The organism is Mesorhizobium sp. P2_D5, assembly GCF_056404355.1.
This window is the reverse complement of record NZ_JBFUEE010000001.1, coordinates 167,334-222,760: the sequence shown is the minus strand read 5'-3', so window position 1 is coordinate 222,760 and position 55,427 is coordinate 167,334. Positions and strand designations below refer to the sequence as shown.

At 63.9% G+C, this 55,427-nt stretch carries 56 protein-coding genes (1 of these 56 only partly in view); 26 read left to right on the top strand and 30 right to left on the bottom strand.

The window, feature by feature from the left end:
* The 6 genes from AC1DYW_RS01055 to AC1DYW_RS01030 all read right to left on the bottom strand — a co-directional run.
* Positions 1–253: the beginning of an alpha/beta hydrolase gene (locus AC1DYW_RS01055; RefSeq protein WP_477224812.1), read on the bottom strand. 707 nt of this gene lie to the left of the window's left edge; only the first 253 of its 960 coding nucleotides appear in the window; the start codon lies at positions 251–253; its stop codon lies off the left edge, out of view.
* Entirely contained in the window at positions 250–930 is a 681-nt protein-coding gene (locus AC1DYW_RS01050; RefSeq protein WP_477224811.1) for an isochorismatase family protein, read from the bottom strand. The genes AC1DYW_RS01055 and AC1DYW_RS01050 overlap by 4 nt, the downstream gene beginning before the upstream one ends.
* 252 nt (positions 931–1,182) lie before the next feature.
* Entirely contained in the window at positions 1,183–2,487 is a 1,305-nt protein-coding gene (locus AC1DYW_RS01045; protein ID WP_477224810.1) for a M24 family metallopeptidase, read from the bottom strand.
* Positions 2,488–2,808: 321 nt separating this feature from the next.
* Positions 2,809–3,780 (bottom strand): GlxA family transcriptional regulator, encoded by a 972-nt coding sequence (locus tag AC1DYW_RS01040; protein ID WP_457151059.1) that lies wholly within the window; start codon positions 3,778–3,780, stop codon positions 2,809–2,811.
* Between the two features lie 292 nt (positions 3,781–4,072).
* Positions 4,073–5,257, bottom strand: coding sequence for a trans-sulfuration enzyme family protein (locus AC1DYW_RS01035; protein WP_457151060.1), 1,185 nt, complete (start codon positions 5,255–5,257; stop codon positions 4,073–4,075).
* Complete coding sequence (locus AC1DYW_RS01030; RefSeq protein ID WP_457151061.1) at positions 5,254–6,693, bottom strand: pyridoxal-phosphate dependent enzyme; 1,440 nt, start codon at positions 6,691–6,693, stop codon at positions 5,254–5,256. The genes AC1DYW_RS01035 and AC1DYW_RS01030 overlap by 4 nt, the downstream gene beginning before the upstream one ends.
* Before the next feature lie 298 nt (positions 6,694–6,991).
* Between AC1DYW_RS01030 and AC1DYW_RS01025 the strand changes: the two genes are divergently transcribed.
* Both AC1DYW_RS01025 and AC1DYW_RS01020 read left to right on the top strand, forming a co-directional pair.
* Positions 6,992–7,324 (top strand): hypothetical protein, encoded by a 333-nt coding sequence (locus AC1DYW_RS01025; RefSeq protein WP_457151062.1) that lies wholly within the window; start codon positions 6,992–6,994, stop codon positions 7,322–7,324.
* Positions 7,321–7,968, top strand: coding sequence for a cysteine hydrolase family protein (locus AC1DYW_RS01020; protein WP_457151063.1), 648 nt, complete (start codon positions 7,321–7,323; stop codon positions 7,966–7,968). The genes AC1DYW_RS01025 and AC1DYW_RS01020 overlap by 4 nt, the downstream gene beginning before the upstream one ends.
* Before the next feature lie 8 nt (positions 7,969–7,976).
* Here AC1DYW_RS01020 and AC1DYW_RS01015 read toward each other — a convergent pair whose 3' ends face one another.
* Positions 7,977–8,324: a winged helix-turn-helix transcriptional regulator gene (locus AC1DYW_RS01015; protein ID WP_457151064.1), complete on the bottom strand. Its 348-nt coding sequence runs from the start codon at positions 8,322–8,324 to the stop codon at positions 7,977–7,979.
* Between the two features lie 123 nt (positions 8,325–8,447).
* Between AC1DYW_RS01015 and AC1DYW_RS01010 the strand changes: the two genes are divergently transcribed.
* On the top strand, positions 8,448–9,218 hold the full coding sequence (locus AC1DYW_RS01010; protein WP_477224809.1) for a type 1 glutamine amidotransferase domain-containing protein: 771 nt from the start codon (positions 8,448–8,450) through the stop codon (positions 9,216–9,218).
* A 4-nt stretch (positions 9,219–9,222) separates the two neighbouring features.
* On the opposite strand, the gene AC1DYW_RS01005 is transcribed toward AC1DYW_RS01010, so the two are convergent.
* The gene (locus AC1DYW_RS01005; RefSeq protein WP_477224808.1) at positions 9,223–10,557 is read right to left on the bottom strand and encodes an FAD/NAD(P)-binding protein; all 1,335 of its coding nucleotides are present in this window, start codon (positions 10,555–10,557) and stop codon (positions 9,223–9,225) included.
* A 28-nt stretch (positions 10,558–10,585) separates the two neighbouring features.
* On the bottom strand, positions 10,586–11,035 hold the full coding sequence (locus AC1DYW_RS01000) for an RrF2 family transcriptional regulator (protein WP_477224807.1): 450 nt from the start codon (positions 11,033–11,035) through the stop codon (positions 10,586–10,588).
* A 943-nt stretch (positions 11,036–11,978) separates the two neighbouring features.
* Here AC1DYW_RS01000 and AC1DYW_RS00995 point away from each other — a divergent pair.
* Positions 11,979–12,167, top strand: a complete 189-nt coding sequence (locus tag AC1DYW_RS00995) for a hypothetical protein (protein ID WP_184872758.1) — start codon at positions 11,979–11,981, stop codon at positions 12,165–12,167.
* 8 nt (positions 12,168–12,175) lie between these two features.
* Here AC1DYW_RS00995 and AC1DYW_RS00990 read toward each other — a convergent pair whose 3' ends face one another.
* Complete coding sequence (locus AC1DYW_RS00990) at positions 12,176–12,361, bottom strand: hypothetical protein (RefSeq protein ID WP_477224806.1); 186 nt, start codon at positions 12,359–12,361, stop codon at positions 12,176–12,178.
* Between the two features lie 309 nt (positions 12,362–12,670).
* Between AC1DYW_RS00990 and AC1DYW_RS00985 the strand changes: the two genes are divergently transcribed.
* From AC1DYW_RS00985 to AC1DYW_RS00970, 4 genes are all read left to right on the top strand, one after another.
* Positions 12,671–13,030 carry a septal ring lytic transglycosylase RlpA family protein gene (locus AC1DYW_RS00985; protein ID WP_457151069.1) on the top strand — a complete coding sequence of 120 codons (360 nt, stop codon included), beginning with the start codon at positions 12,671–12,673 and terminating at the stop codon, positions 13,028–13,030.
* Positions 13,031–13,344: 314 nt separating this feature from the next.
* A complete protein-coding gene (locus tag AC1DYW_RS00980; RefSeq protein ID WP_095083871.1) occupies positions 13,345–14,622 on the top strand; it encodes a polyhydroxyalkanoate depolymerase in 1,278 nt (425 codons plus the stop codon).
* Positions 14,623–14,819: 197 nt separating this feature from the next.
* Entirely contained in the window at positions 14,820–15,437 is a 618-nt protein-coding gene (locus AC1DYW_RS00975) for a transglutaminase-like cysteine peptidase (RefSeq protein ID WP_477224805.1), read from the top strand.
* A 334-nt stretch (positions 15,438–15,771) separates the two neighbouring features.
* Complete coding sequence (locus AC1DYW_RS00970; protein WP_184872749.1) at positions 15,772–16,008, top strand: hypothetical protein; 237 nt, start codon at positions 15,772–15,774, stop codon at positions 16,006–16,008.
* A gap of 79 nt (positions 16,009–16,087) precedes the next feature.
* Here AC1DYW_RS00970 and AC1DYW_RS00965 read toward each other — a convergent pair whose 3' ends face one another.
* Genes AC1DYW_RS00965 through AC1DYW_RS00950 form a run of 4 tightly spaced genes read right to left on the bottom strand, consistent with a single transcriptional unit; the run spans position 16,088 to position 18,848 of the window.
* Positions 16,088–16,456, bottom strand: a complete 369-nt coding sequence (locus tag AC1DYW_RS00965; RefSeq protein ID WP_457152990.1) for a helix-turn-helix domain-containing protein — start codon at positions 16,454–16,456, stop codon at positions 16,088–16,090.
* Positions 16,457–16,466: 10 nt separating this feature from the next.
* Positions 16,467–17,012 (bottom strand): Smr/MutS family protein, encoded by a 546-nt coding sequence (locus tag AC1DYW_RS00960; RefSeq protein WP_477224804.1) that lies wholly within the window; start codon positions 17,010–17,012, stop codon positions 16,467–16,469.
* The gene (mltA, locus tag AC1DYW_RS00955; RefSeq protein WP_477224803.1) at positions 17,009–18,115 is read right to left on the bottom strand and encodes a murein transglycosylase A; all 1,107 of its coding nucleotides are present in this window, start codon (positions 18,113–18,115) and stop codon (positions 17,009–17,011) included. Before mltA ends, AC1DYW_RS00960 begins: the two co-directional genes overlap by 4 nt.
* Positions 18,116–18,140: 25 nt before the next feature.
* Positions 18,141–18,848: a Tim44/TimA family putative adaptor protein gene (locus AC1DYW_RS00950; protein WP_184872745.1), complete on the bottom strand. Its 708-nt coding sequence runs from the start codon at positions 18,846–18,848 to the stop codon at positions 18,141–18,143.
* Positions 18,849–19,047: 199 nt separating this feature from the next.
* Between AC1DYW_RS00950 and AC1DYW_RS00945 the strand changes: the two genes are divergently transcribed.
* Both AC1DYW_RS00945 and secB read left to right on the top strand, forming a co-directional pair.
* On the top strand, positions 19,048–19,548 hold the full coding sequence (locus AC1DYW_RS00945) for an FxsA family protein (RefSeq protein WP_477224802.1): 501 nt from the start codon (positions 19,048–19,050) through the stop codon (positions 19,546–19,548).
* A gap of 194 nt (positions 19,549–19,742) precedes the next feature.
* Positions 19,743–20,243 (top strand): protein-export chaperone SecB, encoded by a 501-nt coding sequence (secB, locus tag AC1DYW_RS00940; protein ID WP_095083878.1) that lies wholly within the window; start codon positions 19,743–19,745, stop codon positions 20,241–20,243.
* An 87-nt stretch (positions 20,244–20,330) separates the two neighbouring features.
* Here secB and dnaQ read toward each other — a convergent pair whose 3' ends face one another.
* The 5 genes from dnaQ to AC1DYW_RS00915 all read right to left on the bottom strand — a co-directional run bounded on the left by dnaQ (position 20,331) and on the right by AC1DYW_RS00915 (position 24,268).
* On the bottom strand, positions 20,331–21,035 hold the full coding sequence (gene dnaQ, locus AC1DYW_RS00935) for a DNA polymerase III subunit epsilon (RefSeq protein ID WP_457152995.1): 705 nt from the start codon (positions 21,033–21,035) through the stop codon (positions 20,331–20,333).
* A 75-nt stretch (positions 21,036–21,110) separates the two neighbouring features.
* Positions 21,111–21,716 carry a dephospho-CoA kinase gene (gene coaE / locus AC1DYW_RS00930; protein WP_457152996.1) on the bottom strand — a complete coding sequence of 202 codons (606 nt, stop codon included), beginning with the start codon at positions 21,714–21,716 and terminating at the stop codon, positions 21,111–21,113.
* On the bottom strand, positions 21,713–22,555 hold the full coding sequence (locus tag AC1DYW_RS00925) for a shikimate dehydrogenase (protein ID WP_457152997.1): 843 nt from the start codon (positions 22,553–22,555) through the stop codon (positions 21,713–21,715). Before AC1DYW_RS00925 ends, coaE begins: the two co-directional genes overlap by 4 nt.
* The gene (locus tag AC1DYW_RS00920; RefSeq protein ID WP_457152998.1) at positions 22,548–23,147 is read right to left on the bottom strand and encodes a Maf-like protein; all 600 of its coding nucleotides are present in this window, start codon (positions 23,145–23,147) and stop codon (positions 22,548–22,550) included. The genes AC1DYW_RS00925 and AC1DYW_RS00920 overlap by 8 nt, the downstream gene beginning before the upstream one ends.
* Before the next feature lie 299 nt (positions 23,148–23,446).
* A complete protein-coding gene (locus AC1DYW_RS00915; protein ID WP_095083883.1) occupies positions 23,447–24,268 on the bottom strand; it encodes a pyruvate, water dikinase regulatory protein in 822 nt (273 codons plus the stop codon).
* 404 nt (positions 24,269–24,672) lie between these two features.
* Between AC1DYW_RS00915 and hemE the strand changes: the two genes are divergently transcribed.
* The 3 genes from hemE to rho all read left to right on the top strand — a co-directional run bounded on the left by hemE (position 24,673) and on the right by rho (position 27,679).
* The gene (gene hemE / locus AC1DYW_RS00910; protein WP_477224801.1) at positions 24,673–25,704 is read left to right on the top strand and encodes a uroporphyrinogen decarboxylase; all 1,032 of its coding nucleotides are present in this window, start codon (positions 24,673–24,675) and stop codon (positions 25,702–25,704) included.
* Positions 25,704–26,249 carry a protoporphyrinogen oxidase HemJ gene (gene hemJ / locus AC1DYW_RS00905; protein WP_477224800.1) on the top strand — a complete coding sequence of 182 codons (546 nt, stop codon included), beginning with the start codon at positions 25,704–25,706 and terminating at the stop codon, positions 26,247–26,249. Before hemE ends, hemJ begins: the two co-directional genes overlap by 1 nt.
* Before the next feature lie 164 nt (positions 26,250–26,413).
* A complete protein-coding gene (gene rho, locus AC1DYW_RS00900) occupies positions 26,414–27,679 on the top strand; it encodes a transcription termination factor Rho (protein WP_095083886.1) in 1,266 nt (421 codons plus the stop codon).
* Positions 27,680–27,836: 157 nt separating this feature from the next.
* Here rho and AC1DYW_RS00895 read toward each other — a convergent pair whose 3' ends face one another.
* Complete coding sequence (locus tag AC1DYW_RS00895; RefSeq protein WP_477224799.1) at positions 27,837–29,855, bottom strand: thioredoxin domain-containing protein; 2,019 nt, start codon at positions 29,853–29,855, stop codon at positions 27,837–27,839.
* Between the two features lie 62 nt (positions 29,856–29,917).
* Between AC1DYW_RS00895 and mnmE the strand changes: the two genes are divergently transcribed.
* The 5 genes from mnmE (at position 29,918) to AC1DYW_RS00870 (ending at position 35,985) form a co-directional block, all read left to right on the top strand.
* On the top strand, positions 29,918–31,249 hold the full coding sequence (mnmE, locus tag AC1DYW_RS00890) for a tRNA uridine-5-carboxymethylaminomethyl(34) synthesis GTPase MnmE (RefSeq protein WP_477224798.1): 1,332 nt from the start codon (positions 29,918–29,920) through the stop codon (positions 31,247–31,249).
* A gap of 429 nt (positions 31,250–31,678) precedes the next feature.
* On the top strand, positions 31,679–33,559 hold the full coding sequence (gene mnmG / locus AC1DYW_RS00885) for a tRNA uridine-5-carboxymethylaminomethyl(34) synthesis enzyme MnmG (RefSeq protein ID WP_477224797.1): 1,881 nt from the start codon (positions 31,679–31,681) through the stop codon (positions 33,557–33,559).
* Positions 33,556–34,188, top strand: coding sequence for a 16S rRNA (guanine(527)-N(7))-methyltransferase RsmG (gene rsmG, locus AC1DYW_RS00880; protein ID WP_457152310.1), 633 nt, complete (start codon positions 33,556–33,558; stop codon positions 34,186–34,188). Before mnmG ends, rsmG begins: the two co-directional genes overlap by 4 nt.
* Before the next feature lie 42 nt (positions 34,189–34,230).
* Positions 34,231–35,031, top strand: a complete 801-nt coding sequence (locus AC1DYW_RS00875) for a ParA family protein (protein ID WP_095084379.1) — start codon at positions 34,231–34,233, stop codon at positions 35,029–35,031.
* A gap of 66 nt (positions 35,032–35,097) precedes the next feature.
* Positions 35,098–35,985: a ParB/RepB/Spo0J family partition protein gene (locus tag AC1DYW_RS00870; protein ID WP_477224796.1), complete on the top strand. Its 888-nt coding sequence runs from the start codon at positions 35,098–35,100 to the stop codon at positions 35,983–35,985.
* Positions 35,986–36,277: 292 nt separating this feature from the next.
* Here the strand turns inward: AC1DYW_RS00870 and holA are convergent, their stop codons facing one another.
* Positions 36,278–37,321 (bottom strand): DNA polymerase III subunit delta, encoded by a 1,044-nt coding sequence (gene holA, locus AC1DYW_RS00865; RefSeq protein WP_095083892.1) that lies wholly within the window; start codon positions 37,319–37,321, stop codon positions 36,278–36,280.
* A gap of 346 nt (positions 37,322–37,667) precedes the next feature.
* On the opposite strand from holA, the gene AC1DYW_RS00860 reads away from it, so the two are divergent.
* The 4 genes from AC1DYW_RS00860 to lpdA all read left to right on the top strand — a co-directional run bounded on the left by AC1DYW_RS00860 (position 37,668) and on the right by lpdA (position 42,916).
* Positions 37,668–38,900, top strand: a complete 1,233-nt coding sequence (locus AC1DYW_RS00860; protein ID WP_477224795.1) for a thiamine pyrophosphate-dependent enzyme — start codon at positions 37,668–37,670, stop codon at positions 38,898–38,900.
* A gap of 2 nt (positions 38,901–38,902) precedes the next feature.
* The gene (locus tag AC1DYW_RS00855) at positions 38,903–39,916 is read left to right on the top strand and encodes an alpha-ketoacid dehydrogenase subunit beta (protein WP_095083894.1); all 1,014 of its coding nucleotides are present in this window, start codon (positions 38,903–38,905) and stop codon (positions 39,914–39,916) included.
* Position 39,917: 1 nt separating this feature from the next.
* A complete protein-coding gene (locus tag AC1DYW_RS00850) occupies positions 39,918–41,237 on the top strand; it encodes a dihydrolipoamide acetyltransferase family protein (protein ID WP_477224794.1) in 1,320 nt (439 codons plus the stop codon).
* Between the two features lie 287 nt (positions 41,238–41,524).
* Complete coding sequence (lpdA, locus tag AC1DYW_RS00845; RefSeq protein ID WP_477224793.1) at positions 41,525–42,916, top strand: dihydrolipoyl dehydrogenase; 1,392 nt, start codon at positions 41,525–41,527, stop codon at positions 42,914–42,916.
* Between the two features lie 172 nt (positions 42,917–43,088).
* Here lpdA and AC1DYW_RS00840 read toward each other — a convergent pair whose 3' ends face one another.
* On the bottom strand, positions 43,089–44,192 hold the full coding sequence (locus AC1DYW_RS00840) for a saccharopine dehydrogenase family protein (RefSeq protein ID WP_477224792.1): 1,104 nt from the start codon (positions 44,190–44,192) through the stop codon (positions 43,089–43,091).
* 181 nt (positions 44,193–44,373) lie between these two features.
* Here AC1DYW_RS00840 and AC1DYW_RS00835 point away from each other — a divergent pair, with 181 nt between their 5' ends.
* Positions 44,374–44,802 carry an Lrp/AsnC family transcriptional regulator gene (locus tag AC1DYW_RS00835; protein ID WP_477224791.1) on the top strand — a complete coding sequence of 143 codons (429 nt, stop codon included), beginning with the start codon at positions 44,374–44,376 and terminating at the stop codon, positions 44,800–44,802.
* A gap of 22 nt (positions 44,803–44,824) precedes the next feature.
* Here AC1DYW_RS00835 and AC1DYW_RS00830 read toward each other — a convergent pair whose 3' ends face one another.
* The 4 genes from AC1DYW_RS00830 to AC1DYW_RS00815 all read right to left on the bottom strand — a co-directional run bounded on the left by AC1DYW_RS00830 (position 44,825) and on the right by AC1DYW_RS00815 (position 48,238).
* A complete protein-coding gene (locus tag AC1DYW_RS00830; RefSeq protein ID WP_477224790.1) occupies positions 44,825–46,195 on the bottom strand; it encodes a sensor histidine kinase in 1,371 nt (456 codons plus the stop codon).
* On the bottom strand, positions 46,192–46,869 hold the full coding sequence (locus tag AC1DYW_RS00825; protein WP_477224789.1) for a winged helix-turn-helix domain-containing protein: 678 nt from the start codon (positions 46,867–46,869) through the stop codon (positions 46,192–46,194). Before AC1DYW_RS00825 ends, AC1DYW_RS00830 begins: the two co-directional genes overlap by 4 nt.
* Before the next feature lie 281 nt (positions 46,870–47,150).
* A complete protein-coding gene (locus AC1DYW_RS00820; RefSeq protein WP_477224788.1) occupies positions 47,151–47,948 on the bottom strand; it encodes a COG4705 family protein in 798 nt (265 codons plus the stop codon).
* Positions 47,949–47,980: 32 nt separating this feature from the next.
* A complete protein-coding gene (locus AC1DYW_RS00815) occupies positions 47,981–48,238 on the bottom strand; it encodes a hypothetical protein (RefSeq protein ID WP_477224787.1) in 258 nt (85 codons plus the stop codon).
* Between the two features lie 270 nt (positions 48,239–48,508).
* Here AC1DYW_RS00815 and AC1DYW_RS00810 point away from each other — a divergent pair, with 270 nt between their 5' ends.
* Positions 48,509–49,144: a methyltransferase family protein gene (locus AC1DYW_RS00810; RefSeq protein ID WP_477224786.1), complete on the top strand. Its 636-nt coding sequence runs from the start codon at positions 48,509–48,511 to the stop codon at positions 49,142–49,144.
* A 36-nt stretch (positions 49,145–49,180) separates the two neighbouring features.
* Here AC1DYW_RS00810 and AC1DYW_RS00805 read toward each other — a convergent pair whose 3' ends face one another.
* Positions 49,181–49,669 (bottom strand): hypothetical protein, encoded by a 489-nt coding sequence (locus AC1DYW_RS00805; RefSeq protein ID WP_477224785.1) that lies wholly within the window; start codon positions 49,667–49,669, stop codon positions 49,181–49,183.
* Positions 49,670–49,889: 220 nt separating this feature from the next.
* On the opposite strand from AC1DYW_RS00805, the gene AC1DYW_RS00800 reads away from it, so the two are divergent.
* Entirely contained in the window at positions 49,890–50,255 is a 366-nt protein-coding gene (locus AC1DYW_RS00800; RefSeq protein WP_027047560.1) for a RidA family protein, read from the top strand.
* A gap of 38 nt (positions 50,256–50,293) precedes the next feature.
* A complete protein-coding gene (locus AC1DYW_RS00795) occupies positions 50,294–51,529 on the top strand; it encodes an amidohydrolase/deacetylase family metallohydrolase (RefSeq protein ID WP_477224784.1) in 1,236 nt (411 codons plus the stop codon).
* A gap of 39 nt (positions 51,530–51,568) precedes the next feature.
* On the opposite strand, the gene AC1DYW_RS00790 is transcribed toward AC1DYW_RS00795, so the two are convergent.
* The 3 genes from AC1DYW_RS00790 to AC1DYW_RS00780 form a co-directional block, all read right to left on the bottom strand.
* Complete coding sequence (locus AC1DYW_RS00790; protein ID WP_477224783.1) at positions 51,569–53,359, bottom strand: NAD(P)-binding domain-containing protein; 1,791 nt, start codon at positions 53,357–53,359, stop codon at positions 51,569–51,571.
* Between the two features lie 122 nt (positions 53,360–53,481).
* Positions 53,482–54,726: a M24 family metallopeptidase gene (locus AC1DYW_RS00785; protein WP_477224782.1), complete on the bottom strand. Its 1,245-nt coding sequence runs from the start codon at positions 54,724–54,726 to the stop codon at positions 53,482–53,484.
* 116 nt (positions 54,727–54,842) lie between these two features.
* On the bottom strand, positions 54,843–55,373 hold the full coding sequence (locus AC1DYW_RS00780) for an invasion associated locus B family protein (protein ID WP_477224781.1): 531 nt from the start codon (positions 55,371–55,373) through the stop codon (positions 54,843–54,845).
* Positions 55,374–55,427 lie beyond the last annotated feature (54 nt).

Here is a 55,427-nt window from a genome sequence, read left to right as displayed (position 1 = left end):
CGGCAAGCTGGTAGCGGCGGACCGGGATGTCGCGGCCGGCGGCGGCAATCAGGCCGTCGCTGGCCCTGACTCCCGGCGGGCGGCCCTGATGGAAGGCCCGGCACATCCTGTCGTAGACGGCGCGCTGCTTATCGATCGGCAGGCCGATGATCTCGGGCGGATACCAGGCGTTGACCGCGTCGATATAGGCCCACAAAACCGGGTCGAGCCGCGTTTCGTATTTGCCGCGGCTAGTGCTTGGTCCGGCCGTCATAGCTCGGCGTAGAGCTCCGCCGCATTTTCAAAGGTGAAGCGCAGCGGCACCGAGCCTTCGACCTGCCAGGCGGTGACGCTTTCCCCCGCCAGCAGGCGGCAGGCGCCTTCGGTGTCGGTGACGGCGCCGCCATAGAGCCGGTTGGCGAGGTTGAGGATGCCGGTCTGGTGCATGGCGGCACTGCCGCTGCCGCAGGCATCCTTGACCAGCAGCACGCGAAACCCCTTGGCGACGGCATCCTTCACCGTGGCGTCGATGCAGGCCTCTGTCCACACACCGGCAACGACCAGCCATTCCATGCCGACCGACTTGAGCTTGCGGGCCGCCGGGCCGGTGCGGAAGGCGCTGGCCTCGGCCTTGATCAGCAGGGCCTCGTCCTTGGCGGGCGCGACTTCACGGCAGATTTCGGTCAGCGGGTCGCTCTTGTCGGAAAAGGCCGACTTGCCGTCGGCACCGAGCGGATGGAAGGGGCGATCCTGCTTGTCGAGGTCGACGATGTAGGCCCAGTGGTAAAGCGGCACATGGTTTTGCCGCGCCGCCGCCTGCAGGCGCTGGACGTTGGCGAGGATGCCAGCGAAACCCTCGACCAGATAGCGGGGGTCCTGCCGGTGCTCTTCCTGCAGATCGATGAACACCGCGGCCACCGTGCCGCGCTTGAGGGCGATGGGGGTTTTCATGCGGATGTGCCTGGGTTCCTGGTCATCGCCGTTCTGTTGCAAGCCGTGGGGAAGCCTCCCCGACTTCGTCATCCACGGGCGAAGCGGGAGCGAAGCGGACGCGCAGACCCGAGGATCCATGCCGTGTCGTTGATCGACGGGTGCAGCGGAGCAGATTCCGCACCGTAGCAGCGCGCTTAGGTCGCGGCATGGATCCTAGGGTCTGCGCCGCGTCGCTATGCTCCTTGCTCCGCCCTAGGATGACGAGGGATGTCAAACCTGCTTCTCCAAAAACTCGTCCTCATACGGAAAACGCGACAGGAGTTCGGTGCCAGTGTCGGTGATCAGGATTTCGTCCTCCAGCTTGACGCCCTCGCGGCCGCCCTTCTCGCCGATATAACTTTCCACGCTGACCACCATGCCTGGCACGATATGGCCGTCGCGGCCATAGGTCTCGTAATCCATGGCGTGGGCGATGAACGGCGTTTCGCCATGCATGCCGACGCCGTGCATGACCGAGGTGTAGCGCTGGTCGACGAAGCGGTCGGGGATCTTCCAGGCCTTTTCGGCGATCTCGCGGAAGGCCATGCCGGGCTTGACGATTCCGATGTTGTGCTGAACCTGGTCATGCGCCATGCGGTAGAGCGATTTCTGGTAGGACGTCGGCTTGCCCGGCCCGCAGCGGAAGGTGCGGGAGAAATCCGAATAATAGCCGTAGCAGCCGATGGTGTCGGTATCGAGCGCCAGCAATTCGCCGGGCCGGACCTTGCGGCCGCTGGCCTCGTTGAACCACGGGTTGGTGCGCTGGCCGGAGGTCAACAGCCGGGTCTCGATGAACTCACCGCCCTGGCGGATGACCTCGCCATACATGATGGCGAACAGGTCGTTCTCCGATACGCCGGGCTTGATCGCCTCGCGCACGGCATAGACGGCAGCCTCGGCGCCGGCCATCGACACTTGCAGGCATTTGACTTCCTCGGGCGTCTTCACCGCGCGCACGGCGAGGATCTCACCCTGGCAATCCCGGACCTCGCAGCCGCGCTTCTCCAGCGCCAGGGCCTGCAGATGGCTGCAGCGGTCGAGGCCGAGCTTCATCGAGCCGCCGCCATGCTGCTTCAAAAGCTCGGCGATCTCGTCGGCGAACGGGCCTGATGTCTCGTCGTCGCGGCCTGACACCGACGACCAGACCAGCTTGGAAGGACGCGCCTCGTCGATCGTGTCGAGCACCATCGAGACGTGGTAGCTCTGCGGGTATTCGAACAGCACGATCGGCCCGACGGTGGGGATGAAGAAATAGCGGGTCGAGTTGCGCAGGAAATAGCCGAACATGTTGCGCGAGCCGGTGGCATAGCGCTGGTTATACGGATCGAAAAGCACGACGCCGCCATAGCCGGCCTCGCGCATCCAGCCGCGCAGCTTTGCCAGCCGGCCTTTTCGCAAAGCATCCGCATCGATGAAGGACGGCTCGGTGTCGGACAGCCACATGCCGCCGGCCGGATCGGCCGCCGCCGGGTGGCGCATGCGATCCTTGAAGTCGACGTCCTGCGTGCTGTCGGGGTCGAAAACGACGATGCTCATGGGGTAAGGCCTTGGCTGGGTTGCGAGGGTTGAGCATGGCGCACGAGAGGCGGAACGATTGTGCGGAAAACCGCAGGGGTTATGCGGGATGCCGCTGGCAGTTAGTGCGGGGCGCTGGAGGGACAGTACCCCCCTCTGTCCTGCCGGACATCTCCCCCGCAAAGGGGGAGATCGGCAGTTTCGATGCCACCGCCCTTCTTGCAGCATCTGAGATTGATGAAAGCGGAGGTGCAGTCAATCTCCCCCCTTGCGGGGGAGATGTCCGGCAGGACAGAGGGGGGTGGGACGGAACTCGACCCCGCGCCTAGTACGTCCGCCACCCTAATGCCGCCGCGCCAGTTTCGGCGGATGCCCATGCTCCTCCCGAAAGGCCCGGGCAAAGCTCGACATCGAGGCAAAGCCGCAGGCCAGCGCCACGTCGCGCACGGCAAGGGTGGAATGCGCCAGCAGGTCGGCGGCGCGCTTCAGTCGCAGCCGCCGGTAGTAGCCATTGGGCGAGATGGCGAGTTCGGAGCGGAAGGAGCGTTCGAGCTTGTCGGACGACACGCCAAGCCTGGCGGTGAGCTCGGCCATGCCGAGCCGCTCCTCAACCGCGTCCTCCATGATGGCGATAGCCGACAGCACCAGCTCGTTCTGGACGCCGGTGCGCAGGCGCAGCGGCATCATCTTGCGGTCGATGCTGGAGCGCAGCTGGCTGTGCACGAACCATTCGGCGACGCCGGCGGCAAGCTCGGCGCCATAGTCGCGGGTGATGATCTCGAGCATCATGTCGAGGCTGCCGACGCCGCCGGCCGAGGTGAAGCGCTTGCGGTCGATGACATAGAGGTCGCGCCTGAGCTCGATGTTGGGGAACGCCTCCGTGAAGGCGGCCTGGCTGGTCCAGTGCAAGGTGCAGGCATGGCCGTCGAGCAGGCCTGCGCGCGCCAGGAAGAACGCGGCATCCGCCACCGCGCCGATATGGGCGCCGTTGCGCAGGCTTTTGCGGATCCAGCTGGCGGCGTCCTCGGCGACGAGGTGGTCGGCATCGCCGCCCGAGCAGACGACGATCCGGTCGACCTTCGGCGCATCCCTGGCATAAAAGCCCGGCTGGATGACGACGCCGTTCGAGGCCTCGACCGGCCCAGGGGTCGCCCCGACGATGATCCAGCGATAGCACTGCCGCTTGGCCAGCACATTGGCAGCGCGCAGTGGCTCGATGACCGAGCTGAACGCCATCATCGGAAAGCCGGGAAACACCAGCACGGCGAAGGTGAGGGGCGTTTCGGCGGGTTTTTGAGGGGCGTGCGCTGCCATGGGGCGCTACAATTCGGGCAGATGGGGTTCGGGGTCAACGGGGGTGGTGAACCCATATTGCGAGAGGTTGGCGCTGCCCCTCACCTGCCTGCCGGCATCCTCTCCCCGTATAGTGACGGGAGAGGGACGCTGTCATCATGGTTTCGCCAATCCATCAGCATTGCAAGGATGGCGACGGCGTTGCGGCCAGCTTCTTTCTCCCCGTCACCATACGGGGAGAAATGCCCGGCAGGGCAATGAGGGGCGGCGCCGACATTGGCGAATATTCACGCGTGCGAGCTGCGGCGTGCGCTCACGCCCCCAGCGCCTGGTCGAGATCCGCAATCAGATCATCGCCGTCCTCGATGCCCGCCGACAGCCGCACCAGCGAATCCGATATGCCGATCTCCATCCGCTTCTCCGCCGGGATCGAGCCATGCGTCATCAGCGCGGGGTGCTCGATCAAGCTCTCCACCCCGCCGAGGCTTTCGGCTAGCGTGAACAGTTGCGTGCGCTCGAGGAAGCGCTTCGTGCCGGCGAGGTCGCGGTCGAGCACGGCCGTGATCATGCCGCCGAAGGCATGCATCTGCTGGACGGCGATGGCGTGCTGCGGATGGCTGGCGAGGCCGGGATAGATGACCCGGCGCACGTCCTTGCGGGCCTCCAGCCACTGCGCGATCTTGAGGCCGTTGGCGGAATGGCGCTCCATCCTGAGCGCCAGCGTTTTCAGGCCGCGCAGCGCCAGAAAGCTGTCGAAGGGACCCGAGATGGCGCCGATGGCGTTCTGCAGGAATTTCAGCTGGGCCGCGAGGTCCTTGTTGTCGCCGACCACGGCGACGCCGCCGACCATGTCGGAATGACCGTTGAGATATTTTGTCGTCGAGTGGACGACGATGTCGATGCCGAGCTCCAGCGGCCGCTGAATGTAGGGGCTGCAGAACGTGTTGTCGGCGACGGTGAGAACCCCCTTGCGTTTGGCAAGGGCGGCGACGCCTTCGAGGTCGACGATGCGCAGCAGCGGGTTGGTCGGCGTCTCGACCCAGAGCAGTTTCGTTTCGGGGCGGATCGCCGCTTCGACGGCGGCGAGGTCGGTGAAGTCGACGAAGCTTACCTTGAGATCGGCCGAGCGCTTGCGTACCCGTTCCATCAGCCGGAAGGAGCCGCCATAGATGTCGTCGGTGGCAACGATATGGGCGCCGCTGTCGAGCAGCTCGAGCACGGTGGCGATCGACGCCAGGCCCGAGGCGAAGGCAAAAGCTGCCGACCCGCTTTCGAGGTCGGCCACGGCACGTTCGAAGGCGAAGCGCGTCGGGTTCTGGCTGCGGGCATATTCGAAACCCTTGTGCACGCCGGGCGACTGCTGGCCATAGGTCGAGGTGGCGTAGATCGGCACCATCACCGCGCCGGTCAGCGGGTCGTGGCTCTGGCCGCCATGGATGGTGCGCGTCGAGAAGGCCAGGCGATTTTTGCCCGATGGTGGTGGTGTGTGGCTGGTCATCGTGCGCGCCTCAAATGGTTGATCAGGTCGATGCGGGTAATCAGGCCGACGAACTCGTCGCCGTCGAAGATGATGGCGACCTCGTTGCGGTCAAACACCGGCAGCAACGCGTCGAGCGTCTGGCTGGCCTGCAGCGTGTGCAGGCTGGAGGTCATCGCCGTGCGCACCGGGCCGTTGAAGCGCTCCCAGCGGCCGTCATAGGGGCCGTCGACATGGGCGAGGATGTCGCTCTCGTCGACGATGCCGATGAGCTTGCCATCGTCTAGCACCGGCAGCTGCGAGACATCCGAGCGGCGCATGCGGCCATAGGCGTTGAGCAGGCTTTCGTCCGGGCCGACATAGACGGTGTCGCCGGTACGGTGCGTGCGCATGACCAGGTCGCGCAGATCGCCATGCTGCTCGTGCTCGGCCAGGCCCTGTTCGGCCAGCCAGAAATCGTCGAAGACCTTCGACAGATATTTGTTGCCGCTGTCGCAGACGAAGGTGACGACGCGCTTGGCGACCGTCTGCTCGCGGCAATAGCGCAGGGCGGCTGACAACAGCGTGCCCGACGACGAGCCGGCGAGAATGCCTTCCTTCGACAAGAGGTCGCGGACGGCCAGCATGCTCTGCTTGTCAGGGATGGCGTAAGCCTTTTTCACCAGCGACAGGTCGGCATTGGGCGGCACGAAATCCTCGCCGATGCCTTCCACCGTCCAGCTGCCGGCCTCTTCCATCTTGCCGGTCTTGATCAGCGGCGCCAGCACCGAGCCGACCGGATCGGCGAGCACCATTTCGGTCTTCGGCGACACTTTGGCGAAGTAGCGGCCAAGCCCGGTCAGCGTGCCGCCGGAGCCGACGCCGACGACCACCGCATCGACATCGCCGCCGAGCTGCGAGAAGATTTCCGGACCGGTGGTCGTTTCATGCGCCAGCGGGTTGGCCGGGTTGGCGAACTGGTTGGCATAGAAGGCGCCAGGCACTTCGGCGGCGATCTTCTCCGCCATGTCCTGGTAGTATTCGGGGTGACCCTTGCCGACATCGGAGCGGGTCATGCGCACTTCGGCGCCGAGCGCGCGCAGGTGCTGGATCTTTTCGCGCGACATCTTGTCGGGCACGACCAGCACGATGCGGTAACCCTTTGGGATGCCGACCTGGGCGAGACCGAGGCCGGTATTGCCGGCGGTTGCCTCAACGATGGTGCCGCCTGGCCTGAGCTTGCCCTGCCTTTCGGCGGCGGCGATCATCGACAGTGCGATGCGGTCCTTGATAGAGCCGCCGGGGTTCTGGCTTTCAAGCTTGATGAACAGGCGGCACTTGCCGGTGTCGAACTTGGTCAGCTCGACCACCGGCGTCTGGCCGATCAGGTCGAGAACCGACGCATAGGGCGGACGCAGGCGGGATGTTGCGCTTTCCGGGGACGCACTGCCCGCCGCGGCGATCTTCTGCTCGCTCATATCGATGCTCCATGATCAAGCGACCGCCTCGGGGCAGAGCGGCAGCGTATCCTCTTTTCCAGCCCTTTGCAGTCGGAAAGAAGATAGATCGTGCCAATCAACCGGCCAGATGGAGAATGTCATTCCACAATCTGGCGGCGCCGCCCTGACAGACTGATGTCCTCGGCACGGCCACCGATCGTTTCGACGCACCAACTCGTTCGTTGCGAGCCGCAATTTCCGCATGCTAGCCGGGAGGCATGAGGCGCCCTGATGCGGTCGCGGATGGCGTCGGGGGCCAAACGCAGGGAAACCTTCGATGAAGATCATTGCCTATGACAATTTCAAACCCGGCGTCACCATCGACGATCTGAAACCCTATCTGCGCGACGAGGTCTCGAACGTCTGGCGTCTTTGGAAGGCGGGGATCGTGCGCGAGAACTACGCACGAGCCGATGTCGGCGGTGTGATCATCGTCTTCGAGCTCGACAGCGTCGAGGCGGCCAGGCGCTACACCGACGATTTTCCGCTGTCGAGGGCCGGGCTGTTGGAATGGCATTTTCTCGCCTTCGATCCCGCACCCTTGCCGCTCGAATATCTGTTCGACCCCAGCGTCGACATCGCCCAACCCTGGGACCGGACGGCCGCATGATCCGGTCGAGCGAAGGGATCGAGATGCCAAACAGCCTGGCGGATTGGTGCGATCCGCGCCGCATGGCGCTGGTGATCTACGACATGCAGGTCGGCATCTGTCGCCAGATCACTGGGGCGGCAGCGATCGCCGAACGCACCGGCATGGCGCTCGAAGCGGCGCGCTCGGCGGGCATGCGGGTGGCGTTCACGCGCCATCTGTCCCTGCCGCGCAAATGGATGGGCGCAACCCAGCTGCGCACCGCCATGGCCTGGCAGCGGCGCGACAGTCCCGACACGGTCGAGCCGTGGTTCCCGCGCGATGCCGAGGCCACGGAAATCATCCCCGAACTGGCGCCACGCGCCGACGAGGCCGTGTTCGACAAGCTGACCATGTCGGCCTTCGATTCCACCGCGCTCAGCTTCGCCTTGCACGATTGCGGGGTGGGTGCCGTCGCGCTCGCCGGGGTGGCGATGGAAATCGGCATCGAGCCGACGGTTCGGCAGGCGACCGACAATGGTTTCGTGGCGGTGGTGATCGAGGACGCCTGCGGCTTCGGCAACCGGGAAGCGCGCGACCGCTCGATGGCGACGCTGGGCTTTCTTGGCGAAGCCATCATTACCGATGTCGCGGGTTTTTGCGGCGCGCTCGCCGCTGGGAGATAGGCGCCTTGTTAGGCCTCGATCTCGGTGCGGAAGCGCACGCCGACAGCGCGTCCGTGCACGTCTCCCCAGTCATAGAGCGCCTGCAAGGTGGCTGCCAGATCGCGGCCGCGGTCGGTCAAGGTGTAGCGCCCCTTGCCATCGGGCGACGCCTCCAGCACGACAAAGCCGATGTCGACGAGATCGGCCAGCCGCTGCGTCAACATCTTGTCGGACAGCGACGGGATCGTACGCCACAGTTCGGAATAGCGCAGCGGCTGTTGCTTGATCCGCGCCAGGATCACCGTCTTCCATTTGCCGCCGAGCGCATCGAGCGCGAACTCGACCGGGCAGCCGTAAAGTCTACCGCGTTGGGTCATGCACGTATGGTAGGCAGGGCCCGGCAGCGACGGAAGCAGAATTTGCCAGGCCATCTGGCCAGCTAGGCAGCGCAGGGCCGCGTCCGTATCAGTCGGCAGCAGGCCTTCAAAGGGAGAGCGGCGATGAGCGTGCGGGACGCCAATCCGGTCGATGCGAAGAACCCGAAGCGCGTGGCGATCGTCATCGCCAACCCGGCACTCTCGACCACGACCGGGTGGCCGGTCGGCTTCTGGTGGAGCGAGCTTACCCACCCGTGGTTCGCTTTCACCGAACGCGGTTATGCGGTGGAGATCTTTTCGCCCAATGGCGGCAAATGCGAGGCCGATGCGCTGAGCGACCCGCGCGATCCATCGGGCTATTCGCAGACCGACCTCATCTCGCTCGGCTTCATATCGAGCCCGAAACTCAGCGCCCTGGTCGACAACACATGGCCTGTGGCGGAGATCGAGGTCGAAAGCTTCGACGCGATTGTCGTCGCCGGCGGCCAGGCGCCGATGTTCACCTATGAGCACGCGACAGGCCTGCAACGGACGTTCGTCGCCTTCCATGAAGCCGGCAAGGTTGCCGCCGCTTTGTGCCACGGGACCGCGCTGCTGCGCTATGCCCGGCGCGCGGACGGATCGTTGCTCGTGGCCGGCAAGACGGTGACGGGCTTCGCCAATGCCGAGGAGGATTTTGCCGACAAGGCAACCTGGGAGATGGGCGCGCTCGAGCGCGGAAAACATCTGATGCCGTGGCGCATCGAGGATGAGCTGAAGGCAATCGGCGCCAACTATATCCAGGCCGGACTGTGGCGGCCTTTTGCCGTGCGAGACGGCAATCTGATCACCGGCCAGCAGAATTTTTCAGGCGCCGAGACCGCACGCGCCGTGTGCGAGGCGCTAGGCGGCTAGGCTCCTAGCCCAGCAATCGCTTGCTCAGCCTGGCGCACTGAACGCGGATGTCGGGAATGGCGTCGATCTCGAAGAAGGTGCCGCGCGTCAGTGGGCCGACGGCCAGAATCTTGGCTGAAACTGTGCCGTCGCCAGCGATGATCTCGCAATTGGCGGACACGTCGAGGCCGATACGCAGCGGGTCCGGCCGCGCCAGGCCGCGGTCGACCAGCGAGCGCACGACGCTGTTCGATGAGGTCGAGATGTCCCTGACGATGCCCGAGCAATCGTAGATGCGGGCGACCTCGAAGGTTTCGAGGACCTGCGTGTGGCGCGACTGGACCTGGACCGTGAAGTCGCCGTTCCGGGCGATGTCGACGACGCGCCCGGCGACCAGGCGGATGCGGCCGGATTGCACGGCGTCGGTGACGCGGGCATAGACTTCGGGCGCCATGCGATGGCGGTGGATGTCCCACCAGGCCTTGGTGTGTTCGACGAAGCGGCGCTTGGCGGATGCGGGCCAGTTCTGCCAGATCTTCTGGTTGAACGGCCGCAAGCCGTCGACGACGTCGCGCCAGTCAATGCCGGCCTTCTGGTTTTGCTTGATCAGGTCGCGGAACCAGCCGACGAAATAGGACAGCTGGGTGCCGAGCGGGATGTCGGCGACGTCGAGCTTGATCGGATTGCCCTTGCGATGCGGCGATGGCAGCAGGCCGCGCCGCGACACCGCGACGATGTCGCCGCGATGGCCGCGCTGCTCCAGTGACAGGAAGGCATCGACCATGCTGAGACCGGTGCCGAGCACCATGACGCGGCTGTCGGGGGCAAATGCCGTGTCGGCTTCGGAGCCCATCCTGATCGCATGCCCCTGCGCCGGCTCCTCGTCATGGCCGGTCGCCAGCACGGCGAGATGGGCGACGACGCTGGTGCCGTTGGCGAGCGCGACCTCGACGCCGGACGTGGTCGGCGTGATCGAGAGGCTCTCCTCACGGATCAGGCGCAACCGGCCGGTTTCGCGTTCGCGCGTTTCCAGCTCGTCGAGCAGTTCCTTGAGGTAACGGGCATAGAGGCTGCGCGGCGCGTAGACCGGCGCCTGGTCCGATGTCGCCAGGCCGCGCTCCAACAGCCAGCGCCAGAAATTGCCGGGATCGTCGGCATAGGCGCTCATGCCGGCGGCACTGATATTCAGCACATGCGCTGACAGCAGCGTGGAATAGGCGATGCCCTGGCCGAAATGCGGGCGCTTTTCGATCAGCGTAACGCGCAGATCGGGATTGGGCGATTTCAAGAGATGCGCGGCCATCACGACGCCGCTGGCGCCGCCACCGACAATGATGATCGAGTTGGCGCGCCCGGTCATGCGCCCGGCCTCGTGCGAAGTGCGCGCGTCAGGCCTGGACCTTCACCACCACCGGCACGTCGTCGACAGCCATGTCGCGCATCTCGGCGAGGCTGCGCTGATCGAGCACCTCGGCGATCGCCTGCCGGACCTCGAGCATCAGATGTCGGACTTGGCATGTCGCCTCGTTGCAATCTTCACAGCGCTGGTACTGGGTGCGGCTGGCGCAAGGAATCGGCGCCAGCGGGCCGTCGAGCACGCGCACGACGTGGCCGACCTTGATCTCGTCGGCAGGCCGCGCCAGGCGATAGCCGCCCTCCTTGCCCTTGCGGCTCTGGACGAAACCGGCATTGCGCAGCTCGCCGAGGATGGCGTCGAGAAATTTCTTCGGGATGTTGTTGCCGGTGGCGATGTCGTTGACGAAAGCGAGCTGTCCGACCGGCAGTCGCGAGAGGTGTACGAGCGCCTTGAGGCCGTACTTGCCCTTTTTCGTGAGCATGGAATCAAAATTTCTCTGTCATGCGACGGCGCGAAACCATCGGTGGCCAAACGCCCGACCTGCGACCCCGCCGCGTCCAAGCTGCCATGACACATAAATTCTAGTGACATGATGTACAAGCCAACAGCTGTTGATTTTGCTTCGTTTTCAGGCGCGATGGCCATTTTGGCAGGCTTTTGTGCCCGCAGGGACACAGCCGCACGGCTTTGACAGCCCATGTGCGCTGTCAACGATCATCGCGATACGGCGGCCGCTCATCGTCGCCTCCAGTTCCCAATGTCGATAAGATTACTATACTTACCCCCGAACACGCGGAACCGGTTTCTAAATCCATGGCTGTTTGAGGTATGAATTTGCCTGGAGATGATCGTGGCGGGAATTCTCATTCGTTCCCAGCGTCCAAGCTGTTGAGGCGGCCCCCGACTTCGTCATCCACGGGCGGAGCAGGAGCGAAGCTCCGTCGCGCAGACCCGAGGATCCATGCCGTGACATCCGTCGAAGAATGCAACGGAGGAGAATCAACGTCCGTTCTGTCGCCATCCCCTTCTTCTCTTCTGCATCGTAGCGGCGCTCTGGCATCACGGCATGGATACCAGGGTCTGCGCTCCGCTTCGCGTCGCTCCGCCCAGGGATGACGAAGCTGGTGGGCTTCACCCAATCTCGAAAGACAGCCCGCTTGTCCGCTGCGGCACCGCACCACCAATGCATTTATTCTAACAAGCCCGTCCTGGCTGGAAGGATTTAACTCTACAAGAGCGATAGAATTAGATGACTATCGTCGGGCATTCCGGCTTTCTCTTTTTCAGGAGCCCTTCATGTCCACCATATCGCGACGCATCATCCTGCTTTCGTCGGCAACACTTGCCGGTGCCGCCTTCCTCGGTCCTGCCATGGCCGACGACCTCAAGGCGGGAAAGGCATGATCGGAAAAGGGGGAATGACGATGACCCATTCCACCGCCGTGCTGTTCAGCCATTTCGGCGCCTGGCTGCTGGGCCTGGCGTCCAATGACAAACGGACAAAAGAGGATGGCCCGCGATCGCCGGCGCCGGTGCGCTGGGACGCCGCGCGCGACCGCCTGCCGCCGCGTGACGAGAGTTTTTACTGGGCCTGGCAATATTGGTCGCAGTGAAGGGCAACTCACCCCGTAGAACGGTTTGCCCACACCAGTCCGACCAAGCCGACCAGCATGGTGACGATGCCGGCATAGAGCCATTGCGACTGGCCGGTCATGAAGCTGCCGCCGACCACGCCCATGCCCTGCAGCGACCACAGCGCTCCGATGGCAAGCACGATCAACGCCAGCAGATTTTTGGTCAGTCTCATTGACGGATCTCCCTTTCGAAGTCGATCGGTTGCGGCGTGGTGGGCGCGATGAAAGAGCCAAAGGAAATGGCCCGAACGCTTCGGCCTCTACTTGGATATTGTCGGTCGATCTTGTCAAACAAGTCGCTGTAGTCGGCACGAAGATCATCGCCAATTGATCATTTGCCTATCGAAAATCCCTAACAGACTGTTACCCGGCGACTCCAAACGTGTGCCACTGCCATGGAACCGCCAGATGATTGCCGCATTTCACGCCTTATTCGACACCTAACGGCTGGGGACTGTCAAAAACGGAGCCATCCCCCAAATATGAATACGACAAAACAGACCGCGCTTGTCGCGGTAACGCTGGTTGCTGGCCTGATGGCCGGCGCATCTTCGGCAGCCGCCGCCGGCCAGTGCGGCCGTGCCTCCTGGTACGCCCTGCACTCCAAAACCGCATCGGGCGAGCGCATGAACCCGTCGGCGATGACCGCAGCCCACCGTACCTTGCCTTTCGGCACCAAGGTCCGGGTGACCAACCAGAACAACGGCCGCAGCGTCATCGTGCGCATCAACGATCGCGGCCCGTTCATCAGGGGTCGCGTGCTCGACCTGTCGAAGGGTGCCGCCGGCCAGCTCGGCTTCATCGGTTCCGGCCATACCGCCGTCTGCATGGCGCGCGTCTGATATTGCCATTGCCCGGACCATGATCTCTGGACAAAACGGTTTTCCGTTTGTCCGAGAAAACCGCAATCCACTTTTCCGGAATCATGGGTCGGGTGTCCGGCGCAGGGCCAGACACATTTCTTACACACATCGCGCCGCACAGTGAGCCGGCTGCGCCGTTCAGGCCGGATTTTCAAGGCTTTGGACGAAAGAAGCGTTAGTCACGCCACATGACGTATTGCATCGCAGCAATTAGTTGTTAACTTCCCCGCGAGACATTCAAGGCATGACGCTGCTCGTCGTCCCTTCAGTCGCAGGCAGCAGCGGGGTTCTCGATGTTCTACCAGCTCTATGAAATGAACCACGCCGCCATGCAGCCCGCGCGTCTCTATGCCGACGCGGTGCGCATGTTCTACACCAATCCGCTCAATCCGTTTTCGCACACATCATGGGGCCGCTCGGTCGCCGCGACCGCCGAACTGTTCGAGCGCACCACGCGCCGCTACGGCAAGCCGACATTCGGCCTCGACAAGACGGTGGTCGACTGGAAGAGCGTCGAGGTCACCGAGAAGACCGTGTGGTCAAGGCCGTTCTGCAATCTCCTCCGCTTCGAACGCGCCGTTCCCGCCGGGCGCCGGGCGGATCCGAAGCTGTTGATCGTGGCGCCGATGTCCGGCCACTACGCGACGCTGCTGCGTGGCACGGTCGAAGCGATGCTGCCCTATGCCGACGTGCACATCACCGACTGGGTCGACGCCCGTATGGTGCCGCTCGCCGACGGCAGTTTCGATCTCGACGACTACATCGACTACATCATCGACATGCTGCACGCGCTCGGCCCCGACACCCATGTGATGGCGGTGTGCCAGCCTTCCGTGCCGGTGCTTGCGGCCGTGGCGCTGATGGAGACGCGCGGCGACCCTTTCGTGCCCTCGACCATGACCTTGATGGGCGGGCCGATCGACACCCGTTGCAACCCGACCGCGGTCAATCTCCTGGCCGAGGAAAAGGGCATCGACTGGTTCCGCGAGAATGTCGTGATGCGGGCGCCGTGGCCGGTGCCGGGCTTCGGCCGCGAGGTCTATCCGGGCTTCCTGCAGCTGTCCGGCTTCATGAGCATGAATCTCGACCGCCACATCATCGCCCACAAGGACTTCTTCATGCACCTGGTCAAGCATGACGGCGACAACGCCGAGAAGCACCGCGATTTCTACGACGAATATCTGGCTGTGATGGACCTGACGGCGGAGTTCTACCTGCAGACCGTCGACACCGTCTTCGTGCGCCACGCCTTGCCCAAGGGCGAGATGACGCATCGCGGCACCCGGATCGATCCGTCCGATATCCGCAATGTCGCGCTGTTCACGGTCGAAGGCGAGAACGACGACATTTCCGGCCTGGGCCAGACCAAGGCGGCGCACGATCTGTGCCCCAACATCCCTGCCGACAAGAAGGCGCACTACATGCAGCCGGCGGTCGGCCATTACGGCGTGTTCAACGGCTCGCGCTTCCGCTCCGAGATCGTGCCGCGCATCGTCGACTTCATCACCAGCTATGGTCGCCAGAACCGCGTTGCGGTGAAGCCGAAGCTGGTCCGCGTCGCCAAAAGATAGGTTCCCGCAGCGAAAATTCGGGCCAATTCGCCGGCAGAGTTGGCCAGACGGCCAGTGCTGTGCAGCCGATTCTGTTGCACAAGTGCCGCTGTCCTGCCCCTCGGGTAACCATGCTATCAATCCGACCGTCGTCGTAATTGACACGGACTGTAAATCCCCTTTAACCTTTCGTTAATAACTAAGGGTGGACGGGGACAATGATATCCTCATCGATGGCGCGAAGGCTGCGCGTGTACGTAGCGGCCGGGCTGGCAGCAACGGGAGGCTGGGTGGCACCGGCTTGGGCGGCTGGAGCAATGGCGACCGGGGGCCTCACCTCGCAGCCGATCGGCCACTATGATTTCTGCAAGCTCCATCCGGGCGAATGCTCGATCCGCCCCAGCAATCTGGCGCCAGCCGCGATGACCGACAGTCTTATGCGCAAGCTGACCAACGTCACCGCCAGGGTCAATACCGCCGTCAAGCCGATGAGCGACATGGAAATCTACGGCAAGGACGAGGTCTGGGCCTATCCCGACAAGGGCGTCGGCGATTGCGAGGACTATGTGCTGGAGAAGCGGCGCCAGCTTTCGCGCATGGGCATCTCGCTTGCCGACCTTCTGATCACCGTCGTGCGCAAGCCCGACGGCGAGGGCCATGCGGTGCTGACGGTGCGCACCGACAAGGGCGACTATGTGCTCGACAATCTGAACGACAAGGTCAAGTCGTGGGACCTGACCGGCTACCGCTTCCTCAAGCGGCAGGCGATCGACAACACCGGCCGCTGGGTCTCGATCCGCGGCGGCCAGCAGGTGTTGGTCGGCTCGGTTCAGTAGAACACGCGTCTTCAGCTCCCTTCGGCAGATACCGGAACTCGGCGCCGCCCCTCATGTCCTGCCGGACATTTCTCCCCGTGTAGTGACGGGGAGAAAGGCCATGTAATCAATATTTTCGCCAATTGTCGTCGTCGCGAGACGGGCGCCAACGTCGCAGCGATCACCCTTCTCCCCGTCGCTATACGGCGAGAAGGTGCCGGCAGGCGGATGAGGGGCAGCGCGGCGTTGCAGGCCCTGCACTTCACGCTTCCAACAATTCCGCATTCTCCATGAACCATTCCCTCCCGGCCGACGACACATGGCCGTGGATAGAAACCAACCATGGAGACCTCCGATGACTGCACTTTTGCGAAATACCCTTCTCGCCGCCGTCGCGGTATCGGCGCTGGCCGGATCCGCTTTGGCCGATCAGACCATCCCAGGCTGCGCCAAGACATCGACCAACGACCTGTGGGGCGGGCGCTGTTGCAGCAATGGCGACTCGAACTGTCTGGGCGGCGGAAACGGTGGTCGAGGCCACAATGACAATGGCGGCCGGGGAGATAAGGGCGGCGCGGCCGGCAAGAAATGATCTCGACGCAGCGGACCGCCAGCGGGCAGCTCTTCAGGCAGAAGCGGACGCGCGTGTAAAACTCGCGCCTCCGGCCTCGCTACGGTTGCCGGCCCAGAGCCGCGCGGATCGAGGCGGTAATGCGGCGCAGTTCCGCCTCGTCGAGTTTCTCGATGTTCTCGGCCAAGAGATTGGCAAGCTCGGTGGCGGCGGGACTAAGGCCCGACGTGTCGAGCTTCACGCGCGGATGCGAGGCTTCGGCCAGCCGCGCCAGCTCCTCGGCATCGTCCCAGATGACGTTGAAATAGCCGATGATCTTCTGGATCAGCGTCCAGGTCGGCGCACCGCGCCTGCCATGCTCCAGCGCCGACAGATAGGCGGCGCTGACGCCGATCGCCGCCGCCATGTCCTTCTGGCTGACACCGCGCTCGCTTCGGAGCGCCCTCAGCTTCTCGCCGAACGGCGTCATGCCCGCGTCTTCATGCGCGCTGCCGCCGCAGCCGGATATAAAGCGCGCCAGAGCCGCCATGATTGCGGGCGGCATGGTCGTGGCTGGAGACCAGCGGCCGGAAGGCGGGTGTCGACAGCCAGGCGGGCACGGCGCGCCGCAGCACCCCGTCGCCGCCGGAGGACGAACCCTTGCCTGTGATGACCAGCACGTAGCGAATGCCGCCGGCATGCGCCCGGTGCAGGAACGAGAACAGCAGCGAATAGGCCTCGTCCTGGGTCAGGCCGTGCAGATCGACCCGGCCTTCGATCGGCAGCCGCCCCTTCGACAGCTTGTCCAGCGTCGGTTCGTCGAGTGCGTGCGCGACATGCTGGGTCTTCGGCTTTGCCGCGCCTGCCTGGTTGGCAACAGGCTGGGCCGGCTGCGTCTGCATCGGCTTGGCCTCGGCAGGGATATCGGGGATGTCGACGGCCATCTTGCCCTTGAGCGGTTTGGCCGTGCGCGCCACCAGGTTCCACAGCACCCGGTCGTCCTCGCTGAGCTTGGCTTCGCTCGGTCTGGCTGGCCGCCGGGTCATCGATTCGCACCCGGAACAAGCGCACGCGGGATCAGCGCATGAAAATCGGCCGCGTTGCGCACCACGCCAGCGATCTCGCCTGCCGCATCGCCCGAGCCGGCGAACAGGTCGCCGCGCGCCGGCCCGGTGATGGCGGATCCGGTGTCCTGCGCGATCATCAGGCGCCGGAACGGTTTTGCGTCGAAAGCGGTCAGCGACGGCGCATCGATGTGGAACGGCGTGCCGAATGTGTGCAGCAGGCGGTCGACGGCGATGGAGCGGCCCGGCGTCAGCGGCACCTTGGCGGCGGCGATAGGGCCAAGGGCGGCGTCCTCGACATCGGCCTCGCGAAAGAAGATGTAGGAGCGGTTTTGCCAAAGGATCTCGTCGACGCGGTCCGGATGCGCCTTGAACCAGGCGCGGATCGACTGCATCGTCACCCTTTCCAGCGGCATCTCGCCGATTTCGATGAGGATCTTGCCAGGCCCGGTAAAGCGTTGGCCGGATTTGGCGGCGTAGGTGACGCGGCGGAGCCTGCCGTTGGTCATGTTCAGTCTGGCCGCGCCCTGCACATGGATGAAGAAGGCATCGACCTTATCGGCCAGCCAGGCGATTTCCAGCCTCTTGCCGTCAAGCGCGCCGCGCTCGATGGCGCCGCGGTCGGGATATTCGACCGGTCCATGCGGCGTGTGGCGGGCAAAGGCGAGGTAGGGGTCCATGCCGGGCGGCCGATTGGCCTCGTCGATATCGACGAGATCGGCCGGGCGCGACAGCAGCGGCACGCAAAACCGCTCCGTCCGCACCGGCGATGCCTCGACTTCGGGCTCGTAGAAGCCGGTGACGAGGCCGGCGGCGCCGTTCTCGGCGTGGATATTCATCGGGATAAAATGACGTTCGAAAAAGGCCCGGGCCTGCGACCGATTCGCCGGCGAAACAATGCGGGCCTCGGCGTAGGCCTCGGCAAAGGCGTTGAAGTCGACACCAAGCGAACCGCTGCGATAGGGCTTGGTCAGGACGTGGAAGGCGGAACGGCGAAAGGCCGCGAAGGCAGAGAGATGGTCGTCCTCATCCCAGCCGGGCAAGGCGCCGAAGGATTTCCCGACAAAAAGAGGCGATAGCGACACCGGAGCCTCGCCACTTCTACCGGATTCAGTCTTCTTCCTCGGTGGCGACGAGCTTCCAGTTCGGATCGCGCGAGCGCGTGTCGCGGGCAAACGTCCAGACGTCCTTGACCTCGGCGACGGTTTCGGGGTCGCCATCGATGACAGCGCCAGCCTTGTCGCGGGTCGCCGAAATCAGCTCGCTTATGATGCGCAGCGTGACATGCGCCTCGCCACCCTTCATCTCGGCCGAGACGATGTCGGCCTTGTCGATGCCGACGAAGGAGGACTGGATCTTTTCCGATTTGGCCTCGCGCTCGCCGATGGCGGCGACAAAGCCATCATAGACTTCGCGCGACAACAGGTTCTTCAGCGTTTTGCGGTCGCCGTCGGCATAGGCCATGACGATCATCTCGTAAGCCATCTTGGCGCCGTCGACGAAGCTCTTCGGCTCGAAGGACGGATCGTTGTCCTTGATCGTGCGCAATCCCTTGTTGAGGTCGGTGTCGGGCTTGGCGAAGGCGTCGATCGCCGCATAAGTCTCGGCCGCAGGCTCGCCCGGCAAGCGCTTGCGCGGCAACGAGACGACGTTTTCAGGTTTCTGCGCGGCATCCTTGTCGCCGCTGCGGGCGGCCGTGTAGGGGTCGAACGGCGGCCGTTCGCTGCCGGTGCGTCGGCCCAGCACATTGCGCAGCTGGAAAAAGATGACCACTGCCGCAATCAGGAAGAAAATCGTGCCGAAGTCGAAGAATCCCATATCTTCCGCCAATCAATCCCTGCCTTGTAGCCGGACCGCCGGCCCCGAGGGGTACGGTCTCATAGCGTTCAACATTCAAAGCATATAGAACGCAAGGCGCAATCATTCAAATCAAAGGCAGGCATACCTATCTAACAGGCCCAGTGCCAGCGGCGATTGATCGCCAACGGCCAAAACGATCGAAAAGGGTTGGCAAGACTTGCGCATTTCGTTCCTTCCCCTTTTTGTCCTGGCGCTGCCGCTGCTGGAAATCGCCGGCTTCGTGGTTGTCGGACGCCTGGTGGGCGCCCTGGCGACGGTCGGACTGGTGCTGGCGTCGAGCATCGCCGGTGCGCTGCTGCTCCGGCACCAGGGTTTCAGCGTCATGACGCGGATCCGGGCCGAAATGGACGCCGGCCGCGATCCGAGCCGCCAGCTCGCGCATGGCGCGATGATCGTGCTAGCGGCGATCCTCTTGATCATACCCGGCTTCATCACCGACATCATCGGCCTGCTGCTGTTCCTGCCGCCGGTCCGCGATCTCGCCTGGCGGGCGTTGAAGGGCCGCGTCGTGCTGGCCACCAATTTCAGCACCGGCGGGTTCCGCGGCCGGCAGCGCGACAAGACCATCGACCTCGACGATGGCGATTATTCGCGCAGCGACGACTATGCGCGCGGACCGGACCACAACTCTCCCTGGCGCCGCCTCAAGGACGAATAGGCCTGAGCAAGGCGACGTGCGTTTGAAGCGCACCTGAAATTTTGCTTTGATGCATGTCGTCGTCCCAAAACCGCTGCGCACTTTTGGGCGACATGCATAAGGTGGCAAACCTTGTCTTGTCATGCCGACCATGGTAGCGAACGCCCGATTTCAATTCGGTCAGCGATGCTGCCCAGGCAAGAGGACAAAGGCTTATGGCAAGCAAAGATGACGCGGCGCCCGGCGCAGCCAACGGAAACGGCAATGCGGCACAGCCGTCGCTCAACGTCCTGGCGCAGTATGTGAAGGATCTGTCGTTCGAAAGCCCCGGCGCGCCGAACTCGCTGCGCGGCCGCGACAAGGCGCCCGGCATCGCCATCAACGTCAACGTCAACGCCAACCCGCTCTCCGACAAGCAGTTCGACGTCAATTTGACGCTGAACGCCAAGGCCTCCTTCGACCAGGAAGTGCTGTTCAATGTCGAGCTGATCTATGGCGGTGTGTTCGCGATCAGCGGCTTCCCGCAGGAACACATGCTGCCGATCCTGTTCATCGAATGCCCGCGCCTGCTGTTCCCCTTCGCCCGGCAGATCATCGCCGAAGCGACGCGCAATGGCGGTTTCCCTCCGCTGATGCTCGACCCGATCGATTTCGCGCAGATGTTCCAGCAGAAACTGGCGGAAGACCAGGCCGCGTCCAACGTCAAGGTGAGCTGAGGCTTGCTGTTGCGGTAGCGTTTGAAAGCCCGGCCTTGCGCCGGGTTTTTTGTTTGGAGATGCCGGCGGATCGCTTACGGAACGACCTTAGTTCCCAAGAACCTTCAACCACAGCGCCTTTTCGCCGAGTGTGACGACCATGCCTGCGTGCGCGGCGCGCTCGGCTTCGGTCAGGCGCGGCGCCAAGGGGGCCGGGCGCTGGCTGATGGTGATTTCAATCTGGCGGACATTCTCGTTACCCCCAGCCGGCGCGGTGGCGCTGTCGAGGATGAGGGCAGCCTGCTTGCCGCCGATCAGCTCGATATAGACTTCGGCCAGCAGTTCGGAATCGAGCAAGGCGCCGTGCTTGGTGCGCCTTGTGTTGTCGATGCCGTAGCGCCGGCAGAGCGCGTCGAGCGAATTGGGGCCCATCGGGTGCTTGCGGCGCGCCAGCGCCAGCGTGTCGACGACACGGCCATTGTCGATGACCGGGTGGCCCAGCCGGCCGAATTCAACATTGAGGAAACCGACGTCGAACGTGGCGTTGTGGGCGACCAGCTTGGCGCCGTCGATGAAGGCCAGCCACTCCTCGGCAATCTCGGCAAAGGTCGGCTTGCCCGCGAGGTCCGCGGCGCTGATGCCGTGGACCGCCTGCGCTTCGGCGTGGATCGGCCGCCCTTGAGGGTTGATGTAGTGGTGGAAGGTCTTGCCGGTCGGGAAGCGGTTGACCAGCTCGATGCCGCCCAGCTCGATAACGCGGTCGTCACGCGAATCGAGGCCGGTGGTTTCCGTGTCGAAGATGATCTCACGCATCGAATCAGTCACTCCAGGCGAGCAGAATCATAAGACGGGAACAAAATGGCAATGGGCAATGCTGACGGCCTGGCGTCAGGAGATGGCATTCCTTGACTTATCCCCGGTCAGATCCGCAACGATGGCTTTGACCGCCGCGCGGGCGGCGTCCATCCCTTGTCCGGTGTCGATGATGAAATCGGCCTGACGACGCTTATCCGCATCCGGCACCTGCTTGGCCAGGATCGATGCCAGTTTTTCCTCGGTCATGCCCGGTCGCGCCAGCACGCGCTGGCGCTGCACTTCGGCCGCGGCGGTGACGACGACGACCTTGTCGACGCGGTTGCGGCCGCCGGTTTCGAACAGCAGCGGAATGTCGAGCACCGCAAGCGGCGCACCGTCGGCCCGGTTGCGCGCCAGGAAGGCATCGGCATCGGCGCGCACCAGCGGGTGGATGATGGACTCCAGCCGCCTCAGCGCGCTGGCGTCGCCAAGCACGCGTTCGCCCAGCTTTGTGCGATCGACCACGCCGGCGTCCGTCGTGCCGGGAAAGGCCGCTTCGACCAAGGGCGCGGCCTTGCCGGCATAGAGGCGATGCACCGCCTCGTCGGAATCATGAACCGGGACGCCGGCCTCGGCAAACATCCTGGCCGTTGTCGACTTGCCCATGCCGATCGAGCCGGTGAGACCGAGCACGATCATGGTTTCGGCACCAGGTCGGCGACGATGAGCGCGCGCAATTCGGCCGTAACCTGCGGCCTGACGCCGAACCAGCGCTCGAAGCCGGGCACGGCCTGGTTGAGCAGCATGCCGAGACCGTCGACGGCCTTCAGCCTCCTTGCGCGGGCCGCGGCAAGCAGCGGCGTCTCCAGCGGCACATAGACGATGTCGTTGACGATGGCGTGGCCCGGCAGCAAGGCGGGATCGGCGGCAAGGGTCTCATTGCCGTGCATGCCGAGCGCCGTGGTGTTGACCAGCAGACCGGCATCGGCAAGCAGTTCGCCGGTCGCCGCCATGCCGTGCGCGGTAACGCCGGCGCCGAAGCGATCGCGGAATTCCTGCGCCCGGGCCAGCGTGCGGTTGACGATGCGGATGTCGGCGACACCGCGTTGCTTCAGCGCATGGATGATGGCGCGCGACGCGCCGCCGGCGCCAAGCACGACAGCCGGGCCGTTGCTTGCCCAGCCCGGCGCATTATCGTCGAGATTGGCGGCAAAGCCGTGACCGTCGGTGTTGCCGCCCCACAGGATGCCGTCCTCGAACCACAGCGTGTTGACAGCGCCGATCTCTTCGGCCGCCTCGTCTCGCCGGTCGACCAGCGCGAAGGCCGCCTCCTTGTGCGGAATGGTGACATTGCCGCCGCGATAACCGTTCGCCTGCAGCGTCGCCAGGAATTGAGCAAAGTCCTCCGGCGCCACGTCGATGGCTTGGTAGCTGCCGACGATGCCATGTTGGGCGAGCCAGTGGCCGTGGATCTTCGGCGAGCGCGAGTGCTTGATCGGATGGCCGGTGACGAAAGCTTTTTTGGTCGCCTCAGCCATCGATCGCTCCAAGGGCACGAAGTTCGGCCAGCAACGGGAGCAGCGGCAGGCCGACAATGGTGAAATGGTCGCCCTCGATCTTCTCGAAGAGCTCGATGCCTTCGCCCTCGACCTGGTAGGCGCCGACGCTGGCCAGTGCCTTGGCGCCGACACGAGCCAGATGGCGGCCGATGAAGGCAGGGTCGAGCTTGCGCATGGTCATGCTGGCGATGCCGACATGCCGCCACAGCACCTGACCATCGCGGACCAGCACGGCGGCGCTGTTGAGCTGATGGGTCTTGCCCGACAGCGCCAGCAGGTGACGGCGCGCGCCCTCCATGTCGGCCGGCTTGTGGAACACGTCGTCGCCGAGCGACAGCGTCTGGTCGCAGCCGAGCACCAGTGCACCACGCCGGCGCCCGCTGACCTCGGTCGCCTTGGCCTCGGCCAGCACCAGGGCGACATCCTCGGGCGAGACACCGCTGTCCTGCAAGGGCGCCTCGAGCGCCCGCTCGTCGACATCGGCCGCAACCGCCTCGACATCGACGCCGGCATTGACGAGCATCGCCTTGCGGAACGGACTGCTAGAGGCGAGGATGATTTTTTCGGTCATTTTGCACTCGGGCGCAGGCACAGGCGCGGTTGGAGTATGAGCAGCTCTAGTCGGTAAAGTGGGCGCTGCCCCTCATTGTCCTGCCGGACATTTCTCCCCGTATAGTGACGGGGAGAAAGGGGCACCTTCAGCGCCGGCGCTGTTTCCAGCACCGCTGGCGATTGGCGAAATTATCGATGGCAGCGCCCCTCTCCTCGTCACTATACGGGGAGGGGATGCCGGCAGGCAGGTGAGGGGCAGCACCGACTTTCGGCTAGATTTCGCCTGGAGAAGACTCGGAAAACTCACTTTTCGCTCATTTATCTCGACTTGCCGCGCAGGGCAACGATCGCCGCTGCCGTTTCTTCGATCGAGCGACGGCTGACATCGATCATCGGCCAGCCATGGCGCGTGCAGATCTGGCGGGCGTAGGCGAGCTCCTCGGTGATGGCGGCGCGGTCGACATAGTCGCTCGCTTCGTAAGTGCTGCTGTTGCCGAGGATGCGGTTTTGCCGGACATGCGAGATGCGCTCGGCGGTGGCGATCAGCCCGACGATCAGCGGGGTCTTGGCGTTGACCAGGCTCTCCGGCACCGGCACGCCGAGCACGATCGGGATATTGGCGGTCTTGATGCCGCGGTTGGCGAGATAGATGCTCGTCGGCGTCTTCGACGTGCGCGAGATGCCGATCAGCACGATGTCGGCATCGTCCATATTGGCCGGCAGCTGGCCGTCATCATGCTCCATGGTGAAATTGAGCGCGTCGATGCGGCGGAAATATTCAGCGTCGAGAACATGCTGGGCGCCGACGCGGCGGCCGGCCGGCGTGCCGAGATAGGACTGGAACACGGTCAGCACCGGCTCCAGCACCGACACGCAGGGCAGCCCCATGGTCGCGCAGCGCTCGTCAATGCCGCGCGCCAGCTTCTGGTCGACGACCGTATAGAGGATGATGCCCGGTTCCTCCTCGATGTCCTCGAACACTTTGGCCACCTGCTTTTCGGTGCGGATGAGCGGGTAGATATGCTCGATGGCCCGCGCGTCCTTGTATTGCGCCGAAGCCGCCCGACCGGCGGCGAGCAGCGTTTCGCCGGTCGCGTCGGAAATTAGATGCAGGTGGAAGAAGCTCTGGGGTTTGTTCACAAGGGGTCACTCCAGGCTGTGGGCGGCTGTGGATAAAGCGGGATGGAAAGACGGGCCGGTCACGGGTGACTGTATCAGATGGCAGTTTGTCCACAATTCGTCGCACTGTCAGCTTCGCCGGACGGCTGGGGACAAGTTTGGGGACGGCGTCTTTTGTCTCTCGCCTGTCCACAGGGACGGCTTTTCCCTGCGGTTCCTAACGCCTTGACTCCAGTCATGGATTCCGGACTTTCCCCAGAACCCTACAGTCTGGAGAGGCGAGCGCGCGACAATATGCTAGCTGGTGTTTTTGCGGGCAAAGCGGGACAGGTGACAACCACCACAACCAACAGACTCTTAGAATCAGAAGAATCTTAGATATAAGAATCTTTGATTATAGAGAGGCTTGGAGAAGCGAGCGCTCGATGCCCCAGAACCGGATCATGCTGGACGTCCTGAAGGGCAAGACGGTGTTTCCGCCTCCCCTCTGGATGATGCGTCAGGCCGGGCGTTATCTGCCGGAATATCGCGAGACACGCCGGCGGGCCGGTTCGTTCCTCGACCTTTGCTACGATCCCGACCTTGCCGTCGAAGTGACCTTGCAGCCGATCGAGCGCTTCGGCTTCGATGCCTCGATCCTGTTCTCGGATATCCTCGTCGTTCCGCACGCGCTTGGCCGGGACGTACGCTTCGAAGAGGGGCGCGGCCCGCTGCTGACGCCGATCACGGCGCCAGAGATTGCGGCTCTGGAAAGCAAAACGTTTCACGTGAATCTCGAACCGGTCTACGAGACGGTCCGCCGGCTGCGGGCAAAACTGCCCGATGAGACAACGCTGATCGGCTTCTGCGGCGCGCCTTGGACGGTGGCAACCTATATGATTGCCGGCCATGGCACGCCCGACCAGGGGCCGGCGCGGCTGTTTGCCTATCGCGAGCCGGAAGCCTTTCAACATTTGCTGAAAGTGCTTGCCGATCATTCGGCCGCCTATCTTATCCGCCAGATCGAGGCCGGTGCGGATGTGGTGCAGATCTTCGATTCCTGGTCGGGCGTTCTCGATGATGCATCGTTCGACCTGTTCTGCGTTCAGCCGGTGACCGAGATCGTTGGCCGGGTCCGGGCGGTTCATCCCGATGTTCCAATCATTGGTTTTCCCAAGGGGGCTGGTGCGCGGTACCGGACCTATCGTCAGAAGACCGGAGTAACAGCCCTGGGGATCGATTGGACGGTGCCCCTGGTGGCGGCGAAGGATTTGCAGCGCTTGGGTGCGGTCCAAGGCAATCTCGATCCCTTGCGGCTCGTTGCTGGCGGCAAAGCCCTATCCGATGGTGTCGAGGCCATCCTTAAAACGCTGGGAGACGGGCCGCTGATTTTCAATCTCGGTCACGGTATCACGCCGGAGACGCCGATAGCGCATGTCGAGACAATGGTGAAACTGGTGAGGAGCGCGACCCGCTGATGACACAATCAAACAGCACTGGCAGCACCAACAGCACTGGCCAGGCAATGATGCGGATGGTGATCGGCATTGCGGTGCTGGTCGTTCTCACGGCAGTTTTGTTTTTCGTCGCGCCCGACAGCTTCTATCCCTGGGCGAAAGCGATCCACATCCTTGCCGTCATTTCTTGGATGGCGGGCATGCTCTATCTGCCGCGGCTGCTGGTCTATCACGTGGATGCCGAGAAGGGCTCGGTGCAGTCGGAGACCTTCAAAGTGATGGAGCGCCGCCTGCTGCGCGGCATCATCAATCCGGCAATGATCGTCACCTGGGTTTTTGGTCTGTGGCTCGCGTGGAAAGTCTTTGGTTTCCACGGTGGCTGGCTGCACGCCAAGATCGGTGCGGTGCTTCTGCTGTCCGCCGTTCATGGCTATCTGGCGGGCGCGGTGCGCAAATTTGCCGAGGATCGCAACGAAAAGCCGGCCCGGCACTGGCGGATGATCAACGAGATCCCCACATTACTGATGATCGCAATCGTGATCCTGGTTGTAGTCAAGCCGTTTTAGCTCTTACCAGGGCCCATAAAACGCAGCTTGCTCTTTCACCCAAGCGACGATAAAAGACGGGTCTTCCTTCCCGTCATGCGCCGCCCTTTATTGCTTTCGGCCGCGCCCGGCATTTGTCGCATCCCGCCGATATATTTTCCCCAAAGCAGATTCAGAGTCCGTCTATGCAAGAAATGAAACTCGCAGAGTTCAAGAACAAGAAGCCACCAGAGCTGATCGCTTATGCCGAATCGCTCGAGGTCGAGAACGCCAGCGTCATGCGCAAGCAGGAGCTGATGTTCGCTATCCTGAAGAAACTGGCCGCCCAGGAGATCGAGATCATCGGTGACGGTGTTGTCGAGGTGCTGCAGGACGGTTTCGGTTTCCTGCGCTCCGCCAATGCCAATTATCTGCCCGGTCCCGACGACATCTACATCTCGCCCTCGCAGATCCGCCGCTTTTCGCTGAAGACTGGCGATACGGTCGAAGGGCCGATCCGCAGCCCGAAAGAGGGCGAACGCTATTTCGCCCTGCTCAAGGTCAACACCATCAATTTCGACGATCCCGAAAAGATCCGTCACAAGATCCACTTCGACAATCTGACGCCGCTCTATCCGACCAAGCGGCTGAAGATGGAGATCGACAATTCGACCAGCAAGGACATCTCGCCGCGCGTGATCGACCTGGTGGCGCCCATCGGCAAGGGACAGCGCGCGTTGATCAACGCGCAGCCGCGTACCGGCAAGACGGTTCTGATGCAGAATATCGCCCACTCGATTACTGCCAACCATCCGGAATGCTATCTGATCGTCCTGCTGATCGACGAGCGGCCGGAGGAAGTCACCGACATGCAGCGCTCGGTGAAGGGCGAGGTTATCTCCTCGACCTTCGACGAGCCGGCGGTGCGTCACGTCCAGGTCGCCGAAATGGTAATCGAGAAAGCCAAGCGCCTGGTCGAGCATGGCCGCGACGTCGTCATCCTGCTCGATTCGATTACCCGCCTCGGCCGCGCCTACAACACGGTTGTGCCGTCATCCGGCAAGGTGCTGACCGGCGGTGTCGACGCCAATGCCTTGCAGCGGCCGAAGCGCTTCTTCGGTGCCGCCCGCAACATCGAGGAAGGCGGCTCGCTGACCATCATCGCGACTGCGCTCATCGACACCGGCAGCCGCATGGACGAAGTCATCTTCGAAGAGTTCAAGGGCACCGGCAACTGCGAAATCCAGCTCGACCGCAAGGTTGCCGACAAGCGCATCTATCCGGCCATGGACATCTTGAAGTCCGGTACCCGCAAGGAGGACCTTCTGGTCTCCAAGCAGGACCTGCAGAAGATCTTCGTGCTGCGCCGCATCCTGGCGCCGATGGGCACCACGGACGCGATTGAGTTCCTGATCGACAAGCTCAAGCAGACCAAGACCAACGCGGATTTCTTCGATTCGATGAACACGTAACGGGTTTGGCCGAAACATCCGGCCTATTTATCAAACCCCATTCCGGCAAAACCGGGATGGGGTTTTTCATTGTCCGAGATCAGGTCGCATTCCCGATACGGCGCGGCCGCATGTGGTAGCGGACTCCCCCGTCGGTGGAAGGCGAGGTTTCCTGATCCTATTGGCGTCGCAAGAGGTGTTCGAGCTCTTTGGGATTCGTCACAACGGGAAGGCAGACTTGACCGGTGCAGAGCCAGGCACCCGGCCTGTCGGTCGGCGGCAGGAATCCACCGGGCAGCGCGGGTCGATTCGCTTCCGAACCGATAAAAATGATAACGTCGACCCGACGCGGATCGGGGTTTCGATTCGCAACCGGAACAAGTTTGGGATTGGACGGATCATCAATTAGCACCAGCTTAAGCGGCTCGATCGCCAGCGCACAGGCGTTGACGACGCCTGCCTGGCCATAGGCCTGCTGCGCAGCGCGGCCGGCGGCATGCTCGGCGACCTTCCAGGCTTTTTCCTGCAGGTCGAGATCGCCGGTGACGGAGGCGAGCCGAACCAGCGCTTCGATGATCTGTCCGGTCGCGGAAGGAATGGCCTCGTCGACGTCGCCCCGGATGCGGATCGGCACGTCGGTGCTGTCGGAAGCGGTGAGATAGTAGCCGGTGCTGTCGGCATCGGCGTGCCAGAGATCCAGCTGCTCGATGAACCGGCTGGCCTGCTCGACATAACTCCAGTCGCCGGTGGCTTCGAACAGCGCGATCGCCGCATTGGCCATGGCGGCATAGTCGCTGGACAGCGCGGGAAACAATTTCCTCGCGCCCAGCATCGAGTGCGGCAAGCGGTTGTCGCGGCTGGCGGTGTTGATATGGGCAAAGGCCTTTGCCGCCGCGTCGATCCAGTCGCGCCGCGCCAGCGACCGGCCAGCCTCGGCCAGGGCTGCAATCATCAGGCCGTTCCAGTCGGTGAGGGTCTTTGCGTCGAGGCCCGGCCGGACCCGCCCTTCCCTTGTGGCGAGAAGTTTCGCCTTGAGCGGCACGAGTTGATCGCGATCGACCACACTTTGGGCTTGCTGGGAGCTGGTTTGATGGACGACCGGCTTGCCTTCCCAGCCATGCGGGCTGGAGAGCGTGAAGTATTTGAAAAACAAAGTGGAATCGTCGCCAAGTGCAGCTTCGATCTCTACCTTGCTCCAGGTGTAGAACAGTCCCTCCTCGCCATCGCTGTCGGCGTCGAGGCTGGCTGCGAAGGCGCCGCCGGCGACGCGCATTTCACGCAACAGCCACCCGACCGTGTCTTCGATTCGTATCCGGAACAAATCATTGCCGCTTGCCGCATAGGCCCAGTTGCAGAAGTGGACGAGCTGGGCATTGTCGTAGAGCATCTTTTCGAAATGCGGCACAAGCCATTCGGCATCGGTCGAATAGCGGCTCAGCCCGCCGCCGACATGGTCGTAGATGCCGCCGCTCAGCATCCGGTCGAGGCTGAGCAGGACATCATCACGATGCGTGGAATTGCCATCGCGCAGCCAGGACAGCCAAAGCGTGAGCATGAATGGCGCATTGGGGAATTTCGGCGCGCCGCGCAAGCCGCCGAGATCGCGGTCGATCATGCCGTCGATGCCCCTGGCGAGGCCTTCGAGCGTGTCGCGATCAAGCACTGTTTTGGCATGCGAACCGGCGAGCCGGGCCTCGACATGCATCGTCAGGCCGTCGGCGCTCTGGTTCAGACTCGCCCTTTTCTCCCGCCAGGCCTTGTCCACCGATTGCATCACCTGGATGAAGCCCGGGCGGCCGTAACGCGGCTCGCGCGGAAAATAGGTACCGCCCCAGAACGGCTTGCCGTCCGGCGTCAGGAACATGGTCAGAGGCCAGCCGCCCTGTTCGCCCATTGAGGACAGGGCGGCCATGTAGATCTGGTCGATGTCCGGCCGTTCCTCACGGTCGACCTTGATATTGACGAACAGACGGTTCATGACGGCGGCGACGTCGTCATTCTCGAAGCTTTCATGCGCCATGACGTGGCACCAGTGGCATGCGGCATAGCCGACCGAGAGCAGGATCGGCCTGTCCAGCGCCCTCGCCTCTTCAAGCGAAGCCGGCGACCAGGCCCGCCAATGGACGGGGTTGCCGCTGTGCTGCTGCAGATAGGGGCTGGCTTCTTCGGCAAGCAGGTTTTGAGGGGGCAATGTCACGATGAGGCACTCGGCGATGCGATTGAACGGGCAAAGCTAGGGCAGTGCGGTAGAGCGGGCAAATGATTTCAAGGGATTCGATTGTCGCGCTGTCGAGCGGCCGGCTTCCTGCCGGCGTCGCCGTCATCCGCATTTCCGGCCCGCAGACTCGATTCGTAGTCGAAACGATCGCGGGCAGCATAGCTAAGGACCGGGCGGCGGTTTTGCGCAAGTTCCGAGCGCCTGATGGTGCCGTGCTCGACAGCGGCCTGATTGTCTTTTTTCCCGGCCCGGCAAGCTTTACAGGCGAGGATGTGGCGGAGTTCCACGTTCATGGTGGGCGCGCGGTGGTGGCCAGGATGCTGGAGACGATCACCGGCTTCGACGGTGTCAGGCATGCTGATCCCGGCGAATTCACCCGTCGCGCCTTCCTCAATGGCAAGGTCGACCTAGTCAAAACCGAGGCGCTGGCCGATCTCGTCAACGCCGAGACCGAGGCGCAGCGACGGTTTGCGGTCAAGAACGCGGAGGGCGCGCAAAGCGAGCTCTATTTGAATTGGCGCCGCCGGCTGATCCACGCCCGCGCCATGATCGAGGCCGAGATCGACTTTGCCGAAGAGGATGATGTGCCTGGTTCCGTTTCGGATACGGTCTGGTCCGATGTCCGGGGGATGGTCGACGAGATCGACCGGCACGTTGCGGGATTTCGCGCCGCCGAAATCATCCGCGATGGGTTCGAGGTCGTGATTCTCGGTGCGCCCAATGCCGGCAAGTCGAGTCTGTTCAACGCCTTGGCGCGGCGCGATGCAGCTATTGTAACGGATGAGCCTGGCACGACCCGCGACCTGCTTGAGGTGGTGCTAGATCTGGAGGGGCTGCGCGTCAGGTTGACCGACACCGCCGGGCTGCGCGAGGCGGCAGGAAAGGTCGAGGCGATCGGCATCGAGAAGGCAAGGGCCAAGGCCGATCGAGCCGATCTGTTGCTTCTGTTGCAGGACGTTGCGGAGCCGCAGGCGGTGGCTTCGATCCCGTCGGCGGTTCCGGCCTTGCAGGTCGGCACCAAGCGAGACCTTTTGGATAGCAAAGCGGCTGCCAGTGCGGACAGGCACTACGATTTCGTGATCTCGGTCGTCGATGGGGCCGGCGTTGACGCGTTGTTGGCGGAAATCGGTCGGCGCGCAGCGCGTGCTGCTGGCAGCGCCGGCGATATTCTGCCGTCGCGCTTGCGGCATGTCGATTTGCTGGGCGAAGCAAACCGCCACCTACACCGGGCAGTTGACGGCCGGGTCATCGGGCAGGAGTTGAGGGCCGAGGAGTTGCGGCTCGCCGCGGATCGGCTCGGCCGAATCGTCGGCGCCATCGACGTTGAGGACATGCTGGACGTGATTTTCGCGCAGTTCTGCATTGGGAAATGACTCACGTGAAACATTGGCAGCGCATCGCTGTGGCGACCTCCTTGATTCACGTGAAACACAGGTGCGGACGCTAGCCCTGCCCCTCATTGCCCTACGGGGCGCTCGTTGTTCGAAAAGCCAAGCAGTTGGCTTTTCGTCCGCTACGCGGACAACTCCTCAACTCCCGTATAGTGACGGGGAGAAAGAGGCTGGCCGCTGATGACAGCGCCCTCTCCCCGTCATTATAAGGGGAGAGGACGCCGGCAGGCAGGTGAGGGGCAGAGCCAAGCTGTGATTGCCCCTTCTGATCGGAGCGCGGATTCACGTGAAACATGGCGAAGACTCGCCACAGGGTTGTTTCACGTGAAACGAGCCGCGGAGTTTCCTTGACAGCATCGCCTTGCGGGGACATGTGTCGCTCAATCTTTTTCTATTCTAGGACGTTTGGAAATGACCGATCACTATGATGTGGTTGTGGTGGGCGGCGGCCATGCGGGTTGCGAGGCGGCGAGCGCAGCGGCGCGCGCCGGCGCCAGCACCGCGCTGGTGACACTGCGCTTCGACACGATCGGCGTGATGTCGTGCAACCCAGCCATCGGTGGGCTTGGCAAGGGCCATCTGGTTCGCGAGATCGATGCCATGGACGGGTTGATGGGTCGGGTGGCTGATGCCGCCGGCATTCAGTTCCGTCTGCTCAACCGTCGCAAGGGGCCAGCGGTGCGCGGGCCACGCACTCAAGCGGATCGCAAACTCTATCGCCTTGCCATGCAAGAAGCGATTCGGCTCCAGAACGATCTCGACGTGATCGAGGGTGAGGTTCTCGACTTCGAGATCGTCGATGGGCGGATTGCGGCTGTTCTGCTGGCCAACGGCCTGCGGCTCGCCTGTGGCGCCGTCGTTTTGACGACCGGGACCTTCCTGCGTGGCCTCATCCACATCGGCGACAAGAAGATCGTCGCCGGCCGCATGAACGAGCAGGCGAGCATCGGCCTGTCGGCGACCATGAGCCGCGTCGGCTTCCAGCTCGGCCGGCTGAAGACCGGCACGCCTCCACGGCTGAACGGGAAGACCATCGATTGGGCGTCGCTGGATCGCCAGGCGGCGGATGAGGATCCGGTGCCGTTCTCGCTGATGACCGATCGCATCGAAACACCGCAGATCGAGTGCGGCATCACCCGCACGACTGCGGCGACGCATGATTTGATCCGCGCCAATCTTGGCCGCTCGGCAATGTATTCCGGGTCGATCGAAGGTGTCGGGCCGCGCTACTGCCCGTCGATCGAGGACAAGATCGTCAAGTTCGGCGACCGGGACGGGCACCAGATTTTTCTCGAGCCGGAAGGGCTCGACGACGACACTGTCTATCCCAATGGTATCTCGACGTCGTTGCCGCAGGATGTGCAACTGGACATCCTGAAAACCATCCCAGGGCTGGAGCGAGCCGTCATGCTGCAGCCTGGCTATGCCATCGAGTATGATCATGTCGATCCGCGCGAGCTGACTACGGGCCTAGAGGCCAGGCGCGTCAGTGGTCTCTTTCTCGCCGGGCAGATCAACGGCACCACCGGATATGAGGAAGCAGCGGGGCAAGGCCTGCTCGCCGGCCTCAATGCGGCGCGTTGTGCTGCCGGCAGCGAGCAGATCGTGCTCAGCCGGACCGAGGCCTATATCGGCGTGATGGTCGACGATCTGACCAGCCGCGGCATCAGCGAGCCGTACCGGATGTTCACCTCGCGGGCCGAGTTCCGGCTGTCGCTGCGCGCCGACAATGCCGATGAGCGGCTGACGCCCCTCGCTGCGAAGCTGGGGATCGCCTCGGCGCAGCGGATGCAGCGCTACGGCGATATGATGCAGCAGCTCGACGAAGCGCGTCAGCTGGCGTTGTCGCTGACCATGACCCCGAACGAGGCGGCGCGGCATGGGCTCGAGATCAACCGGGATGGCGTGCGCCGCTCCGGCTATGAACTGCTTGCCTATCCCGGTGTCGACATCGGTTGGCTGGCCGGCGTCGAGCCGAAGTTCGCGACGGTTGATGCCAAAACGGCCGAGCGCCTCGAAACGGAAGCGAAATATTCGGTCTATCTGGACCGGCAGAAGACGGATGTGGCGCAGATCAGGCATGAAGAGAGCCGGCTGATCCCGGAGACGGTCGATTTCGCCGGAGTGCCCGGGCTGTCCAACGAGCTGACGCAGAAGATGCAGGCGCGGCGGCCGCGCTCCATCGCCGATGCCCAGCGCATGGAAGGCATGACGCCGGCCGCGCTGGCGATCATCGTCGCGCATGTGCGCCATGAGGAGAATGCGCAGAGGCCTGAGAGGGACGTTGCGTGAACTCTTTCTCCTGGAAGAGCCTGCAGGACGCGGCCGGTCCGGTTTCACGTGAAACATTCGACCGCCTGGTGACGTTCGAACAGATGTTTCAGAAATGGAACCGCAGCATCAACCTGGTTGCGCAGTCGACGACAGGCGATGTCTGGCAGCGTCACATCCTGGACAGCGCGCAGCTCAGGCGTATCGAGCCGACCGCGAATCGCTGGGTCGATATTGGTTCGGGTGGCGGATTCCCGGGTCTTGTCATGGCCTTCCTGCTTGCCGAGCGCGATGGGGCGAGCATCGATCTGGTTGAAAGCAATCGCAAAAAGGCGTCGTTCCTGCAGACAGTCATCGGCCAGTTCGGTCTGCCGGCGCGGGTGGTGGCGCGCCGCATTGAAGACAGTCATGCGCTGGTCCCGGCGCCGCAGATCGTCACGGCGCGTGCCTTGGCCTCACTTTCCACCTTGCTGGACCTGTCGGCGCCTTGGCTGACCTCAGGCGCGCGTGGCCTGTTCCACAAAGGCCGGGATTACCGCGCCGAAGTGCAAGAAAGCGTTCACCGATGGGCCTTCGATCTGGTAGAACATCCAAGCGTTACCGACCCACATGGCGTCATCCTCGAACTGTCGAATCTTCGACCTGTCTGATTTGCTCCAGGCGACCCAAAAATGAATTTCTGGCATAGATCCATGATGAAGAATGGCCCCCGAATCATCACCGTAGCCAACCAGAAGGGCGGCGTCGGCAAGACGACCACCGCCATTAATCTGGCTACTGCGCTCGCGGCGATCGGTGAAAAGGTGCTGATCGTCGACCTCGATCCGCAAGGCAATGCCAGCACCGGCCTCGGCATCGACCGCAAGGATCGGACGGTCTCGTCCTATGACGTGCTGACAGGCGAACTGGATCTGGAAGCCGCGGCGATCCCGACGGCGGTGCCCGGCCTGTCGATCGTGCCGTCGACCCTCGACCTGCTCGGCATCGAGATGGAAATCGCCTCGGCGCCAGACCGGGTGCTACGGCTGCGCAACGCCTTGCGTGCCTCGGCCGACCGTTCGGCCGGTTTCGGCTATGTGCTGATCGACTGCCCGCCTTCGCTCAATCTTTTGACGCTGAACTCGATGGCCGCGGCCGATTCTGTGCTGGTGCCGCTGCAGTGCGAATTCTTCGCGCTCGAAGGCTTGAGCCAGTTGCTGGAAACCGTCGAGCAGGTGCGTCGTTCGATCAATCCGGATCTCACCATCCAGGGCATTGTGCTGACCATGTACGATGGCCGCAACAATCTCGCCAACCAGGTGGTGCAGGATGTGCGGGCGCATATGGGCGACAAGGTCTACGAGACCATCATTCCGCGCAATGTGCGGGTGTCCGAGGCGCCGTCCTACGGCAAGCCGGCGATCCTGTACGATCTGAAATGCTCAGGCAGCCAGGCCTATCTGCAGCTTGCGTCGGAAGTGATCCGCCGTGAGCGCAAATTGCGCGCCGCTTGATTAGCCAAATGCTTAATTAAGAGCCGATTCGATACCGAAACGATCTGGAATGTAACTGGAAGTGTTATGAGCGAAGACCTTTCGAGAAAAAGACTGGGGCGGGGACTGGCAGCGTTGATCGGCGAGATCGATCGTCCTGCGGCACCCGAAAAGCCTGGGATGAGCGCCGACGGCAAGGTGCCGATCGAGTTCCTGACCCCAAATCCGAAGAATCCGCGACGGCATTTCGGCGAGGCCGAACTCACCGACCTCGCCCACTCGATCCGCGAGCATGGCGTCGTACAGCCGGTGGTGGCGCGGCCGTCGCCGACACAGGCCGGCCGCTACGAGATTATTGCCGGCGAGCGGCGCTGGCGTGCGGCGCAACGCGCCGGGCTGAACGAGATCCCGGTCATCATCCGCGAGGTCAACGACCGCACCGCGCTGGAACTGGCGATCATCGAGAACGTCCAGCGCACCGACCTCAACGCGGTCGAGGAAGCGCTTGGGTACCAGCAGCTGATCGACGATCATGGCTACACCCAGGCCGATCTCGGCCAGGTGATCGGCAAGAGCCGCAGCCATGTCGCCAACACGCTCAGGCTCTTGAAACTGCCGGATGTGATCCGCGACATGCTGGTCGACGGCGCGCTGTCGGCGGGCCACGCCCGCACGCTGGTGACGGCGGAGGATCCGGCCGGGCTTGCCAAGCGCATCGTCGAAGAAGGGCTTTCGGTGCGCCAGGCCGAGGCGCTGGCGCAGATGCCGGCCGGCAGCAAGGCAAAGGAAGCCAAGCCGGCGGCAAGTCCTGAACAGAAGGACGCCGACACGCTGGCGCTGGAAAAGCTGTTGACCGATACGACCGGGATGATTGTGTCGATCGACCACAAGAGCAAAGGCGGCACGCTTCGTGTCGCGTATCGGTCGCTGGAGCAGCTCGACGAGCTGTGCCGCAGGCTGAAGCAGGAGCGGTAGTTAGCCGGCGAATATCCTGGTGGCGGCTGATTCCCGAGAGCCTACTTAACTCGAATCCGCTTGTCATTCCAAGTGCTTGGCACGCCAGCACCGCCCCTCACCTGCCTGCCGGCATCCTCTCCCCGTAAACGGGGGGAGGGACGCTGTCATCAGCGGTTTCGACAATCGCCAACGTCGCAGGAAAGCGCCAGCGTTGCAGCCAGCCCCTTTCTCCCCGTTCTACGAGAAAAAATGCCCGGCAGGGCAATGAGGGGTGGCGCTGACCTCGACGGCTGAGCCGTCAGTCCCAAAACTACCGCTGCGCCAGCCGGCTGCTTTCCACCGCAATGCCAAGCAGTGCCTGCCGCGCCAGCGCGACGGAGAGATCCGGGCGCCGCCGCGTCTGCAGCACAGCGGTCTGCAGCCGGGTCAGCGCGCGACCGAGGGCTTCGCTGCTCCAGCGCTCCAGCGCTTTCTCCACCAGCTTGCGCCGCGAGAAAAACACCGGCGGGCGGGCCGCGGCAACGACCGAGGCGGCGTTGCGGCCAGCAGACTCCATCTGGCCACGCATGGCCTGGATCGCCTGCAACTGCCGCATCGTCGAGGACAGCACCAAGAATGGCTGGCCGCCGGACTGGCAATGGCGGGTGAAGGCGGTGTCGAAGTCGCCGACCTTACCTTCGAGCAGTGCGTCGACGGCGTCATCGAAAGAGGCGCCGGACACGTCACCCGACATCGCCCTGACCTCTTCCAGCCCGATCTCCTTCTGGCCATGGGCGTAGAGGATGAGCTTTTCGATCTCGCCGCGCGAGGCCAGCCGGTCGCCGCCGAGGTTGCGGCGCAGCGCCTGTCTAGCTTCCAGCGTCATCGACATGCCGGCCTTGCGCAATTCGTCGTCGATGACGGCATCGATGTCGCGGGCCTCGTCGGCATAGCAGGGCAGCGCCATGGCAATGTCCGCCGCCTCGACCACGGCACGCAGCCCCACGCCCTTCTTGAGATCGCCGGCCTCGATCAGGATGATGGCGTCGCGGGGCGGCTCCGCGGTCAGCGCCTTGACGTCATCGGCCAACGCCTTCTGGCCGCTGGCGTTGCGCACCCACAAAAGCCGCCGGTCGGAAAACATCGGCACGGTGCGCGCCTCGTCGAGCAGCCGGCCCTCGTCGCGGTCAACCTCCGAGCCGTCCAGCCTGACCACCGAGAATGGATCGTCGAGCGGCAGGCCGGTCTTCTCGGCAAAGGCCTTGGCGCGCTCGGCGACGAGCCCTCGATCGGGGCCGTAAAGCAGGACGATCGAGATGCGCTGGTCCGGACGGGCCAGCCAGGAATCGACCTCGAAAGCTTTCTTCTGTGCCATGGGGGGTGGTTAGCATGATGCAGGGGCGGAGTGAACGGTTTCCAGCTTGGGTTCCTCGCCCCACAAAAGTGGGGGAGAGGAACCCAAGTCTTGCCACCAATCACCTTATCTGACCGGAGCATTGCCCAATCTTGCCCCTAATTGCGCGCCGCTGCCCAACATCGACAAGAAATTTCGCGGACATATCTTCATGTTGTGCCGGGGAGGCTGGATCTTGGATCGAGGCCCGAAAGGCCTGCCCCGTCGAATTCGCACTGGTCTGGTGGCGCAGATATGCAAATATCCTTGGCCGGGGAAGTTTGGGCCAGGGAAATTTGGGGCCAGGCAACGTTGGAGGACAAAGGTCATGGCCGATGCTGGGATGTTGCGTTTTCACGTTCCGGAACCGGAAGTGCGGCCGGGCGGAACGCCTGACTTCTCCAACGTGCCCATCCCCAAGGCCGGCTCGGTGCCGCGCCCGGACATCGATGTCGATCCGCGCACCATCCGCGATTACGCCTTCTCGATTATCCGCGTGCTGAACCGCAATGGCGAAGCCGTCGGCCCTTGGGCCGGGCTGCTTTCCAGCGACGAGCTTCTGGCCGGCCTGCGTCACATGATGACGCTGCGGACCTTCGATGCGCGCATGCAGATGGCGCAGCGCCAGGGCAAGACGTCGTTCTACATGCAGCATCTGGGCGAGGAGGCGGTGGCCTGCGCCTTCCGCAAGGCACTGGCGCCCGGCGACATGAATTTTCCGACCTATCGGCAGGCAGGGCTGCTCATCGCCGACGGCTATCCGATGGTCACGATGATGAACCAGATTTACTCCAACGAAGCCGACCCGCTGAAGGGCCGGCAGTTGCCGATCATGTATTCGTCGAAGGAGCACGGCTTCTTCTCGATCTCCGGAAATCTGGCGACGCAGTATATCCAGGCGGTCGGCTGGGCGATGGCCTCGGCGATCTCGAACGATTCGAAGATCGCCGCCGCCTGGATCGGCGACGGCTCGACGGCAGAATCCGACTTCCATTCGGCGCTGGTGTTCGCCTCCACCTACAAGGCGCCCGTGGTGCTCAATGTTGTCAACAACCAATGGGCGATCTCGACCTTCCAGGGCATCGCCCGCGGCGGCTCGGGCACCTTTGCCGCCCGCGGCCTCGGCTTCGGCATTCCGTCGCTGCGCGTCGACGGCAATGACTATCTCGCCGTCCATGCGGTGGCCAAATGGGCGGCCGAGCGGGCGCGGAGCAATCTCGGGCCGACGCTGGTCGAATATGTCACCTACCGCGCCGGCGCGCATTCGAGCTCGGACGATCCTTCGGCCTACCGGCCAAAGACCGAATCCGACGCCTGGCCGCTCGGCGACCCGATCGTGCGGCTGAAGAACCACCTCATCCAGCTCGGTGTCTGGTCGGACGAGCGACATGCGCAGGCCGAGGCGGAAATCCTCGACACGGTGATCGCGGCGCAGAAGGAAGCCGAGAGCCACGGCACGCTGCATGCCGGCGGCAAGCCGTCGACGCGCGACATGTTCGAGGGGCTCTATGCCGAGATGCCGCCGCATCTGCGGCGCCAGCGCCAGCAGGCGGGGGTCTGACCATGCCAAGACGGACCATGATCGAGGCGATCCGCGACGCCATGGATGTGTCGATGGGACGCGACGACAAAGTCGTCGTGTTTGGCGAGGATGTCGGCTTCTTCGGCGGCGTCTTCCGCTGCACGCAAGGCCTGCAGGCCAAATACGGCAAGAGCCGCTGCTTCGATGCGCCTATCAACGAATCGGGCATTGTCGGCTCGGCCATCGGCATGGCCGCCTACGGGCTGAAGCCATGCGTGGAAATTCAGTTTGCCGACTACATGTATCCGGCCTACGACCAGCTGACCCAGGAAGCGGCACGGCTGCGTTACCGCTCGAACGGGGATTTCACCTGCCCGATCGTGGTGCGCATGCCGACCGGCGGCGGCATCTTTGGCGGCCAGACGCATAGCCAGAGCCCGGAAGCGCTGTTCACCCATGTGTCGGGGCTGAAGACAGTGGTGCCATCCAACCCGCATGACGCCAAGGGGCTGCTGATAGCGGCGATCGAGGATCCCGATCCGGTGATCTTCCTCGAACCGAAGCGGCTCTACAACGGGCCGTTCGACGGCCATCATGACCGGCCGGTGACGCCCTGGTCGAAGCATGAGCTGGGTGAGGTCGCCGACGGCCACTACACGGTGCCGCTCGGCAAGGCGGCGATCCGCCGGCCGGGCTCGGCGGTCACGGTGCTTGCTTACGGCACCATGGTCTATGTCGCGCAGGCAGCCGTCGCGGAGACCGGTATCGATGCCGAGATCATCGATCTCCGCACACTTTTGCCGCTCGACCTCGACGCAATCGTCGCTTCGGTCAAGAAGACCGGGCGCTGCGTCATCGTGCATGAGGCGACGCTGACCTCCGGATTCGGCGCCGAGCTGTCGGCGCTGGTGCAGGAAAACTGCTTCTACCATCTGGAGGCGCCGGTGGCGCGGGTCGCCGGCTGGGACACGCCCTACCCGCATGCCCAGGAGTGGGACTATTTCCCCGGTCCGGCGCGCGTCGGCCGGGCGCTGCTGGAAACCATGGGAGCTTAAGATGGGCGAACACATCATCAAGTTGCCCGATGTCGGCGAAGGCGTCGCCGAGGCAGAGCTCGTCGAATGGCACGTCAAGATCGGCGATATCGTGCGCGAGGACACCGTGCTTGCCGCGGTGATGACCGACAAGGCGACGGTCGAGATCCCGTCGCCGGTCGATGGCGAGATCCTTTGGCTCGGCGCCGAGATCGGCGACACGGTGGCGATCGGTTCGCCCATCGTGCGGCTGAAGGTGGCGGGCGAGGGCAATGTGAAGCCGCAGGGCGGCGACGTTGAAGTGGTGGCAGCCGAGCCGCCGGCGAAGCTGCCGACCCCGAAGCCCGAAACTCCCGCGCCAGCCGTGAAGGCGCCGCCAAAGGCGGGTGGGACCGACATGAAACCTGCCCCCGCCGTCTCGAAAAGCCCGCGGCCTTCCGTTTCTGGCGCACCGCGGCCGGAGGGCGAAAGGCCGCTGGCCTCGCCGGCGGTCCGCCTGCGGGCAAAGGAGGCCGGCATCGATCTCAGGCAAGTTGCCGGAAGCGGTCCGGCCGGCCGCATCGGCCACGAGGACATCGAAGCTTTCCTGACGCGCGGACCCCAGGTTGCGAAAACATCAGGCCTCGCCCGCAACGATGCCGTCGAGGACATCAAGGTGGTGGGGCTGCGGCGCAAGATCGCCGAGAAGATGACGCTGTCGAAATCGCGCATCCCGCACATCACCTATGTCGAGGAGATCGACGTCACCGCACTGGAGGAATTGCGCGCGGCGCTCAACAAGGAAAAGCGCGCGGGCAAGGCGGAACGGCCGAAGCTGACGCTGCTGCCGTTCCTGATGCGGGCGATGGTCAAGGCGATAGCAGACCAGCCGAATCTCAATTCGCTGTTCGACGACGAGGCCGGCGTCATCCACCAGCATGGCGGCATCCATATCGGCATAGCCGCGCAGACGCCGTCGGGGCTGGTCGTGCCGGTGGTCAAGCATGCCGAGGCGCGCGACATCTGGGAGTGCGGCGCCGAAGTGATTCGGCTTGCCGAGGCGGCCAAGTCGGGCACGGCGACACGCGACGAGCTGTCCGGCTCGACCATCACCATCACCTCGCTCGGCGCCATGGGCGGCGTGGCGACGACGCCAGTCATCAACCATCCGGAAGTGGCGATCATCGGCGTCAACAAGATGATGGTGCGGCCGGTGTGGGACGGTACCCAATTCATGCCGCGTAAGATGATGAACCTGTCCTCCAGCTTCGATCATCGGGTGATCGACGGCTGGGACGCGGCCGTCTTCATCCAGCGCATCAAGACGCTGCTGGAAACGCCGGCGCTGATTTTTGTGGATTGAGGGTGTGACAATGCCTTCTCAGCGTTTTGCTCCACCTGCCTTGCAGCGTCGCGCTGCCCCTCATTGCCCTACCGGGCATTTCTCCCCGTATAGGGACGGGGAGAAAGACGCTGGCATTGGGGGTTTCGCCAATCGCCAGCATTGCAAAGAAGGCGCCGAGGTCGCGGCGGTCTCCCTTCTCCCCGTCCCTATACGGGGAGAAGGTGCCGGCAGGCGGATGAGGGGCAGCACGACGCCGCCGGATGGACACTGTGGCCGGCAGTTCTTACTGGAAGGATGCAGCTGACATGAAAGAAATCTCCTGCAAGCTGCTCGTCATCGGCGCCGGCCCCGGCGGCTATGTCTGCGCCATCCGTGCCGGCCAGCTCGGCGTCGATACGGTGATCGTCGAGGCCGGCAAGCCGGGCGGCACTTGCCTCAATGTCGGCTGCATCCCCTCCAAGGCACTTATCCATGCGGCGGAGGAGTTCGAGAAGGTGTCGCACATGGCGGGCGGTAACAGCCCGCTCGGCATCTCGGTCACCGCTCCCGTGCTCGATCTTGCCAGGACCGTCGCCTGGAAGGACGGCATCGTCAGCCGGCTCAACAGTGGTGTCGCCGGTCTGCTCAAGAAGGCTGGGGTGAAGACCGTGCAGGGCTGGGCGACGTTCCGCGACGGCAAGACCGTCGCCGTCGAGACCGAGACCGGAGTGCAGGTGATCCGCGCCGAGACGATCGTCATCGCCACTGGTTCGGCGCCGGTCGAGCTGCCGTTCCTGCCGTTCGGCGACACGGTGATTTCGTCCACCGAGGCGCTGGCCCTAAGCGAAGTCCCGAAGAAGCTCGCCGTCGTCGGTGGTGGCTATATCGGGCTCGAACTCGGCATCGCCTTCGCCAAGATGGGCGCTGAGGTGACCGTGGTCGAGGCCTTGCCGCGCGTGCTGGCGCAGTACGATGCCGAGTTGACGCGGCCGGTGGTCAAGCGGCTCGCCGCGCTCGGCATCGAGGTGATGACAGGCGCGAAGGCCAAGGGGAACAAGGGCGGCGCGCTGCTGGTCGAGACATCGGACGGCAAGAGCGCCAAGATTGCCGCCGACAAAATCCTGGTCACCGTCGGCCGAAAGCCCGTGACCGAAGGTTGGGGGCTCGACCAGATCGACCTCGACATGGCGGGAAAGTTCATCCGCATCGACGACCAGTGCCGCACCTCGATGCGTGGCATCTTCGCCATCGGCGACGTCACCGGCGAGCCGATGCTGGCACACCGGGCGATGGCGCAAGGCGAGATGGTCGCCGAGATCCTTGCCGGCCACAAGCGCAGCTGGGACAAGCGCTCAATTCCCGCCGTCTGCTTCACCGATCCCGAGCTGGTGACGGCCGGCCTGTCGCCGGAGGAGGCCAAGGCGGCGGGCGGCGAGATCAAGATCGGCATGTTCCCGTTTGCCGCCAACGGCCGGGCGATGACGAAACTCGGCGAAGACGGTTTCGTCCGTGTCGTTGCCCGCGCCGACAATCATCTGGTGCTCGGCATCCAGGCAGTCGGCCAGGGCGCGTCGGAACTGGCGGCAGCCTTTGGGCTGGCGCTTGAAATGGGCGCAAGGCTGGAGGATATCGCCGGCACCATCCATGCCCATCCGACACAAGGCGAAGGCCTCCAGGAAGCGGCGCTCAAGGCGCTGGGGCACGCGCTGCATATTTGAATGGTGGCTTTCCCTTCTCCCCTTGTGGGAGAAGGTGTCGCCGAAGGCGACGGATGAGGGGTGCTCCGGCGTGGCACCGACAGCTCTCCGTCCAACACCCCTCAACCGTCTCGGCGCTGCGCGCCGATCCACCTTCTCCCGAAAGGGGAGAAGGCAAGAACGGCCCGAAATCTCAGCTTGCGAGCCGGCTCACCATTTCGTGCTGCGCATAGGCGCGGCCAAAACGGTTGGCGAGGAAGGCGTCGAGCGCGATGTCTTCCTGCTTGACGAAACCGGTCGCGGGCAAGGTCCCGTCGGCCAGCATGTCGAGCACGGCGCAGATGCCGGAGGCGGTGGTGATCTGGATGGCGCTGCGCACCACGTCGTCGACGCGCTTGGAATAGATCTTGTTGGCGTAGGTTTCCTGGAGCAGGCGGCCGTTCTTGCGGCCCGAGACGGTGACGAACACGATGACCACGTCCTGCAGCGTCGCCGGCAGGGAGCTTTCAAAAATGTCCTTCAGCACGTCGCGGCGGTGGCGCAGGCCAAGGTCGTTGAGCAGCGCCTTCATGATCGCGGCATGGCCGGGGTAGCGGATGGTGCGGTAGTTCAGCGTGCGCACCTTGCCTTTCAGCGTCTCGGCCAGCGTGCCCAGCCCGCCCGAGGTGTTGAACGCCTCGTAGGTGACGCCGTCGAGCGAGAACTCCTCGCGCTCCTCCAGCGGCGGCACTTCGATCAGCTCGCCCTCGACGATCGCCTCGCAAGGCTCGCAATATTCGTTGATGACGCCGTCGGTGCTCCAGGTCAGATTGTAGTTCAGGGCATTCGACGGATACTGCGGCAGCGCGCCGACGCGCATGCGCACGCTTTCCAGCGAATCGAAGCGGCTGGCGAGATCGTTGGCGACGATCGAGATGAAGCCCGGCGCCAGTCCGCATTGCGGGATGAAGGCGCTCTTGCCCGAAAGCGCCAGCTGCTTGACCCGCCTGGTGCTGACGACGTCCTCGGTGAGGTCGAGATAGTGCACGCCGGCGTTTGCCGCTGCCTCGGCGATGCGCGTGGTCAGGTGGAAGGGGGCGGCGCTGAGCACCGCGAACTTGCCGGCCAAGGCCGCCTCGAGCGCGCCCGATGCCTCGATGTCGAGTTCCAGCGTGGCAACCGTGCCCGGCAGTTCGGCCGAAGCGAGCTGTGCCGCCGAGCGGTCGACGAGGGTGACGTGGTAGTCACCGGTGGCGGCGAGCATTTCGGCAATGGTCGAACCGATCTTGCCGGCGCCGACAACAACAATTTTCTTCATGAAACGTCCCTCACCCAAAAGCTGAACCTGAGCACATTGTTTTATGCATGTCGTTTGTCCCAAAAGCGCTGTGCACTTCTGGGAGATATGCATCAGAATCGCAGCTTGCCCGTCGAAAGGAAGCGTGGAATTGTTCGAAACGAAACTCTGATTGTGCATTATGCCGGAGGGAATCGTCGAAATGCTCAGTGAAGCCGAACAGGCCCTGCTTTCCCTGCTGCGCGACAATGCGCGTGCCTCGACCGCCGAGCTGGCGCGCAAGCTCGGTGTCTCGCGCACAACGGTGCAGAGCCGGATCGACCGACTGGAGCAGCGCGGCATCATCACCGGCTACGGTGTCCGACTGGCGCCGGACTACGAGCAGGGGCTGGTGCGGGCGCATGTGCTGCTCACCGTGACGCCGAAGCTCGCCGACAAGGTGGTGCGCGGCCTGCAAGCGTTGCCCCCGGTGAGGACACTGCATTCGGTCAGCGGCAATTTCGACATGATCGTCACCGTCGACGCGCCATCGATCCGGGACCTCGATATGCTGCTCGACCAGATCGGCGCCATGGACGGGGTTGAACGCACCTTGTCGTCCATCATCCTGTCGACCCGCATCGACCGCTGATGGGCCCAAGCTGGATCACCGGCTAACTAAATGCCAACGGAAAGCTCACAACCACGGCGAGGCCAGGCCGGCAATCGTCAAGAGTAATCGATGCGCCGTGCAGATCGGCGATGGCCCTGACAAGGCTGAGACCCAGGCCGCTGCCCGGCGTCGACCGGCTGTGGTCAAGCCGGTAGAGCCGCTGGAACACTTTCTCGCGTTCTTCCGGAGGAATGCCGGGTCCATTGTCGGCGACGCTGGCGACAACGCGATCGCCCTGACGCGTAACCGACAGCTTGATGGTCGTGCCGGGCGGGCAATGGCGCAGCGCATTCTCCACCAGATTGGCGAACATCTGCGTTAGCAATTCGCGATCGCCATGGATCCGGTTCGCGGTTTCGTTCAGTTTGGTCGACGACAGCACCTTGCCGTCGTCCTCGGCCACGTCGGTGTAGATCTCGGCGATGGTTTGCAGGATTTCGCCGAGTGCGACATCGGTAAAGCGCGCCCTGCGGGCGCCGGCCTCGATCTGGGCGATGCGCAGCAGCGCATCGAAGGTCTCGTTGATCTGGTGACCCTCGGCGCGCGCCTCGGCCAGATCGTCGGAGACCTCCCGGCCCTGCGCGGCCCCGGCGGCGGCGCCTTCCAGGATCATCTGCAGGCGGTTGAGCGGCGTCTTCAGGTCGTGGGCGATGTCGGCGCTGACCTGTTTCATGCCTTCGACCAAAGCCGACAGCCGGTCGAGCGCCGCATTGACCTGGCGGGAGACGATGTCGATGTCGTCGTCCTTGCCGGTCAGCGGGATGCGGGTATCCAGCCGTCCATGCGAGACGTCCACCATGGTGGCGGCGATGCCGTCGAGCCGGCGCTGGACGCGCGAGGCGAGCAGCGCGCCGCCGGCGACCGCCAGCCCGGTGATGATCAGCGTCGCCCAGCCGAAGCTCATCAGCATGATCGTTTCCAGTTCCTCGGTCTCGGACAGGCTGAAGGCGACCGTCAGATTGTTGCCGCCAATCGAGCCGGAATAGGCACGGTATTCAGCGCCGGGCGGCACGCCGGGTATTTCGGCGTTGAACATCGAGAAGCCGTCGGGAAGTCCAGCTGCCGTGAAATTGCCGGCCTTGCGAACCCCGGCCGCGTCGGTCAGCGAAAACAGCTGTTCCTTCTTCGGGCTGCGCATGGAGTGGCTTTCGATGGTCTCGACAAGCTCCTTGAGATCCTTGTCGGCATAGGTCGCCGCGACGACCGCGTAGGTTTCCTTGATGGTGTCGTCGAGTTGCTCGGCAAGATCGGCGCTCATCATCTGGTAGACGATGGCGCCCGACAGCACGAAGGCGAGCATGAACAGGAAGGCGAACGTCAGGGCGAGCCGGAACGGCGTGCTGCGCAGCAGGCGGGGCCATGCTCCGGTCATGGCGCTGCGTGCAGACTGTAGCCGGTGTTGCGGACGGTGTGGACAAGCTGGGTTTCGAAAGGCTTGTCGATCTTGGCGCGCAGCCGGCTGATATGGGTTTCGACGACGCTGGTCTTGGGGTCGAAATGAAAATCCCAGACGCGCTCCAGAAGCATGGTGCGGGTGATCACGCGTCCTTCGCCGCGCATCAGCACCTCCAGCAGGCTGAACTCCCGCGGCTGCAGGTCGATCGGCTGGCCCTGGCGCGTGACACGGCGCATGATCAGGTCCATTTCGAGGTCGGCAACCCGCAAAACGGTCTTCTGCTCCTGCGCGGCCGGCCGGCGGCCAAGCGCGTTGATGCGGGCGAGAAGCTCGGAAAAGGCAAAGGGCTTGACCAGGTAGTCGTCGCCGCCGGCCTCGAGCCCTTCGACGCGGTCGTCGACGCCGCCGACGGAGGTGAGGAAGATCGCCGGCGTGCGCACGCCTGCGGCGCGCACCGCCTTGATCATCGACAGGCCGTCGAGATCCGGGATCATGCGATCGGCTATGATCACGTCATAGCTGCCGCTGGTCGCCGCGAAGAGCGCGTCGTGGCCGTTGCGCAGCAGGTCACACACATGGCCGGCCTCGGTTAATCCCCGGACGATGTAATCGGCCGTCCTGTGGTCGTCCTCGACAAGCAGAAGTCGCATGGCTGTTCCGGTCTGTGGCCGATTTCGGTGAGAGGCTAGCACCGGCATGGGCCCGTTCCTAGGATGTCGCGAGGCTGCTTCCATACCGCGCCGCCAAATCGATGCAGCGGTACGGAATTCTGCTCCGCTGCATCCTTCGGCCAATCTCGCGGCATGGATCCTCGGGTCTGCGCTGCGTCGCTGCGCTCCTTGCTCCGCCCGTGGATGACGAAGCGATGGGCGTTCCGGCTGATCGCCCAGGTATGTGGACCGTCAATGCAAGCGACCCGACAAGACCACGCCTAGTCCGATTCCAGCAGGATTTCGTCGGCCTCGTCGGCGGTTTTCTTGAGCGTCATGTAGAGAACGAGACCAATGATGCTGCCAAGGAAGATCAGGCTGGTGAAAATGGTGCCGAAACCCAGGCCGCCATATTCGACTGGCTGCGACAAGAGATCGCCGAAGGAGGCGCCAAGCGGCCGTGTCAGGATATAGGCGAGCCAGAAGGCCAGGATGCCGTCGAGATGAAGCAGGTACCAGGCAAGCGCGATGAGCGCGATGACGCCGCCGAACAGCAGGCCTGACGTCAGGTAGCCCATGTCGAAGCTCTCGGCGACAAGGTCGCCGGCGGCGGTGCCGAGCGAGAAGGTGAACAGGATCGCCAGCCAGTAAAAGATCTCGCGCCTGGTGGTGACGATGGTGTGGATCGACAGCGTTCGCTCGCTGGCGTACCACACGGCGAATGTCGCGGCGAGCGCCACCGAGAAGGCGATGGTCGTCGTCTGCAGGCGTACGCCGAAATTGTCGACCAGATTGTCTGTAATCAGCGTGCCGACGATGCTGATCAGCACCACCGCCAGCCAGTAGGCCCAGGGCACGTAGCGCTTCTGCGCGAACTGCAGGACAAGGGCGACGACCAGGATGCCGGTCATGACCAGCGAGGTGACGGTCAGGCCGAGGCCGAGGTTGACGGCGAGATAGTCGGCCGCCGTTTCTCCCATGGTCACCGCCATCAGCTTGATCAGCCAGAAATCGACCGTGACCTCCGGGACCCTGTTGTGGCTGGGAACTGCGGGATTTGGCGTAGTGGGAGAAAGCATGGCGGACGTCCTGCGGCTGGTGGTTCGCGGCACTATTTGCCCATGACCTTCATGGCCTGGGCGAAGAACTCGTCGGCGCGCTTGTCGTCGTCGGCGTTGCAGCGTTCGATGCCCGTGGCCTCCAGTTCCGAAACCTTCGCCTTGGCCGCGGCGCTGAGCGTGGCCGCCGCCTCCGCCGCACGAAGGGTCTTCAGCGTATCCTCGCAAGGCGCGGTGGCGGCAAACACGGAGGAAACCGGACTGGACAAGGCGAGGGTGACCAGTGCGATGGCTAGCGCAAATCGTCTCATGAGATGTTTCCCTGTTTGATGCCGGTTGCGGCAATTGAATTCGGCCCGGTGGTGGCCGATCCGACACCAGCACAGTAGGGAAGCGAGTTCACGCTCGCCTGTCCGGCGGCTTACAAATTCGTAAGAATGGGCTGGGGCCGCGCGAAAAACCTTTACGAACGCCTCGCGGTGCGCTGATAGAAGGCTGGCGCCTTGCATCCGCCATCAATGGGGTGACCCAGTGTCCCCCGGCTTGCCGAACGCGCGCTTGCCAGCGCTCCAGGAAACACGATGACCTACGCTACCCTGAAACCGGTTTCACGGGCCTTCAACCAACGCAAGCGGCTGATCTTCGTGCGGGTGGCGGCGGTGCTGGCGGTGCTGCTTCTGTTTCTCACCAAACCGGCGCTCAGCGAGGGCTCGAACGGGCACGAGACGCTCGAACTGTTCGGCTTCAGCCTAGTGCTGGTCTGCGTCGCCGGACGGCTGTGGAGCATCCTCTACGTCGGCGGCAAGAAGAACGAGGAACTGGTCTCGACGGGACCGTTTTCGATAACCCAGAATCCGCTCTACTTCTTCTCGACGGTCGGCGCGGTCGGCGTCGGATTGCTCTACGGCTCGTTGCTGGCGGCCGTCGCGCTTGGCCTTGCCAGCTTTTTCATCTTCCGCGTCACGGCACGCAAGGAAGCCGGATTTTTGCTCGGCAAGTTTGGACCGACTTACCTTGCCTATGTCAAGAACACGCCCCGGTTCTGGCCAAATCCGCTTCTGTATCACGACCATGACCAGATGCAGTTCTCGACCCAGGCGCTCAAGCGCACGTTCTATGACGGGCTCTATTTCCTCGCCATCTTCCCGGCCATCGAATTGGTCGAGCATTTCCGGGCGACCGGCCTGCTGTTCCCGGCCTTCGTCACGATCTACTGATCAGCGGCGCAGCGCCGCATCGCGGCTCAGCCAGCGCTACGAGTTGCCCAGCGGATGCGGCATGTAGCCGACGAAACCCGCGATCTTCCAGCTTCCCTCGACCTTGGTGCAGAAATACAGCGTCTGCCATTTCAGCCTGTCGACGCTGCCGTCCGCCTTGGCGACGGAACCGTCGAATTTCTTGTGCAGCACGGCGCGGTCGCCGTCGACATCGATGTCGCGCATGTTGGTGACGCGAAACAGCGCCTCGCGCAGCGGCTCGGCGAATTTCGTCGCCGCGGTCTCCCTGGCCTGGCGCAGCCACTCGTCGCGATAGACCTCCAGCCGCGGGAACTGCAGCCGCCAGGCGTCGGCATTGCCGAGGAAATGCGCATGCATGCCGAAGAAGCTCGAGGCCACGAAATCATCCTCGACCATCGACCAGTCCTGGCCGATGAAGGCGTCGATGTCGCGCCGCACCAGCATTTCCCAGAGCGCATGGCGATCGGCATCGCCGGCCGGAAACGGGTTCTTGTCGTAGGTCATTTTTCACTGTCTCCGGTCTCGCAAGTGCGTCTATTGTCGCGGCTTCAAAGCAGCGTGGTGGCGCGCACGATGCAAGCGCTTCTGTAATAAAGCAACATGGATTCCGTGAAAATGTTGCTTTCCAACAGAACCCCTATGAGGATCGCCCCGATCGCGATAAATGTCGATCGAAGCGAGCGCTCCACATGGCGCTCCGTCACGCATCAGAGGAGGCCGCCCCTTGCCGAAGCAGACTTTTGGAACGTCGCATGTGCCGCTGTCGCCGGCAGTGCGCGCCGGCGATTTCGTCTATGTCTCGGGCCAGGTTCCGGTCGGCAGCGATGGCATCGTGGTCAAGGGCGGCATAACGGAACAGACCGAACAGGTGCTCGCCAATGTGAAGGCAGCACTTGCGCTGGCCGGCTGCACCCTGGACGATGTCGTCAAGACCACGGTCTGGCTTGAGGATGCGCGCGATTTCGGCGCCTTCAACGCAGTCTATGCCAGGCATTTCCCGAAGAACCCGCCGGCCCGCACCACGGTCGAGTCGCGGCTGATGATCGACATCAAGATCGAAGTCGAGGCGGTCGCCTACCGGCCGGTTTAAGTCCCGAGGCGGCAGACAAAGAGACGGAGGTTACCTCAATGCAATTCGACCTCCTGCTGAAGGGCGGAGTGCTGATCGACCCGGCATCCAGGCTCGATGCGCCGCGCGATGTCGCCATCGCCAATGGTCGCATTGCCGCGGTCGATGTCGATATCCCGGCCGACCGCGCCGCGCAGATCGTCGATGCCGCCGGCTGCATCGTCACTCCCGGCCTCGTCGACCTGCATAGCCACGTCTATTGGGGCGGCACGTCGCTCGGCGTCGATGCCGACCGACTGGCCGCCAAAAGCGGAACCACCACCTTCATCGATGCGGGCAGTGCGGGCGCGGGCAATTTCCTAGGCTTCCGCCGCCATGTCATGGAGCGCTCGAAGCTGCGCATCCTGGCCTATGTCAACATTTCCTTTGCCGGCATCTTCGGCTTCTCGCAGACGGTGTCGGTCGGCGAGTGCAGCGATCTCAGGCTGTGCGAGCCGCGCGAGGTCGTGGCCGCGGCACGCGAACACCGCGATGTCGTGGTGGGCGTGAAAGTTCGCTCCGGCCGCCATGCCGGTGGCACCAGTGGCATCGCCCCGGTCGACCTGGCGCTGGAGGCCGCCGACCTGGCCGGCCTGCCGCTGATGGCGCATATCGACGAGCCGCCGCCCGGCCGCTCGGAAGTGCTGCCGCGCCTGCGCAAGGGCGACATCCTCACCCACTGCTTCCGGCCGTTCCCCAACGCGCCGGTGTTTGCCTCCGGCGCGGTGCGGCCGGACATGCGGCTGGCGCGCGAGCGCGGCGTCATCTTCGACCTTGGCCATGGCATGGGTTCGTTCGATTTCGCGGTCGCGCGGGCCATGCTCGAGGAGGGACTGGCGCCCGACGTGATCAGCAGCGACGTCCATCTCTACTGCGTCGACGGGCCGGCCTTCGACATCCTGGTCTGCATGTCGAAGCTTTTGGCGCTCGGTATGCCGCTGGTCGAGGTTCTACGCGCGGCGACACAAGCCCCGGCGCAGGCGATTGCCAGGCCTGACCTCGGCACGCTGACGGTCGGCACCGTCGGCGACGTCGCCGTGCTGCGGCAGCGCCCAGGTCGCTTTACCTTTGTCGACGCGGTCGGCGCCTCGCTGGTCGCCGACCAGCGGCTGGTGTGCGAAGGCATCGCCATCGGCGGCACCTGGTGGCCGAACGAGGCGGTCAACGATGCCAGCGAGACCGAGCGTTTCGAGGCGCATCCCACGCATACGCATGTCGAAGTGGCGTCGCGGCACTTTGGGCATCGGCACGAGTGATGAAAGCCAATCTCCCCCACGTGGGGGAGATCTCGGGCGTCACCGACCGGCGTTGCTGAACGCCCCATAGACGGTCGTCCCAATCCCCTCCATGCGCGCCTTGATCTGCAGCGCCACATATTTCGAATAGAAGCGAGACAGCGCCAGATTGCCGCCGTGGAACCACAGCGCTTGCTGAGCAGTCGGCTTCCACATGTTGCGCAACTCGCCTTGCCAGGGTCCGGGATCGCCCTTCACGCCGGAGCCAAGCCCCCAGCACGGGCCGACCTTGTCGGCGACCTCGCGCGAGACGATCGCGGCCACCGTCTCGTTCATCGACTGAAAGCCGGTGCAGGCGACGATCGCGTCGGCCGCAAGCTCGCTGCCGTCCTCGAAAAGGATGCCGGTCGGCGTCAACGATTTGATGGCGACGCCGCTGCGCACGCCGATCTCGCCGTCGATGATCAGGTCGGAAGCGCCGACATCGATGTAATAGCCGGAGCCGGTGCGGTAGGCCTTCATCAGCAAACCGGTCTCGTCATCGCCGAAATCGATGGCGAAGCCGGCGGCGCGCAGGCGGTCGTAGAAGGCCGCGTCGCGCGCCTTGATCACCTCGTAGAGCGCCTGCTGGCCCTTCGGCACCAGCGCGAAGGGAGTCGAGGCGACGATCATGTCGGCCTTCTCGGTGGTGATTCCGCGCGCCAGCGCGTTCTCCGAAAAGATCTCGAAGCCAACTTCCATCAGCGTGTCCGACTTGACCACTGTGGTCGGCGAGCGCTGGATCATGGTGACCTCCGCACCGCTCTCCCAGAGGTCCACGCTGACATCATGCCCCGAGCTTGCCGCGCCGATGACGGCGACCTTCCTGCCGCGGAATTTCTCGCCGCTGGAGTACTGGCTGGAGTGCAGCAACTCGCCCTTGAATTGATCGGCGCCCGGAAGATCGATCTGCCGCGGGGGGCCATAGGCGCCGGTGGCAAACACGATGTGCTTCGGCTTCAGCGTGATGTGGCGGCCGACGCGGTCGACGACGACGGTCCAGACCTTTTCGGCCTCGTCATAGGATGCACTGACGCACTTCGTGGCGACCCAGTAGTTGAGCTCCATGACGCGGGTGTACATTTCCAGCCAGTCGCCCATCTTGTCCTTGGGCGTGAACACCGGCCAGTTTTCCGGGAACGGAATGTAGGGCAGATGATCGTACCAGACCGGATCGTGCAGCACGAGCGTGCGGTAGCGGTTGCGCCAGGAATCGCCGGGGCGCGCATTCTTCTCGATGACGATGGTGGGCACGCCGAGCTGCCTGAGCCGCGCGCCCAGCATGATGCCGCCCTGACCGCCGCCTATGACAAGGCAATAGGGCTGTTCGCCGGCGCCGAGGTCGCGCGTCTCGCGCGCCCGCGCCTCCGTCCAGGTCTCGCGGCCGGGGTCGGCCTTGTGGCGCACGCCCAGCGGCCGCGCGGGTCCCTTGCGCTCCTCGAACCCTTTCAGGTCGGTCATTGCGGTGAACAGCGTGCGGCAGCGGCCATCGCGCAGGCGCATGACGCCCTGGCCACGCGCCGATGCGGTCTCGAAGCTGAACCAGGCCTCGACAGTGCCCTCGTCCGAGGTCGCCTCGCCGGTCAGCCGCCAAGCCGTCGGCTTCGTCGCCGCCAGCGTCGACGCGAGCATATCGGCGATCGCCCCGCGTCCTTCCATGGTCGTGATGTTCCAGGTGAAGGTCAGGAGATCGCGCCAGTAGCAGTCGTCGACGAACAGGCTGCTTGCCGCCGCCACATCGCCCGCTTCGAGCGCCTTGGCAAAGGAGCCGAGCCATGCGGCCGCCTGTTTCGATGGTGCCATGTCGAGCATTTCTTCCCTCTTGCCGCAAAGGCGCCGAACACGGCGCGAAAACTCAATTATCGACCTTGGCGCATCGCGCTGTGGAGCGCTACTCCCGCAGTGAGCAACGACCAGGACCAAACCCGCCCTCGCTAACCAATCGTCTCCAGCCGTCTTGGCAAGCGGTTCATGGCAACCGGCCCGTCCGGCGTGATCAGGAACTGATCCTCGAGATTGAAGCTGGCGAGGCCGTCGATGTAGAGCGGGACTTCGAAGGCCAGCACCATGCCGGCTTCGATGACGACATCGCTGTCGGCGGCAATGAACGGCCATTGTTCGGAAAAGACCGACTGGCCGACGCCATGGCCGAAATGGCCGCGGCGGTAGGAGCGTAGCCCTTGCCGCGCCAGGCTGTCGCTGGCGACGCGGTGCACATGGCCGAGCGAGGCTCCCGGAACAAGGGCCGCCAGCCCATCCTCGAAGGCCCGCTCGGCGATGGCATGGAGCTCGGCCTGTTCGGCGAATGGCGACCCGAAAATGAAGTTGCGCGACATGTCTGAGGCGTAGCCGCCGACGGTGCAGACCATGTCGCACTTCAGCGGATCGCCGGCCATTGCCTTGGCATCGGCGCCTTTGGCCCGGGCGCCCAGCGTAACGTATTCGGCGGTAGCAACCGGATGCGATAGGCGGGCCGCGGCCGAGGCAACGCCGTCTCGGTAGAGCGCGACGAGATCGGCCTGGCGCATGCCGGCCATGGCGTCCACCTGCAACCGGTCCAGCCCGGCTTCCGACAGGATGATGCCTTGCTGAAGCAGCTCGATCTCGCGTTGCGACTTTACTGCCCGCAACCGATCGAGAACCGCCGAACCGTCGACCATCGAACAACCCGGCAGCATCGCCTGCAGGACCGAAAAATCGGTGACGGCAATGAAATCGAGATCGACGCCGATGGTCGCGCGGTCAAGCCCGAAGCCTGTCAGGATCTGCTTCAGCTCGCGGGCGGAACTGGCCAGGTCGAATGTCGCTGGCCGGGAAAAGTCGGGCGACCGGCCAGAGGATGCGAGGCCGGTCTCGATGCGTTGCGCCAGTGCATGGCCGATGGTCGAGACGTCGAGCGTGGCGGTTTCGATCCAGATCGGGTGGCTGCGGACCACGGCGTCCGGCAATGCCGCCTGCAACTGCGTCGCGTTGAAGTCGGCCACCACGACGCCGATCGGCAGGTCCTGCCGGGCCGGGATGACGACGAAGCCGGCGCCGGCTCGCCGGAACAGTCCCGCCGGGCCGATCCAGGCACCGGTCGCATAGTGGAATGCCTCGGGCGCGCAGAGCACCAGCGCCTGCAGGCTGGCGCGTTCCATCAGTTGCGTCGCGCGCAGGCGGTCGACAAACCCCGTCATGAATTCTTCTCCGGATGTCCGAAGCGGCAACGGAGCATTCCGGGTAGAGACAATCAAGCCGGTTTCATAGGCAGAGGTGCGCGGAACTTGCACGATGTTGGCGGGACAGCACCCCGCTACTTGATGGATTCCAGCTTGGCGACGGCAGCCGTGAAGCCAGCCAATGACACCGGGATGGTGACCGGCTTGCGGGTGACCGATTCCATGCCGATGTTCAGGTTGGTTCCCGACTTCATGGCCTTGATGAGGTCCGCTGACAGCGGCGTGGCGGCATAGGCGCCGTTCTGGTCGCTGGTCTGGATGGCGAGGGTCGTTTTCTGGCCCTGGTCAATCTGGAACGAGGCGCCGGACGGCAGGAACAGTCCATGCGGCAGCGCGAGCAGCATGGCCAGGCCGCCATTGCCGTTGTCGCGGCGCACAGTCACGGTCAGCACGCGTTGTCCGGACTTGGCTTCGGTCAGGTTCTGCGACACCTGGCACTGAAGCTCGGCGGTTGCCGAGCCGCTCGAGCAGTTCACCGCCCACGGATTGGCATCGGCAGGTTTTGCACTGGAATCAGTCGGTTTGGGCTGGGCCGGCTTGGCGTCTTCGGCAAGCGCCGGTCCCGCCGCCGACAGGACCAGCCACAGGGCTGAACTTGCGATCATTAGATTAGCAAGAGCTAAAATTGATGACATTTTCTTTAGGCCCTGCATTCTTTC

Coding starts and splice junctions, on each gene's coding strand:
- AC1DYW_RS01010 (WP_477224809.1), top strand. CDS start 8,448: ATGAGCGTGCGGGACGCCAATCCGGTCGATGCGAAGAACCCGAAGCGC.
- AC1DYW_RS00790 (WP_477224783.1), bottom strand. CDS start 53,359: ATGCTCGACATGGCACCATCGAAACAGGCGGCCGCATGGCTCGGCTCC.
- AC1DYW_RS00950 (WP_184872745.1), bottom strand. CDS start 18,848: ATGGGATTCTTCGACTTCGGCACGATTTTCTTCCTGATTGCGGCAGTG.
- AC1DYW_RS00810 (WP_477224786.1), top strand. CDS start 48,509: ATGACCTACGCTACCCTGAAACCGGTTTCACGGGCCTTCAACCAACGC.
- AC1DYW_RS00820 (WP_477224788.1), bottom strand. CDS start 47,948: ATGCTTTCTCCCACTACGCCAAATCCCGCAGTTCCCAGCCACAACAGG.
- AC1DYW_RS00975 (WP_477224805.1), top strand. CDS start 14,820: ATGATATCCTCATCGATGGCGCGAAGGCTGCGCGTGTACGTAGCGGCC.
- AC1DYW_RS00875 (WP_095084379.1), top strand. CDS start 34,231: ATGATGAAGAATGGCCCCCGAATCATCACCGTAGCCAACCAGAAGGGC.
- AC1DYW_RS00920 (WP_457152998.1), bottom strand. CDS start 23,147: ATGACCGAAAAAATCATCCTCGCCTCTAGCAGTCCGTTCCGCAAGGCG.
- AC1DYW_RS00855 (WP_095083894.1), top strand. CDS start 38,903: ATGCCAAGACGGACCATGATCGAGGCGATCCGCGACGCCATGGATGTG.
- AC1DYW_RS00815 (WP_477224787.1), bottom strand. CDS start 48,238: ATGAGACGATTTGCGCTAGCCATCGCACTGGTCACCCTCGCCTTGTCC.
- AC1DYW_RS01030 (WP_457151061.1), bottom strand. CDS start 6,693: ATGAGCGAGCAGAAGATCGCCGCGGCGGGCAGTGCGTCCCCGGAAAGC.
- mnmG (WP_477224797.1), top strand. CDS start 31,679: ATGACCGATCACTATGATGTGGTTGTGGTGGGCGGCGGCCATGCGGGT.
- AC1DYW_RS00850 (WP_477224794.1), top strand. CDS start 39,918: ATGGGCGAACACATCATCAAGTTGCCCGATGTCGGCGAAGGCGTCGCC.
- AC1DYW_RS00840 (WP_477224792.1), bottom strand. CDS start 44,192: ATGAAGAAAATTGTTGTTGTCGGCGCCGGCAAGATCGGTTCGACCATT.
- AC1DYW_RS00960 (WP_477224804.1), bottom strand. CDS start 17,012: ATGACCCGGCGGCCAGCCAGACCGAGCGAAGCCAAGCTCAGCGAGGAC.
- AC1DYW_RS00980 (WP_095083871.1), top strand. CDS start 13,345: ATGTTCTACCAGCTCTATGAAATGAACCACGCCGCCATGCAGCCCGCG.
- AC1DYW_RS01005 (WP_477224808.1), bottom strand. CDS start 10,557: ATGACCGGGCGCGCCAACTCGATCATCATTGTCGGTGGCGGCGCCAGC.
- AC1DYW_RS01020 (WP_457151063.1), top strand. CDS start 7,321: ATGATCCGGTCGAGCGAAGGGATCGAGATGCCAAACAGCCTGGCGGAT.
- AC1DYW_RS00970 (WP_184872749.1), top strand. CDS start 15,772: ATGACTGCACTTTTGCGAAATACCCTTCTCGCCGCCGTCGCGGTATCG.
- AC1DYW_RS01000 (WP_477224807.1), bottom strand. CDS start 11,035: ATGCTCACGAAAAAGGGCAAGTACGGCCTCAAGGCGCTCGTACACCTC.
- AC1DYW_RS00925 (WP_457152997.1), bottom strand. CDS start 22,555: ATGGCTGAGGCGACCAAAAAAGCTTTCGTCACCGGCCATCCGATCAAG.
- AC1DYW_RS01040 (WP_457151059.1), bottom strand. CDS start 3,780: ATGGCAGCGCACGCCCCTCAAAAACCCGCCGAAACGCCCCTCACCTTC.
- AC1DYW_RS00985 (WP_457151069.1), top strand. CDS start 12,671: ATGAATACGACAAAACAGACCGCGCTTGTCGCGGTAACGCTGGTTGCT.
- AC1DYW_RS01035 (WP_457151060.1), bottom strand. CDS start 5,257: ATGACCAGCCACACACCACCACCATCGGGCAAAAATCGCCTGGCCTTC.
- dnaQ (WP_457152995.1), bottom strand. CDS start 21,035: ATGCGTGAGATCATCTTCGACACGGAAACCACCGGCCTCGATTCGCGT.
- AC1DYW_RS01015 (WP_457151064.1), bottom strand. CDS start 8,324: ATGACCCAACGCGGTAGACTTTACGGCTGCCCGGTCGAGTTCGCGCTC.
- AC1DYW_RS00795 (WP_477224784.1), top strand. CDS start 50,294: ATGCAATTCGACCTCCTGCTGAAGGGCGGAGTGCTGATCGACCCGGCA.
- AC1DYW_RS00830 (WP_477224790.1), bottom strand. CDS start 46,195: ATGACCGGAGCATGGCCCCGCCTGCTGCGCAGCACGCCGTTCCGGCTC.
- AC1DYW_RS00870 (WP_477224796.1), top strand. CDS start 35,098: ATGAGCGAAGACCTTTCGAGAAAAAGACTGGGGCGGGGACTGGCAGCG.
- hemJ (WP_477224800.1), top strand. CDS start 25,704: ATGACACAATCAAACAGCACTGGCAGCACCAACAGCACTGGCCAGGCA.
- AC1DYW_RS00785 (WP_477224782.1), bottom strand. CDS start 54,726: ATGACGGGGTTTGTCGACCGCCTGCGCGCGACGCAACTGATGGAACGC.
- AC1DYW_RS00805 (WP_477224785.1), bottom strand. CDS start 49,669: ATGACCTACGACAAGAACCCGTTTCCGGCCGGCGATGCCGATCGCCAT.
- holA (WP_095083892.1), bottom strand. CDS start 37,321: ATGGCACAGAAGAAAGCTTTCGAGGTCGATTCCTGGCTGGCCCGTCCG.
- AC1DYW_RS00825 (WP_477224789.1), bottom strand. CDS start 46,869: ATGCGACTTCTGCTTGTCGAGGACGACCACAGGACGGCCGATTACATC.
- rho (WP_095083886.1), top strand. CDS start 26,414: ATGCAAGAAATGAAACTCGCAGAGTTCAAGAACAAGAAGCCACCAGAG.
- lpdA (WP_477224793.1), top strand. CDS start 41,525: ATGAAAGAAATCTCCTGCAAGCTGCTCGTCATCGGCGCCGGCCCCGGC.
- AC1DYW_RS00990 (WP_477224806.1), bottom strand. CDS start 12,361: ATGAGACTGACCAAAAATCTGCTGGCGTTGATCGTGCTTGCCATCGGA.
- coaE (WP_457152996.1), bottom strand. CDS start 21,716: ATGATCGTGCTCGGTCTCACCGGCTCGATCGGCATGGGCAAGTCGACA.
- AC1DYW_RS00965 (WP_457152990.1), bottom strand. CDS start 16,456: ATGACGCCGTTCGGCGAGAAGCTGAGGGCGCTCCGAAGCGAGCGCGGT.
- AC1DYW_RS01025 (WP_457151062.1), top strand. CDS start 6,992: ATGAAGATCATTGCCTATGACAATTTCAAACCCGGCGTCACCATCGAC.
- AC1DYW_RS00995 (WP_184872758.1), top strand. CDS start 11,979: ATGACCCATTCCACCGCCGTGCTGTTCAGCCATTTCGGCGCCTGGCTG.
- AC1DYW_RS00780 (WP_477224781.1), bottom strand. CDS start 55,373: ATGATCGCAAGTTCAGCCCTGTGGCTGGTCCTGTCGGCGGCGGGACCG.
- secB (WP_095083878.1), top strand. CDS start 19,743: ATGGCAAGCAAAGATGACGCGGCGCCCGGCGCAGCCAACGGAAACGGC.
- AC1DYW_RS00835 (WP_477224791.1), top strand. CDS start 44,374: ATGCTCAGTGAAGCCGAACAGGCCCTGCTTTCCCTGCTGCGCGACAAT.
- AC1DYW_RS00860 (WP_477224795.1), top strand. CDS start 37,668: ATGGCCGATGCTGGGATGTTGCGTTTTCACGTTCCGGAACCGGAAGTG.
- mnmE (WP_477224798.1), top strand. CDS start 29,918: ATGATTTCAAGGGATTCGATTGTCGCGCTGTCGAGCGGCCGGCTTCCT.
- hemE (WP_477224801.1), top strand. CDS start 24,673: ATGCCCCAGAACCGGATCATGCTGGACGTCCTGAAGGGCAAGACGGTG.
- AC1DYW_RS01045 (WP_477224810.1), bottom strand. CDS start 2,487: ATGAGCATCGTCGTTTTCGACCCCGACAGCACGCAGGACGTCGACTTC.
- AC1DYW_RS01050 (WP_477224811.1), bottom strand. CDS start 930: ATGAAAACCCCCATCGCCCTCAAGCGCGGCACGGTGGCCGCGGTGTTC.